Raw genomic sequence first — 57,671 nt, forward strand, 5'->3', positions numbered from 1 at the left:
GTGGGTGCCGCCGCTCGTGAGGTGCAGCAGGCGGTTCGGGGTGCCGGAGCGCACCCCCGTCGCCGCGTCCGCGACCGCGCCCCGTACCACCGCCGCCGTGATCTGCGCCGGCGACGCCTCCGGGTACGCCGCCCGCCACACCGCCGCGACCCCCGCCGCGTGCGGCGAGGCCATCGAGGTCCCGGTCATCGCCCGGGTGCGGTCCCCGGCCCCGATCCACGCCGACACCACGTTCACGCCCGGCGCCAACACGTCCACACACCGGCCGTGGTTGGAGAAGCGCGGCATCCGGTCCGAGGAGTCGACGGCCCCGACCGTCAACGCGGCCGGCACCCTCGCCGGCGAGGCCCCGCACGCGTCGCGCCCGTCGTTGCCCGCCGACACCGCGAACACCACCCCCGCCGCGATCGCCCGCGACACCGCCGCGTCCAGTGTCGGATTGCGCGGGCCGCCCATGCTCATGTTGGCGACCACCGGCCGGATCGCGGCCCGTCCGCCGGCCGGGGTCGCCGCGTCGGCGAGCATCCAGTCGATGCCCTTCAGCATCGCCGACAGCGTGCCCGAACCCTCGCAGTCGGCGACCTTCACGCCCACCAGCGAGACCCCCTTGGCCACCCCGGACACCCGCCCGCCGATGGTGCCGGCGACATGCGTGCCGTGCCCGTTGCAGTCGGCCGGGCCCTGCCCGCGCACCGCGTTGAACCCGGCCCGGGCCCGGCCGCCGAACTCGGCGTGCCCGGTGTCGATGCCCGTGTCCAGGACGTACGCGGTGACGCCGGCGCCCGAACCCGGGGCCGCGTACCGGCCGTCGAGCGGCAGCGCGCGCTGGTCGAGCCGGTCCAGGCCCCAGGGCGCACCGCTCTGCACGGTGGGCGCGAGGCGTGCGCCGGGCGCGTCGAGGGGGCCGGGTGTCACGGGCGCGCCGGGCGTGCTCGGCGCGTCGATGTGGAAGGTGGTGTCCGGGACCACCCGGGCCACCCGGGGGTCGGCGGCGAGTTCGGCGGCACGGCGGGCGGTGGTGCGGACGGCGAAACCGTTCAACGCCCGTTCGTACACCGCCCCGACCTCGTCGCCCGCGTCGGCGGCGGCCCGCGACAGGGCCCGGCCGCCGGCCCGGGTCGTGGACTCGCCCAGGACCACCACCCACCCCTCGACGGCGTCGGGCGCGGGATCGGCGGCGGCCGGCGCCTGCCCGGCGAGCGCCAGGCAGGACGCGAGGAGGAGGACGGGGGCGAGGCGGGGGGAGGGGCGGTGCGCGGGGGCCGCCCCGACAGTGCGTGGGGTCATGCCGCGATGCTCGGACCGGCCGCCGGGCCGCGCGCGGAGAGTACGCCGACCGGCCGCGTGACACGCCGTGCGGACGGGCGTGTCGGCCGCCGACGGGGCGATCCCCGGCGCGGGAGGGCCGCGCCCGAAGAAGTCGGGCCCCGCCGGCGCCGGACCTCAGGCGCCGGACCTCAGGGGGGTAGGCGCGCGGTCAGAAGGTCCAGCCGCGCATCGTGAACACGCCCTCGTCGTGCGCCCCCGAGGACTCGTACGTGGCGAGCCCGGCGTCGTTGTCCGTGTCCACCCCGACCCACATTCCGTAGCAGCCCCGGGCGCGGGCCTCCTCCGCCAGATCGCGCACGAGGGCGCGCCCGATGCCCCGCCGGCGGTGTTCCCGGGCCACCGAGAGCTCGTACAGGCACATCTCGGTGCCCTTGTCGGGATGGGTCATCTCCACCCCGGACACCATGCCGACGGGTTCGCCGTCGAGGTAGGCGATCAGCATCAGGTGGCCCGGCGCCGCCAGGAAGCGGCGGGCCGCGTCGGGTCGGGACGGGCCGTCGAACAGCCCCTCGGCTGCCCGCAGTTCCTCGACGGTGCGGGCGGGACGGATCTCCATGCCCGCCACCATAGGGCGCGCGGGCCCGTGTGACGATGGTCCGATGCGCGAGGAAGGAACCGGTCTTCTCGTCCCGGCTCCGGTGCGGGTGGTCCTGGCGGAGGCGTACGGGGCACTGCGGGCCGGTGGGCTCGCGGTCGGCGCGGCCCTCGTCGACGCGGAGGGGCGCGTGCGCACCCGCGGCCGCAACCGCGCGTACGAGACGGGCCCGGGAGACCGGACGGGAGACCGGACGGGAGACCGGACGGAGGGCTCACCCGCGCCCGGCGCGCGCACCGGCGGCCCGCTGTGGAACACGCGCCTGGCGCACGCCGAGATCAACGCCCTCGCCCTCGCCCCCGCCGACCTGCCCCTGGGGGAGCTCACGTTGTGGAGCACGCAGGAGCCCTGCGCGATGTGCACGGCGGCGGCCCGGTTCACGGGTGTGGGCGCCGTGCGGTGGCTCGCCGTGGACCCGTGGGCGGACACGGTCGGGCACCTCGGCGCGGGCGGGCCCGGGGGCGGCGAGCTCGGGGCCGGTGGGCCCGGGGCCGGTGGCCCGGACGCGCGGCTCGCCGGCCCGGACGAGGGCGCGGTCCCGTTCGCGGCGCGGCTCGCGAACGCGCTGTTCCTGTGGAGCGTCGGCCTCGCCGCCGAGGGCCCGGGGGAGCCGCCGATCCTGCTCCGGGCCCGGTCGCGCGAACCGGCGACGGCCGCCCTGTACGACGTGCTGCGCGCCACGTGGCCGCAGGGCCCGCCGCCCCGCGCGCGGTTCGCGGCGTGGGCGACGGCTCAGGCCCGGGGCACGCCGGACGTGTGGGCCGCGCCGGACGCGCCGGACGGGGTGAGCGCGAGGGCGTAGGCGGCGGCGTGGCCGGGTTCGGTCGGCAGGTCCCGCAGCAGCCATCCGGCGGGCGCGCTCGGGGCGGGCCCGGCGCCCACGTACGGCTCCTCCGTGCCCAACGCGACGCCCACCCCGACGCCCTTGAGGTATGCCTCCTTGCGGGCCCAGCAGCGGGCGACGGCCTCCGTGTGCCCGGCCGGCGTGCTCAGGACGGCCAGTTCGGCGCGCTCGCGGGGGTGGAGCTGGCCGGCCACGTCGGCGGCGGACCCCGGGCTCGGGTGCCGTTCCACGTCCACGCCGATCGGCGCCGACGCGAACCCGAACAGGGCCAGGTCGCCGCTGTGGGAGAGGGAGAAGTGCAGCGGGTGGGCGCCGGCCTTCGCGTGCGCCGCGCCGAGCACGGGACGGCCGTGCGGGAGGGCGCACGAGGGGCACGGGGCCCGGTCGAACACGACGTGGGCCGGCGGCAGGTCGAGGTAGGCGCCCAGGAGCACGCGCAGGCCCACGTGCGAGGCGCGGTAGCGGATCCGGTCGCCCTCGTGCACGAACCGCGCGGCGCGCGCGCGTTCCTCGGCGTCGAAGAGCAGCGCCGGGCCGTCGGCGGCGGGCAGGCCGCCGATCTCCTCGGCCCGGGCGGCGTCCAGGACCCAGAACTCGGGTGCCCCGTCGGCGGGCAGGGCGCGGGGCGACAGGGGCGCGGGGCCGAGGGGTTCGACTGCTGCGGGCGAGATCACGGCCCGAGCCTAATCGACCGCGCGGGGGCCCGGCAGGGCGCGTTCCGGGGCCGTTCCGGAGCTCGTTCCCGGGTCGGTTCGAGGGCGTGGCCCGGGGCGGGTTCCGGGAGGGTCGGGGCGGAGCGGGGCGCGCTCCCCCCTGGGGCAGCGGCCGGGCTCAGCGCTGGGAGACGGCGACGGCGCGCATCCCGGCGCCCGGGGACGGCTCCCCGTCGGTCCAGGCGTAGACCCGCTTGCCGCGCACGACGACGTGGTAGCGGACGGCGTCCCGGCAGTCGGTGCGGGCCTCGGCGGTGAGGTCGCCCGGCCACCACTTGGCGTCCAGGGTGGGCGGGGCGGCCGGCGGGGTCGGGCCGGGGCAGGAGGGGGTCTCCAGGGGGGTCCGGGTCAGGGTGAACCGGATCAGCCGGGCCGGGCCGCCGTCACGGGTCTTGACGCGGACGTGCTTGGCGTCGGAGGGGATCCACGACGGCAGGCCGGCGGCGGGGTCGTGCGTGCCCCGTTCGTCGGCGCGGGCACTGAGCGCGGTGGTGAAGGAACGGTCCTTCTCGTGGAACAGCCGCTCGTTGATCGTGTCGGTCAGCGCGTTCGGCGGCAGGTTGGGCAGGGCGAACCCGACCGTGGCGACGGCTCCGACGGCGGCGGCGGCGATGACGAGGGGACGCTTCATACCCCTCAGTCTGGTCGAGCGGGGCGCCCGTATCGTCCGACCACGGGACGAATCGGGGGGTCAGCCGAAAGTCTGACCCGGGTCATCCCCAGGTCCACCGAAAGGCCGGCCGCTCACTCCGAACGGCACAGCTCCCGCAGCCCCGGCAGCCGCCGCCCCGTCTCCTCCTCGTCCTCGAAGTCCCAGCCCGGCGCCAGGTCCGGGTACTCCACGGTGAACACCCCCACCGGCAGCTCGCGCCCGGTCGCCAGCCGGAACGCGTCCCAGGCCACCCCCAACATCTCCTCCCCCTCCAACTCCCCGAGGTCCGCCAGTGCCTCCCGCACCCCGGTCAACTGCGCGAGCGCGTCCGGGTGCGCCACGACCCGCTCGAACATCGCCCGCCCCTGCGCGATCAGCCACCCCCGGAAGTACTCGAACCCGTCGTCGGAACAACCCCCGTTCACGAGGTACGCGGCCCCCCACAACGGCGTCCGGTACGACCGGGCCAACAGGTCCCACAAACGTTGTTGAGCCTGTATCAGATCGCTCTCGCCGAACTCGGACAGCACGCCCCGCGCCTCGCGTGCGATGACCGCGACATCGGCGCTCACGGCCGCCGCCGGAGCACCGGCTCGCGCCCGTGCCTCCTCGATCACATCCCAGAACCGCTGCTCGTCCATTCCTCGATGCTGACACCCCCGACGGACAACGCACACCCCCACCCGGCATCCTTTGCCCGCCGCCCGCCCGGGCCCGGCGCTCCCCGGCCGGCCGACCGAGGGATCCGGCCGGCACGCCCCCTCGCACACCCCGACGGCCCCAGCCCTCCGAAGCGGACACCACCCGCATTCTTATGCGTCCACCCGGCCCGGGCGGACCGCGCGCGCGAAGCGAGAACAACAGGAAACCCGCCGCTGGTACGGCCTCTTGGAGGTCCCCCACTCCCGAAAACGCACACCCCTCCACTTTTGATGTGTACGCTATACCGCATATTCATGCAGTCCTGCGGCATCTGCTCGCGGCGGCTCGCACTCCTCTGGAAGGGACGACGGACATGAGCACGCCAGTGCCCCGGGGCTTTCGCGGTGTGACGGTGAACATGGGCCTCAAGGACGTGGGCGACGACTTCGCGGCCGTGGTCTCGGAGGTGCCGGCCCGTTCCGCGGCCGTCTTCACCAAGTCGCGCTTCGCGGGCCCCAGCGTCGTGCTCAGCCGCGCCGACGCCCCGGCCGGCCGGGCCCGGGGCATGGTCGTCCTCTCCCGGAACGCCAACGTCGCCACCGGCGCGGCCGGGGCCGCCCACGCCGAGGAGGTGCGGGCCAAGGTCGCCGAGATCGCCGGCGTGGAACCCGCGGAACTCGTGATCGGCTCCACCGGCGTCATCGGCCGTCCCTACCCGATGGAGAGCATCCGGGCCGGCCTGGACCGACTGCCCCGCCCCTTCCCCGAGGCCGACTTCCCCGCCGCCGCGGCCGCGATCATGACCACGGACACCCGCGCCAAGCACCACACCGTCACCTGCGGGAACGCCGTCCTCACCGGCATCGCCAAGGGCGTCGGCATGATCGAGCCGAACATGGCCACCCTGCTCACCTTCTTCTTCACCGACGCCGACATCCCCGCCGACCGGCTCGACGCCCTCTTCCGGCGCGTGACGGACCGGACCTTCAACGCGCTGAGCATCGACACGGACACCTCCACCAGCGACACCGCCGCGATCTTCGCCAACGGGCTCGCCGGCCCCGTCGACCTCGACGAGTTCGAGCGCGCGCTCCACGCGTGCGCCCTCCACCTCGTCCGCTCCATCGCCTCCGACGGCGAAGGCGCGTCCAAGCTGATCGAGGTCGCCGTCACCGGCGCCCGCGACGACGCCCAGGCCAAACGGGTCGGCAAGAGCGTCGTCAACTCCCCCCTGGTCAAGGCCGCCGTGCACGGCGCGGACCCGAACTGGGGCCGCGTCGCCATGGCCATCGGCAAACTCGACGAGGAAACGGACATCGAACCCCCCCGGGTGCGGATCCGCTTCGGCGACCTCCTCATGCACCCGGGAGAACCCGGCGACGAACTCCTGGCCGAGGCCGCCCGCCACCTGAACGGCGAGGAGGTCCTCATCCACTGCGACCTGGGCATCGCGAACGGCACGTTCACCGTCTACGGCTGCGACCTGACCGAGAACTACGTGAAACTCAACGCGTCCTACACCACCTGACGGCCCCACGCCCCCGGGCCCTCACACGCGGCACGGGCGCGGCGGACGGCGACCACGTCGGCGGTGTGCCGGACCCCGGGCCCTCGCACGCGGCACGGGCGCGGCAGGCCCGTGACCGGTACCGACGCGGGCCGACGCTCGGGATGCCGTTCGGTGCGTGCTCCGGGAGCGGTGGGTGGCACGCGAACGTGCACGCCCGTCACCGGCCACCTCCGCCGAGAACCTCGCGGGCCGCGTCAACGCGGGCGATGGCCGCGCCGAGCCTGTTGTCCACCACGAAGTGGGGGCCCCGGGGGCGGAATCGCGGGTCCAGGCCCTTCGCGTATTCGTCCCAGGATTCCGTCTTCCCGGTGTCCCGCGCGGCGCCCCGGAATTCGATGTGCTCGCGCATGGAATCGGGATCGCACGCGACCCAGACGAAAGCCGCGGAAACCCGTCGGGAGCGACAGTGGTCCTGAAACCGTCGCATCCAGTCCGCCCGTGCGAACTCGGCGATGAACGGCGCGTCGAGAATGGTCGACGTACCGCCGCCGAGATTGTCCCACGCCGCGTCCAGCAGACAGCGGTATTCGAGCGGGCGGACCTTTTCCCGGTACAGCTCGGAGGCCCGGTCGTGGGCCTCGCCGCCGAGGGCGACGAGGAGCCGGTCGACCAAGGGGCGGGTGAGGGAGTCCTTGTCCAGCACCGGCCACCCCGTGAGCCCCCCGAGGAACCTCGCGAACTCGGACTTCCCCGAACCGGCGTACCCACCGACCAGAAGCACGACCGGCCCCCCGTCCCCGCCGCCACGCCCCCTCCAGGCGTCGAACACCGTGTCCTGCAAGGCCCGAGGCTCGACAGCGCCGGAACCGCCCTCCACGACGGCGAGCGCACGCCGAACGACTCCGTCCGGATCCCGGGGACCCGAATCGCCGGCGACCTCTTCCCCGGGAAGGACCGCACGGAACCCCAATCGGCCTTCATCACGTCGATACAGCAGGCAGTACGCCCGCCGATGATGGGGCCCCGGTCGAAACCGCCCTTGTTCATGGCCCGATATGGTTCGGACATCCAAGTCGATGTCGAAGGAATGGCGCTCCGAGATCTCACGAAGCCTCTCCGCGACTTCTTCGACGCTCAGCCCGAACTCCTGGCGGTGCCGCCGAAGAAGTTCAGGCTTCCAATCCGGGCGACGATCTGTCATTTTCCCCTCCCGAAGAGCGTGAACACCCCTGTGAAACGTGATGGTGCGTGAACGGGCGAGCGGGTGGTGCGCTGTCGGCCCGCCGATCGAAAAGCGAAAGCGCGCACATGAATCAGGGTCGGTGTGCGGGCCGCAACTCACGCCCCCCGAACAACCGCCGCGGGCCTCCCTCCCACCCGCACCCGAACGCTGCCCGCCGCCGAGCCCCTCCAGTCGTCCCACACGGCGAAACCCAGGACGGCCGACCCAACAGATCCGCGCCGCGCGACACAAGCAACGCGGCGCGTGGCCACTGACGGCATACCGCCGGCACGGACCACACCCGACCCGACCGCCCGCGCTCCGGCACGTACGCGGCCTGACCATTCGTCGGGGGCCGGACTTCGACGGTGCTGATTGACCCGGGGCGGGCGGCCGCCCTCCCCGCACTCGACCTGACCAGTGAAAACAGCCCTTGAGGGGCCTTCTGGAACAGCGCCCCGGCAGCACTCGAACCTGAGGCCAAGCGCTTGGAGAGCGCCTTGCCCACCCCACCACCCGGCCGGGCCGCCCCTTCGCCACGTATTCACCACGATCCCGGCGAAAATCCGCGACGATGCCGGTGCGGCCCCCAGCAAAGCCGCACCCCACCCACACCAAGAAGGCGAGGGAAGCCTCGACTGCCCGTATCGCCGGAGTCGGCAATCCTTCCCAAAAACACCCCCTCGCCCCTACAAACCCGCAGGTGAACCGCTCTGCTCCCCGCACACGCGGGGATGAACCCGCTTGGTTCTGTTCCGCCAGGCCGCTGCCCCACGGCTCCCCGCGCGGGCGGGGATGGCTTTTCGGGGCTGCCGCGTCATCGGTGACGCGCCTGCTTCCCGCGCCTGCGTGTGGTTCCCGGCTCTGATCCGTCCCCGGTGGATGGCGAGGGACCCGGGGTGGCCGGTGCCTGCGCGCCCCCGGCCCGAGGAGGCTGTGGCCGTGTGGGTGGGGGATGTGGTGTTGGTCGCCGAGGGGGTCGGTGATCGGTGGTGCGGGTTCGCGTTTCATACCGTGGAACGCCGGGTCGCGAGTAACCGGACCGGCGAGGGGCGGGCGCACGGGGTTCGGCAGCTCAAGGGGTGACCCGCGTCGTGTCCGGGCCACCGGTGGTCATCGCGAGCCGGCGAGGGGCCGGGGGCGGGGACCGGCTGTTTCCCCGGAGAACGGGGCGGGGCGGGGGCTCGCCGGGGCTGTTGTCCGGTGGGCTTGGTGTGGCGCGTGGTGGGGGGTGCTGGGCGTGTACGCGTGCGTCGCCCCGGGGGGAGGGTCCGCGATGTGGGGCGCGGTGGGTTCGCCGAGTGGCTGAATGACGGCATCTTTTCGGCGCGGGTCGCCTACCGGACGGGGAGCGCCGTTGCCGTTCCGCCGGCGACGTACGTCGGGTGTGTCGAGGGGCGGCTTTCGGGCCTGGAGCGGCCGATGGGGGCTTTGGGGGGCCTGCCCGCGCTGCCGCGACGGGGCGTGGCGGGGTGGTGGAGGTCCCCGCGTGTTCACCGCGGTGGGTCGCCGGGGGCCGGTTTTTGTCGGTGCCGGGCGGGCTTCTCGGGGGTGGAGGCGGGGTGGGCGCGGGGGCTTGCTCGCTCTGCCCGTACCCCCCCTGAACAGCGGAAAAGGACCCTTGCGGGTCCTTTTCGGTGTGCGCCCCCGGCAGGACTCGAACCTGCGGCCAAGCGCTTAGAAGGCGCCTGCTCTATCCACTGAGCTACGGGGGCCGGATGGTGGCCGGGGTGCCGGCCTGGAGCCCCTCGGCGGGGTGGGGCGGTGCGGGTGGTGCGGTCCGTGCCGGGTCAAGGATAGGGCTCCGGTCGCCTTGTCCCGGTTGCTTCCCCCGCGTGCCACGATGTGGAGGTTCGGTGAAGCGGTCCCGATAATCGCAGGCAGGTGCGATTCCCGCAGCGCTTTTGCGCCGCCGTGGCCGACGTGTTGTGCACTCGTTATGCCGCCGCCGTGACCTCGCCTCATTCGTCCGGCCCATCGTGGATGTCCCATTGGCGTATTTCCGGAGTGGCGTGCGGCGCGTGCAGGGCGTATAAGCTTCAAAAAAGGTCACAAATTGGGCATTCTGCGCATGTGGTGACCTTGGATGTACGGCCTCAGCTCATCGACGCCCTTACCGCCCTGCGCGACCGGGTCGCCTCGGTGCGGCTGCCGCTGCCGCTGCCCGGGGCCCCGCGCGCCCGACAGACCCGGGCCGAACTGCTCGCCCAACTCGACGACTGGCTCGTGCCCCGGCTCAAGGCGCCCGAGGCGCCGTTGCTCGCGGTCATCGGCGGGTCGACCGGAGCGGGCAAGTCCACTCTCTTCAACTCCCTCATCGGACGCCGGGTCAGCGAGGCCGGGGTGCTCCGGCCGACCACCCGCGTGCCCGTGCTCGTGTGCCACCCCGACGACCACCACTGGTTCGCCGGGCTGCGCGTCCTGCCCGACCTGATGCGGATCCGGGACCCGGAGGAGTCCGAGGAGCTGATCCCCCTCGGCGGCCCCGGGCGGCCCGCGCCGCGCGTGGAGGAGTCCGACGCCGGGCTCGACGGCACCCCCCGGCCGGGGCCGCGCGAGTTGCGCGTGGAGACCGTCGCCGCCCTGCCGCGCGGCCTCGCCCTCCTCGACGCCCCCGACATCGACTCCCTCGTCGTCGAGAACCGCACCCTGGCCGCCGAGCTGATGTGCGCGGCCGACGTGTGGATCATGGTGACGACCGCCTCGCGGTACGCCGACGCCGTGCCCTGGCACATCCTGCGGACCGCCCGCGACTACAAGGCCACCCTCGTGACGGTCCTCGACCGGGTGCCGCACCAGGTCCTCGCCGAGGTCTCGCGGCAGTACGGCGCGCTGCTCACCCGCGCCGGCCTGGGGGAGGTGCCCCGGTTCACCGTGCCCGAGCTGCCCGAGTCGGCGGGCGGCGGCGGGTTGCTGCCGGCCTCCGCCGTCGCGCCGCTCCAGGAGTGGCTGGCCCATCACGTCACCGATCCGGCCGCCCGCCAGTACGCGGTGGCCCGGACCGCCGGCGGGGCCCTGGACTCGCTGCGCCGCCGGATGCCGGAGCTGGCCTCCGCCGTGGCGGCGCAGCACGCCGCGTCGGTGCGGCTGACGGCGGCGGTGGAGAACGCGTTCCGCACGGAGGGCAAGCGCGTGCGCACCCGCCTCGACCAGGGCGCCGTCCTCGCCGGCGACGCCCTCACCCGCTACCGCGGCTACCCCCTGGACACCACCGCCGACGAGTTGCTCGACGCCCTCGCCGAGTCGCTGACCGCGCTCGTGCAGTGCGCCGTGGCCGCCGCCGACGAGCGGATCGCCGACGCCTGGCGCCGGGAGCCGGCCGCCGCCGCCGTGCCCGCCCCGGCCCCCGACCACGAGGCCGGGGAGCGGATCGGGTTGGCGGTGCGCCGGTGGCGCCGGGTGTTGGAGGAGCTCGCGGAGGAGGAGGTCGCCGGCCTGGACCGGCAGCCCGCCCCGTGCCCGGACGCGATCGCGGCGCTGCTCGTGGCCCGGTTGCTGGGCGGACGGCGGGCCCGGCTCGCCGGGGAGAAGCTCGCCGATCGGATGGGCGCGCAGGCGGCCCTGCGCCTGCGGGACAAGGGCACGGAGCTGATGGCCGAGCACCTGGAGCGGGTGTTGCGGGCCGAACGGGACCGACGGCTGGCGCCGTTGGACGAACTCGACGTGGCGCCGGAGCCGCAGGCGGAGCTGATCGCCGCGCTGTCCCGGCTGCAACGGGAGCGGTGAGCGGCGTGGACGTGAACGTGGATGTGAACGTGGGCGCGGGTGTGGTGAGTGGTGGCGGACGTGGACAGCGGAGTGGAGAGGGGAGCCGGCGGATGGCGCGTACGGAGCACACGGAGCGGACGGGACGCGTCGAGGACGGCGCGGAGGACGGGGCCGAGGGCGGTGGGCGCGGCCGGTGGGACGACGGGTTGATCGCCCGCCGCGCCGATCCGGCCGGCCGCGAGGCGCCGCCGGCGCGGGGCCCCGTCCTGCCCGAGGCGGCCGATCCGGACGGGTGCCGGATCGGGGACGCCGACGACAGCGAGGAGGCCCTCGTGCGGGTGCTGGCCGCGCCGCCGGCCCGCGCGGGCGCACGGTCGGCCGCCGGGCGCCCGGGCGCGGGGCGTGCGGACCGGGTGCGGGTGCCGGCTCCGGCGGTGGGCCCCGAGGGGCAGCTGCTGCGGGCCCGGCTGGACGCGCTGCGCCAGCTCGTCGCGCTGTCCCGGACCCGGCTCGACGGGCGCACCCTCGCGGAGGCGGGCCGGGTCCTGGACGAGGCCGCGACCCGGGGCGGGCTGTCCCCGCACCACACGGTGGTGGCCGTCGCGGGCCCCACCGGGAGCGGCAAGTCCACCCTCTTCAACGCGCTCGCCGGGGTGCAGATCTCCGAGACCGGCCTGCGCCGGCCGACGACGGCCGCGCCGCTGGCGTGCAGCTGGTCCGACGGGGCGGCCGGGTTGCTGGACCGGCTGGAGATCCCGGGCCGGTTGCGGCGCCGGCCCCGGGAGGGGGCGGACGCGGGGGCGCTGCGCGGGCTGGTGCTCGTGGACCTGCCGGACCTGGACTCGGCGCTGGGCGTGCACCGCGAGCACGTGGACCGGGTGTTGGCGCTGGTGGACGCCGTGGTGTGGGTGGTGGACCCGGAGAAGTACGCCGACGCCGTGCTGCACGAGCGGTACCTGCGGCCGCTGGCCGGGCACGCCGAGGTGTCGTTCGTGGTCCTCAACCAGGTGGACCGGCTGCCCGGGGACGCCGCCGACCAGGTCCTCGACGACCTGCGCCGGTTGTTGGACGAGGACGGGATCGCGGTCGGCGAGCACGGCGACCCGGGGGCCACGGTGCTCGGGATCTCGGCGCTGACCGGGGACGGGGTGCCGGAGCTGCGCGAGCTGCTGGCCCAGTTCACGCAGGAACACGGGGCGGCGACCCGGCGGATCTCGGCAGATGTGGACCGGGCGGCGGTGCGGCTGCGGCCCCTGTACGTGGCGGACGGGCACCCGGTGCCGGAGATCGGGGAGGCGACCCGGGCCGAGTTCGAGGACCGGCTGGCGGAGGCGGTGGGCGCGTACGCGGCGGGCCTGGCGGCGGAGCGGGCGTGGCGGCGCAACGCGAACAAGGCGTGCGGCACCCCGTGGCTGCGGATGTGGCGCTGGTACGAGGAGCGGCGGACCCCGCAGCGGCTCAGCGGGCTGGCGGCGCTCGCGGCGATCGGCGGGCGGGGCGGGCCGGGGGCGGCGGAGCCCGCGGAGGGGGAGTCGGAGGTGACGGCGCGGCAGCGGGTGGAGCAGGCGGTGCGGTTGGTGGCGGACGAGGCGGCGAACGGGTTGCCGGACCCGTGGTCTCGGGCGGTGCGGGAGGCGGCGGCGCGGGGCGCGGAGCGGCTGCCGGAGGCCCTGGACGAGTTGACGGCGGCGGCGCAGGAGGCGGAGGAGGAGAACGAGCGCGGGCGGGGTCGCGGGCGCGGTCGGGGCCGGCGTCGGGGTCGGGGCGGTGACGCGGGTCCGGCGACGGGCACGGGCGCCGGCACGGGCACGGGTGTGGCCGGTGGGTCGGGTGGGGCGCGGGCGGCGGTGCGGGGCGGGCCGGTGCGGCCGCCCCGGCCGAAGTGGTGGCCGCTGGCGGTGCTGACGCAGGTGTCGATGACCCTGTTGCAGGTGCTCGGGGGGCTGTGGCTGGTGGCGCAGATCGCGGGTCTGACCGAACCGAAGCTGCTGCCGCCGGTGCTGGTGATGCTGGTGGGGATCGTGGGGGGTCCGCTGGTGGAGTGGGCGTGCGCGGTGGGGGCCAGGGGGCCGGCCCGTCGGTACGGGGCGGAGGCGGAACGGCGGTTGCGGGAGGCGGCGGCGGGGGCCGGGCGGGCCCGGGTCCTGGAGCCGGTGGCGGCGGAGCTGCTGCGGTACCGGGAGGTGCGGGAGCAGTTCGCGGCGGTGGCGAGGTTTTCCACAAGCAGCCGGTAATCCACAGGCTCCGACGGGTTCGCGCGCGGGGGTTCATGCTGGTCCGTGACGGGCCGGCCGAAGGGTCGACAGGCGGTCGATCGTCCGGTCCGTCACGGACCTTCGTCGTGTCCGGCGCCCGTTCGTGGGGTCGTCGGGGGCGGACGGAGGACGCACGGATGTACGGGTGCCGGGGGCCGGTGGGGCCGCTCGGGGGTCGCGCGGGCGCGGCGGCGGAGAGGAGCGCGGGATGTGGTGGGGTGCGACGTACGTGACGCTGGTGGGCTGCGCGGCCACGGCGGTCGACTTCCGGGACGCGCCGTCCGGGCCCTTGGCCCGGTTCCGGTTGGCGGTCTCGCCGCGCGTGCTGGACCGGCGGAGCGACACCTGGTCCTCGGCCCCGACCAGCTTCTACACGGTGTGGATCAGACGGGCCCTGGCACGTCACGCGGCGAGTTCCGTTTCGATCGGGGACCCGCTGGTGGTGCACGGCAGCCTGCGGGTGTGGTCGGGGCGCGGGGAGGAGCGGGGCGGGGCGGAAGCGGTGGTGGACGCGATGACGGTGGGGCACGACCTGAGCCGGGGGACCTCCGCGTTCCGCCGGGCCCCGGGGCGGAGCGCGGCGCCGGCGCCGCTGACGGAGGTTCAGAAGGGGTCGGTGGGGTGAGTGTTCGACAACGCTAGGATTCCCCGGAACTCACGGACATCAGGGCTTTTGGCCCGAAGGGGAAGACTGTGTCCATTGCCGTACCCGCACGTCCCGTACCCGCCGAACCCGATCCCCGGGAGCCCTCCCGCCCACCGCTCGGGGCGGCCTCCGAGCCCGCGGGCGCGCCCGCCGACCGCCCGGGGCGGGGTGCCGGGGCGGCTCCCCGGGTGCCCGTTCAGGCCCGGTCGGGGGAGGAGCGGCCGAGTCCGTCGGGGCGGGTGTCGGGGCGGCGTTCCCTCGCGGTGGCCCTGCTCGCGGCGGCGCTCACCGCGGCCCCCGGAGCGGCCGCGGTCGCCGACGTGCCCGACGCCGCCGGGGGCGGTGCCGGGCGCACGGAGGGGGCGGCGGCCGTCCTGGACGGTCTCAAGACCTACGGCCAGGCGGTGCTGCGCGACGAGGCCGGCGACAGCCGGCGGATCCCGGCCGGGCTCTACGAGATGCGCGTCGAGGGCGGGGGCACGCTCCAGACGTACGGGGTCGGGCTGGCCGGGTTCGCGCAGCCGCAGGAGCGGTACGTGGAGACGCCGTGGAGCGGCAGCCCGCTGGCGAAGAACGCGGAGGCCGGACGGATCCGCTGGGTGCTGGAGCACTCCTACCCGCACCTGAACGACCTGGCCGGACTCGCGAAGGCGGCGGGAGCGGGCGCGTTGACGGCGGAGAGCGCGGCGGCGGGCACCCAGGTGGCGATCTGGCGGTTGGCCGAGGGCGCGAACGTGGAGGCCGCCGACCCGGGGGCGGAGAAGCTCGCCGACTACCTCCAGCGCTCGGCCCGCCGGCTGCCGGAGCCGCCGGCCTCGCTCGACCTCGAACCGGACCGGGTGACCGGCCCGGCGGGCACCCGGCTGGGCCCGGTGGTCCTGCGGACCGGGGCGCACAACGTGACGGTCACCCCGGACGCGGCGGCCGAGGCGATGGGGGTGCGGGTGGTCGACGGGAAGGGTCGGCCGGTGACGGCGGGCTCGGACGGCACGGAGCTGTGGTTCGAGGTGCCCGCCGGCACCCCCGACGGGGTCGCATCCGTGCAGGTGCAGGGCTCCACGGAGGTGCCCGTGGGCCGGGTGTTCACGAGCGGGGCGCGCACGCAGGCGCAGATCGTGGCCGGGTCCAGCGAATCGGCCACGGCGGCCACCGCCACGGCCCAGTGGCCGCAGCCGCTCGCGGTCGCGACCGGCGAGGGGGCGGGCGTGCGGCCGCAGGGCGGCGTGCCCGGCCGGGAGACCGCGCCGAGCCCGCTGCCGAGCCCGGACCGGCGCCCGGTCGAGGACCTGCTGGCCGACAGCGGCAGCTCGGCGGCCACCCCGGTGATCGCCTCGCTGGCGGTGGGCCTGGTCGTCCTCGGCGGCATGGTCGTCCTCGCCCTGCGCAAGCGCCCCACGGAGCCCGAGCCCCCGGCCGCCCCCGACGGCTCCGCCGCCGGCCCCGGCACGCCCTGACGCCCCGGGCCCCCGGGCCCGGACGGGCTTCGGGCCGGGCCGGGACGGGGCCGGGACCGAAGTCCGGGCCCCCGTTCCCGCCCGGACCGGCCGCGGGCGGGCTGACCACGTGTGTTTCCGCCTGAGGATGGGCGTACGGCAAGATGGGGTGTATCTGCCCACTCCACGATCTGCCGGACGGTTTCTCTTGGCTGAGTACATCTACACCATGCGCAAGGCGCGCAAGGCCCACGGCGACAAGGTCATCCTCGACGACGTGAACTTGAACTTCCTGCCTGGCGCGAAGATCGGTGTGGTCGGCCCGAACGGCGCCGGTAAGTCCACCGTCCTCAAGATCATGGCGGGTCTGGAGCAGCCGTCCAACGGTGACGCCTTCCTCGCGCCCGGCTTCAGCGTCGGCATCCTCATGCAGGAGCCGAAGCTCGACGAGTCCAAGACGGTCCTGGAGAACGTCGAGGACGGCGTCGCGGAGATCAAGGGCAAGCTCGACCGGTTCAACCAGATCGCCGAGGAGATGGCGGTCAACTACACCGACGAGCTGATGGAGGAGATGGGCAAGCTCCAGGAGGACCTCGACCACGCCAACGCGTGGGACCTGGACGCCCAGCTGGAGCAGGCCATGGACGCCCTGGGCTGCCCGCCCGGCGACTGGCCCGTGATGAACCTGTCCGGTGGTGAGAAGCGCCGCGTGGCCCTGTGCCGCCTGCTGCTGGAGGCCCCCGACCTGCTGCTCCTCGACGAGCCCACCAACCACCTCGACGCCGAGTCCGTGAACTGGCTGGAGCAGCACCTGGCCCAGTACAAGGGCACCGTCGTGGCGATCACCCACGACCGGTACTTCCTCGACAACGTCGCCGAGTGGATCCTGGAGCTCGACCGCGGTCGCGCGATCCCCTACGAGGGCAACTACTCCACCTACCTCCAGAAGAAGTCCGAGCGCCTCAAGGTCGAGGGCAAGAAGGACGAGAAGCGCCAGAAGCGCCTCAAGGAGGAGCTGGAGTGGGTCCGCTCCAACGCCAAGGGCCGGCAGGCCAAGTCGAAGGCGCGTCTGGCCCGCTACGAGGAGATGGCGGCCGAGGCCGACAAGATGCGGAAGCTGGACTTCGAGGAGATCCAGATCCCGCCGGGCCCGCGCCTGGGCTCCATCGTCGTCGAGGTCGAGAACCTCTCCAAGGCATTCGGTGACAAGGTCCTCATCGACGACCTGTCCTTCACCCTGCCCCGCAACGGCATCGTCGGCGTGATCGGCCCGAACGGCGCCGGCAAGACCACGCTGTTCAAGATGATCCAGGGCCTGGAGACCCCGGACTCGGGCGAGATCAAGGTCGGCGAGACCGTCAAGATCTCGTACGTGGACCAGTCCCGCGCCAACATCGACCCGAACAAGACCCTGTGGGCCGTGGTCTCGGACGAGCTGGACTACATCAACGTGGGCCAGGTCGAGATGCCCTCCCGCGCCTACGTGTCCGCGTTCGGCTTCAAGGGCCCGGACCAGCAGAAGCCGGCCGGCATCCTCTCCGGCGGTGAGCGCAACCGCCTGAACCTGGCGCTGACCCTCAAGCAGGGCGGCAACCTGCTGCTCCTCGACGAACCGACCAACGACCTCGACGTCGAGACCCTGTCCTCCCTGGAGAACGCGCTGCTCGACTTCCCCGGCGCGGCGGTGGTCGTCTCCCACGACCGCTGGTTCCTCGACCGGGTCGCCACGCACATCCTGGCGTACGAGGGCGAGTCGAAGTGGTTCTGGTTCGAGGGCAACTTCGAGTCCTACGAGAAGAACAAGATCGAGCGGCTCGGCCCGGACGCCACCCGTCCGCACCGCGCCACCTACAAGAAGCTCACCCGAGGCTGAGGCGGCGGGCGAACCCATGGCAAGACACCTCTACCGGTGCCCCCTGCGCTGGTCGGACATGGACGCCTTCGGGCACGTCAACAACGTGGTCTTCCTCCGCTACCTGGAGGAGGCGCGCATCGACTTCATGTTCCGCCTTGCGCCGGGGGAGGGCAGTGACTCCTTCACGGGCGGTTCCGTCGTGGCCCGCCACGAGATCGACTACAAGCTGCCCCTCGTGCACCGTCACGAGCCGGTGCTCGTCGAGTCCTGGGTGACCCGGATAGGCGCCGCGTCCCTGACCATCGGCTACGAGATCAAGGACGAGGCGACGGACGACGGACAGGAGGAGCGCGTGTACGTGCGCGCCTCCACCGTCGTCGTGCCCTACAACCTCGCCGAGGGCCGGCCCCGCCGCATCACCGCGGAGGAGCGCCAGTTCCTGACGAAGTACCTCGACGAGCCCACCGGCCCGGAGGGCTCCCTCGCGGCATGAGGCCGGGGCGGGGCCCGGGATCGGCGACGACCCCGGGCCCCGCCCCCGTCCGTCCGCCCCGGCGCGCCCCGCGCCCCCGTCCCGGGCCCGCAGCCCGCACCCCGTCCGCGAGGAAGGCCCGCCCGTGACCGAAGCGCCCGCGACCGTGATCCCGCTCCGCCTCGCCGACCCCGGGGAGGCCGCCGACCTGGCCGGATTCCTCACCCGCCTGCTCCGCTACGACCGGGCCGCCGCCGTGCGCCTCCAGGCCGCCGCCGGCGGCGGGGCGCTCGCCGTGTTCGGCCGGCCCCCGTCCTTCGAGGTGCTCGCCGTGCGCGCCGTGCGCCTCGCCGAACCCGTCGGCCCGCCCCTGGACCGCACCGTCTCGGCGGGCGAACTGCTGGAGTCGGTGTCCGAGACACGGGCCGAGCTCGGCATCCCGAACGCCGTCACCGGCCCCCCGTGGACCGGGGTGCTGCCCCCGCGCGGCGACTGGGCCCCGCTGCCCGGACTGCCCGCCCCCGACGCGATGGGCCGGGCCGTGGCCGCCGCCGTCGCCGAGTTCCGGGCCCGCGACGAGGCCCTCCCCGAGGAACGCCGCACCCGCGCCGAACGCGACCGGATCGGCCGCGAGATCTGGTCCCGCACCCTGGGCGCCACCGCCCTGCCGCTGCGCGCCGTGCACGCCGCCACCTCGCTGGGCTTCCTGCGGCCCGGCGCGGACGAGGGGGCCGTGGCCCTGCTGGGCGCGGCCGGCTGGCTCCGGCTGCGCACCCCCTACGGCTCCGTCGCAACCCGGCGCACCGCCGGGGGTCTGGGCGACCTGAGCGTGCGCCCCGTCTGAGCCGGCGCGCGCGGCCCGCTCGGCCCGCTCAGCCCGCCGTGTTGATCATCGAGGCGGCGGCGTACGTCAGGTACTTCCACAGGCGCTCCTCGTGCTCCGGCGCGAGCCCCAGCTCGTCCAGGGCCACGCGCATGTGCGCCAGCCACGCGTCGTGTGCGGCGGCGTCCACCTGGAACGGGGCGTGCCGCATCCGCAGCCGCGGGTGGCCCCGGCCGTCGCTGTACGTCGTCGGGCCGCCCCAGTACTGCATGAGGAAGAGCGCGAACCGGTCCTCGGCCGGCCCGAGGTCCTCCTCCGGGTACATGGGGCGCAGCAGCGGGTCCTGCGCCACGCCCTCGTAGAAGCGGCGCACCAGCCTGCGGAAGGTCTCCTCGCCGCCGACCTGTTCGAAGAAGGTCTGTTCCGACACGGTCTGTTCCGAAGCGGTGCTTCCCGGGTTCTCAGTCACCCCACCATCGTCTCAGACCCCCCGACCGAGGACCCCGGACCTACGACCGTCCCTGACCGTCCCCGACCGTCCCCGCCGGGCGCGGGGGCCGTCGGCGGGCCACAGTGGACACATGGCGGCGGGCGAGCGGGATCCCACCGCGAGCGGCCGGGACGCGCGGGCGCTCGCGCACGCCGGGCTGGTCCGTGAACTGGTGACGGCCGGGGTGCTGCCCGATCCGGCCTGGCGGGCCGCGTTCGAGGCGGTGCCCCGGCACGCGTTCGTGCCGTGGTTCTTCGCGCCGCGCGGCGCCGGGCACGAGCGGCTGTGGTCCGAGGACCCCGACCCGGAGCGCCGGGCCCGCTGGCTGCGCGGGGTGCACGCGGACACGCCGGTCGCGATCCGGCTCCGGGACGGGATCCTGACCTCCTCCTCCAGCCAGCCCTCGCTGATGGCGCGGATGCTGCACGCGCTGGACGTGGCGGACGGGCACCGGGTGCTGGAGATCGGCACGGGCAGCGGCTGGAACGCGGGCCTGCTCGCCCACCGGCTCGGCTCGGACGCGGTGACCACCGTGGACCTCGACCCGGAGATCACCGAGTCCGCGCGCGGCCACCTCGCGGCCGTGGGGCTGGGACCGACGGTGGTCACCGGGGACGGGGCCCGGGGCTGCCCGGCGCGCGCCCCCTACGACCGGATCCTGGTGACCTGCGCGCTGCCGACCGTGCCGCCGGCCTGGCCCGCGCAGTGCCGGCCGGGCGCGCTGGTGCTGGCGCCGCTGGCCACGGGACTGCTCGCGCTGCGGGTGCGGGACGCCGGGTTCGCGGAGGGCCGGTTCCTGCGCACGCCCGTGTACTTCGTGCCGCTGCGGGGGGCGTGCGCGAGCCCGCCGGACGCGTGGCGGGAACGGGAGTCGCAGGCGTGCGGGCTGACGGAGAACGAGGCGTTCCGGTTCATGCTGCTGGTGACGGGGGCCACGCTGCACCCGCGCGAGGCGCTGGACCTGTGGCGGGGCGAGGGCCGACCGGGCCGGGAACGGTTCGGGGTGACGGTGACCCCGGAGGGCGCGTGGGCCTGGCTCGACGACCCGGACGGCCCGTACGCGTGGCCGCTGGGCGAGGAGGGGGCCGGCTCCGGAACGGGTTCCGGTTCTCGGGCCGGGGCCGGTGGCTGACGGGCGGGGCCGGTGCGGGCCGGTGCGGGCCGGTGCGCGAGGAGCCCGCCCGGGGTCCGGGCGGGCTCCTCGACGGGGGCGCGGATCGCGCGCGGGCGGGTCAGCCCACGCGGATGGTGAGGGTGGTCCAGGCGCCGACGTGGACGCGGTCGCCGTCGCGCAGCGGGATCGGCACGAACGGCTGGATCGGGTCCTCGCCGCCGTTGATCGTGGTGCCGTTCGTGGACTCCTGGTCCACCACGGCCCAGCTGCCGTCGGGCTGGCGCACCAGCACGGCGTGCTTGTGCGAGACGCCCGGGTCCTCCGGCGGCACCGACAGGTCCACGTCCGGGGACTCGCCGGTGGAGGCGCGGCGGCGGCCGATGGTGAGCTGTCCGCCGGTGAGCCGGATGTGCTGCTCGGGGGAGTAGGCGGGCAGGTTCAGGCCGGCGGCCTCCGGGCCGCTGCGCTGCATCATGGCCAGGAAGTAGTCGCGGTCCGGGCCGATGGTGACGGACCAGGAGTTCGACGCGGGCGCGGGCGGCTGCGGGGCCTGCGGCGGCTGCGGCTGCTGTTGCGGCTGCTGCTGGTAGGGGGACTGGGGTATCGGGGCGTGTCCGTACGCCTCCGCGCCCTGGCCCTGCTGCTGCCCCTGCTGCGGGTGGCCCTGCTGCTGACCGTAGCCCTGGTTCTGGCCCGGGTACGGGGGCTGCTGCGCGCCGCCGGGGGGCGGGAGCAGCCAGTCGTCGCCGTCCTGGGACGGGGCCAGCGGTTCGGCGTGCCGGTTCACGCGCGAGGGGCGCGAGCCCTGGTACTCGTACGCGTCGGGGTCGAGGTGCCCGCCGCCCGTCTGGTGCGGGGGCGCCGGGGGCGCGGCGGGGCCGCCGTAGCCGAGGGAGGCGTCCGAGCCGGTGCCGTAGGGGTCGCCCGGCTGGTGCTGCGGGGGCGTCTGCGGCGGGGGCGGCGGCTGGTACGCGCCGTGCTGCGACGGGGACTGGTGCTGCCCGTGCTGCGGCTGCGCGTGCTGACCGCCGTGCTGCGGTTGTCCGTGCTGCTGACCGCCGTGCTGGGGCTGCCCGTGTTGGGGTTGGCCGGGGTGGGGGCCGCCGTGCTGCTGCGGGGCGTGCGGGCCGGACGGCGGGGGCGGCGGGGCGCTCGGGCCGAGGCCCCGGCCCTGCTGCGGGTCCGGGGCTATCGGGGTGTACGAGGTGGCGGTGCGGGTCAGGAAGTTGAACCGGCACTCCTCGCAGAAGGGCGCCATCGCCTCGCGGGGCGTGCGGCACTGCGGACAGAGCTCGGCCTGGGCGGTGGCGTCACCGCCGGCCGGCGGGTAGCCGTACCCCTCGTGCGCGGGGGCCGCCGCAGCGGCGCCCGCGGCCCCGCCGATGCGGTGGCCGCAGAACTCGCACCAGTCGTCGGAGACGGACTGGTGGCCGTTCGGGCAGGTCGGCATCTCGACCCTTCCCCCTTCTTCTCCCCGCACATCGTCGGCGTCTCGGCCGCGACGGACGTGTCAGGTCCTCTTCACTCGGACGGTCTTGGTCGAACGCGTTTCGAGGGTCATCTCGTCGGCGTCGGCGACCTTGGCTTTCAGGCGCACAGTACCCGCCTCCACGTCGACCACGTCCACGACCTTCGACAGCAGTTTGGCGGTGTCCTCATTGCCGGAGACGTTCGCGAGCTGCACGGCTCGGCCCAATTTGGCGGTCGCGCCATCGATATCGCCCAGTTTGCGTGCTTCCAGGCCCTGCCGGATGACCCTGGCCAACTCGGCCTGCCCCGTGTAGTGCGCGACCTGCGGATTGATCGCTGTGGACATGGCCACATCCTCCGTCCACACCGCCCGTACCAAGCCTTGGGACAGCACCGTCGGAGGGGTTCCGGATCCGCTTCCGGGCAGCACCAGGGACACCCGCGCCGCGAGCATCTCCTGCCCGATCCCGGCCTCCGGAACCCGCACGCACAGGTGGTAGTCGCGCACCTCGTCGCCCCAGGATCCGGTCGGGTGGTCGCCCGCCCGGGGCCCGGCCTCGGTGCGCCGGTCCGTCAGGTCCACGACCGTCGGCGCGACCTGCTTGAGGTGCACCAGCTCGGTGTTGACCGGGGTCCACACCCGCAGGGCCACGTCCGCGACGTCCTTCTCCAACACCGCGCGCAGCATCCCCGTGAAGTCCTCCGCCAGGTGCGCCGGGTCCGCCACGATGTCGGCCGTCCCCAACAGGGCCTCCGCGATCCCGGTCACCTCCTTGACCTCCCAGTCGGTGCCCACGCCCCGCGCGTCGCACGTGAACCGGCCCGCGCACTCCTCCAGGGCCGCCCGCAGCGCCGCCGGCTCCTCGTGCTCGTTGCGCCCGTCGGTCAGCAGGACGCCGTGCCGGATCCGCGCCCCCGAGGCCGCCAGCAGCCGGTCCGCGAGCCGCAGCCAGGTCCCGATCGCGGTGCCCCCGCTCGCCGTGAGCGAGCGCAGCGCGTCCTTGGCCTCGGCCCGGGTGCGGGCGTCGGCGATCGCCGTGCGGCCCCCGCGCGGGTACACCTCGCGGGCCACGTGGGTGCCCGCGACCACCGCGAACTCGGTGCCGTCGCGCAGCGTGTCCAGGACCGCCGCCGTGGCCGCCCGGGCCCCCGCCATCTTCGTCGGCGGGTAGTCCATGGAGCCCGAGCAGTCCACCATGATCACCACCGCGGTGGCGCCCGGGTCGGCGGCCCGGGTCGCGGTGGCCCCGCCCGAGGAGGTCACGGTGAGGATCGCGTGGACCTCCCGGCCGCCCTCGGGCAGGAACTCGTTCTGGTACACCGCCAGGTCGAACCGGGGTGCCTGGGGTTTGGCGAAGTTCGCCATCGGATCGTTCCCCTCCGCGTCGATCGTCGAGCGCTCTCGCGCACACCGTCAGCCGTGCCCCGCGCCGGGCCCGTTCAGTCCGCCGGGCCCCCGGCCGGGTCCGGCGCGGCCGCCGGGGCCACCGGCACCGGCACCACGGCCACCGTCACGTTGTCGTGCCCGCCGCCCGCGAGCGCGTGCTCCACCAGGAACCGGGCGCTCTCCACCGGCCGCGACGCCGCGTCCGCCGGCAGCACCGCCGCCATGTCGTCCGCCGACTCCGCGTAGTTCCACAGCCCGTCCGTGCACACCACGACCACCCCCGGCCGGTCCGGCCGGTACGCCGCCGTGTGCGGTTCCAGCTCGTACGCGTCCGCGCCCAGCCAGCCCGTGATGGCGTGGGCCCGGGAGTCCGCGTACGCCTCCGCCTCCTCCATCAGCCCCGCCGCGACCATCTGCGCCGCCCACGAGTCGTCCTGGGTGAGGCGGGCCGGCGGGATGGACCGGTCGTCGGGCACCCAGTAGGCCCGGCTGTCGCCGACCCAGCCCACGATCAGGGTGCCCTGCGCGACCACCGCGCCGACCAGCGTGCACGCCGGGGAGTTCTGCGCGCCCGGCACCTCGGGGGCCAGCGCGTTGACGGCCTCGGCGGCGGCGAGGATCGCCTCGTGCATCGCGTCCCGGGCCCGGGCCCCGCGCGGCAGGGCGTCCGTCAGCAACTCGCCGGCGGTGCTCGCGGCGGCGGCCGACGCCTCGTCGGGACGGCTCGCGGAGGAGACCCCGTCGCACACGATCGCGATGGTGGCCGTGGTGCCGTCGGGCATCGCGGTCGCCGAGATCGCGAACGAGTCCTCGTTGCGGTGGTGGCGCAGCCCGCGGTCGCTGACGGCGGCCACCGTGCCCAGCGCCTCCTCCACGTGGTCCCGCTCGCGCGGCTGCGCGTGCCCGCAGTTCTCGCAGTAGCCGTCGGTGTCCACCCGGCCCGCGTGACAGGCCGTGCACGTCTTGCCCGGGGCCGGCGCGGGGGCCTGCGGCGCGGGCGCCGGGGCCGCGGGCGCGGCGGCCGGGGGAGCGGTCACGGGGGCGTCGTCCCGGGTCGGCCACGGCACGCTGCCGGGGCCGCCGGTGGTCGGATCGGCCGGCCGCTCGGGGCCGGAGTCGGTACCGCCGGGACGGGCCGGGGCCAGGTGGTAGCCGTCGTCGTCGGCGTCCCCCGCGCCCTCGCCTGTTCCCTCGTGCCCTCCGGTGGGGCCGGGCTCCGGCGCGGGGTGCCCGGCGGCGGGCTCCATGCCGGGGACCGGGTTCGGGCCCGTCGGGTGCGGGCCGTCGCAGCCGCGCCCGTGCCCGGCCGGTTCGCCCGCCCCCCACGCGTCGCCCCGGTAGGGGTCCAGGGGCCGGCTCACCGGACCGGTCGGCTCCCCGTACCCGGGGCCGGGGCCGTCGCCGTACGAGGTCCGGCCCCGGGGCGGCTCGCCGTAAGGCCCGCCGCCGTGCGGACCGGACCCGTACGCGTCGGGCCCGGACCCGTACGCGTCAGGGCCGTACGCGCCGGAGCCGTACGGGTCGGTGCCCGGCGTCGGGTCCACGAGGGTCGGCGCGGGCGAGGAGGTCGGCCCCCAGCCCGGGGCGGCGGCGGTCGGCACCCCGGCGGCCGGGGTCGACACGGCGGCCCGGGCGGGGGTGGGGGTCGGCGCGGCGGGGTCGGGGACGGGCAGACCGCAGTTTCCGCAGAAACGGTCCCCCTCCTCCAGCGGCTCCGCGCAGCTCGGGCAGCCGGCCGGCTGTTGCATCCGCGACATCTCTCACACCCACGTCCTGGGGCGGATGCGGTTGGCCCGCTCCACCAGTTGGATCCGTTCCTCACCCAGTCGCGCCAACCGCGCCAACACGCGGTAGGAACGCTCCAGACCGAGCCGCAGCCCCCGTTCGTCCCACGCGCTGCCGAGCAACGAGGACCGGTCGGGGGACGGGCCCCGGCGACCCGACAGTACCCAGTCCAGGGCCGCGCCCAGAACTTCGGTGGTCAATCGCTCGTGGCGTTCGGGATCCAGTCCGAATCGGTGCAACTCCGCCACCTGTTCGGCCGCCGCGCCCAGGTCCGTGCCCAGCTCCTCCGTGGGCTCCCGGTCCCGCAGCCGGGCGCGCACGGCCGCGATCCGGGCGGCGGTGAAGTGGATCGAGGAACCCGGCACCGACTCCAGCGTCCGCACCGCCCCGGTCCGGTCGGCGGCCGCCAACCGGACCCGGGCCAGTCCGAAGGCCGCGCTGACGAACCCCGGGTCGGTCAGCCACACCAGCCGGTAGTACTCGGCCGCGTTGTCCAACTGCCCCAGCACCTCCGCGCACAAGCCCAGCGCCAGCTTGGGCGCCGGCTCCCCCGGGAAGGCGTCGTAGAGCGCGTCGAAGGACAGCGCCGCCGTCTCGTCGTCCCCGCCGGCCAGGGCGGCGACCCCGCGCGCCCACACCACCCGCCAGTCCTCCGGGAAACGCTCCTCCAGTTCGGCCAGGGTGTCCCCGGCCGCCGGGTCGCCCAGCTCCAGCAGGGCCCGCAGCTCGCGCAGCCGCAGCTCCACGCTCGGCTTGACCTCGGGGTCCGCGCGCAGCGCCGCCAACGCCTCGGCGGGCGCGGAGGCCACCAGACCGGCGAGGAAACCGGCGTTGGGGTCGGTCGGATCGACGAGCGGCACGGGCAGGGCCAGGGCCGCGTCCGCCGGGTCCAGGGCCCCGCCGCCCAGCGCCCCGCCCCGCGTCCCGGGCCCCGGATCCGGTCGCGGCGTCGCGTGCGGGAGGGCCGGGGACACGGGAACCGGAACGGAGCCGGCCCCGCCGCCGGCCGGCGCCGGGCTCGGGCGCAGCACCGGCACCGAGCCCGTGGCCGACATCGGCAGGGACACCGGCGGGCCGCCCGTCACATGCGTCACGGAGGAGCCGAGCGGGGCCACCGCCCCGCCCCCGACCGGGACCAACGGGACCGCCCCGACCGCGCCGGCCGCCCCGCCCGTCCCCTCGCCAGAGGTCCGCGCGCCCGGAACCGGAACCGACGCGAGAGCCGCCGAAACGGCCGCCGGCGCCGGCGCCGGCCCGCCCGATCCGGCCGGCACCGCCGCCGGGCCCGTGCGCCCCGCCGCACCGATCGCCCCGCCGGCGGCCCGTTCGCCGCCGCGCCCGAACAGCCGGCCCAGCGTGCCCGAGGTCGAGGGCGCCGCCGGCCGAGCGCCCAGCCGCGTCACCTCCGCCGACCCCGAGTCGTCCGCGTACAACCGGGTGTCCGGAACCCTGATCTCGGCCCCGAACAGACTCGACAACTGCGGGTGCGCCCGGCCCGTCCGCAGCGCCATCACCTCCCGCAGGACCCCCGTCAACTGCTCGGCCATCTCGTGCGCCGACCCGAACCGGCGCCCCGGATCGGGGTCGGTGGCCCGCACCAGCAGCCGGTAGAAGGACTCGTACCGCTGGAAGACCTCGATGTGCTCCGGATCCGGCAGGGAATCCGCGAACACCGTCGTGTAGCCCTGGAAGTCGAAGGTCAGCACCGCCAGGGTCCGCGCCACCGTGTACAGGTCGGAGGCGACCGAGGGCCCCAGCTCCGCGACCTCCGGCGCCTGGTAGCCGACCGTGCCGTAGATCGCCGAGTCCTCGTCGTCCATCCGGCGGACCGCGCCCATGTCGATCAGCTTCAGCTGGTTCTGCTGCTGGATCGCGTTGTCGACCTTGAAGTCGCAGTACAGCAGGTTCCGGCTGTGCAGGTGCCCCAGCGCCTCCAGCGCCTCGATCCCGTACGCGCACGCCTGCTCCACCGGCAGCGGATCGCGCCGCCCGTCCTCCCGGCGCCGCTCGTTGGCGATCTCCTTCAGCGATTTCCCGCCCACGTACTCCATGACGATGTACCCGTCGAGGGAGCCCGTGCGCTGGTCCAGGTGTTCCACGAAGTTGTAGATGCGCACGATGTTCGCGTGCTCGATCTCGGCGAGGAACCTGCGCTCGGAGATCGCCGCCGCCATCGCGTCCTGGTCCCCGGTGTCGAGCAGGCCCTTGAGCACCACCCATCGCGAGGACACCGCCCGGTCCACCGCCAGGTACACCCAGCCCAGCCCGCCGTGCGCGAGACAGCCCAGCACCTCGTACTGGCCGTGCACGATCTCGCCGGTGCGCAGCTTGGGCACGAAGGAGTACGGGTGGCCGCACTTGGTGCAGAAGCCCTCCGTGCGCCCCGGCCGGTCCCCGCGCGAACGGCCCACGGGGGCCCCGCAGTCGGACCGGGAGCAGAACCGCTTGCGTTCGGGGACCTCCGGGTTCGCCAGGACGGCGCGCGCCGGGTCCGGACGCGGCACCTCGGGCACGGTGACCAGGCCCGCGCCGAGCCGGCCCCGGCTCAGGGCGCCCGAGCCGGCGGTGCCGGAGCCGCGCACGGAGACGCTGCGGGTGGAGGTGGTGCCGGAACGGGCCAGCGAGAGCCGGCCCGAGACCGAGCGCCGCGAGGAGGAGGAACGGGAGGACCGCGAGGAACGGGCCGAGGCGGAGGACGCCGAGCGCGTGCCCTGCGAGCCCTGGGAGCCCTGGGACCCGCGGGCGCGCCGCGAGCCCTGGGACCCCTGCGAGCCGGGCCCGCCCAGGGCGTGCACCTCCTCGCCCCGGACCCGGGCCGGGCTGGTCATGCCGGTGGGCGGCGAGAGCAGTTCGGCGGCGCCGGCCGCGTTCGGCGCGGGCAGCGGCGCCAGCCCGCAGGTGTCGCAGTACAGCTCCCCGCCGCCCATGTCCTCGTAGGCCCCCGGGCAACCGGGTCGACCGCACGGGGTCCCGTTCAGGCTCACGCGTCCTCCTCGCCCGACCACCGGGGCCGGTCCCGCGGGGCGGCCGGGGTGCCGGCCTCCGCCGCCGCCCGCTGGTACCGCGTGACGGCCTGCTCGGCCGCCCGCAGGTCGCACGGGGCACTCCACAACATCCGACGGGCCGTGTCGTAGCGCTCGGCGAGGATCGGGTCCTCGGCGAGCCCGATCCGGGTCACCTTCGCCTTGAACGCGTCCAGTCGGCCGCGCAGTTCGGCCCGGACCGCCAGCGGGGCGGTCACGGCCGTCAACGACTCCCGGGCCCGGGCGAGTTCCTCCTCGGCCCGTACCTCCAGGTCGTCCAGCAGCGGCTGGAGCCGGTGCCAGCGGGACTCGCGCCGGTGCTCGATCGCCGTCGACACGCGTTCGTGCAGCGCCGCGGACGGGCCGTTGACGACGGGAACCTCCGTCGCGGCGATCTTCGAGAGCACCTCGGCGCGGGCCGACCGGGCCTCGGCCAGGGTCCGGTCGGCCCGGGTCAGCAGGTCCCGCACCCGGATCAGCCGCTGTTCGGCGTCCTGCCGCACGGTGAGCACGGCGTCCACCTCCCGCCGCACCTCCTCCAGGGTCCGCGCGGCCCGGTCGTAGCGTTCGGTGTCCGGCCGGCCGCCGCCCGGCGCCGCCCCGCCGCCGGCCGGGCGCCAGAACGCCAGCGGATCGGAGATCACCTCGGCGCGCAGCGCGGCCAGGTCCTCCGTGACCCCCGCCAGCACGTCCCCGGCCGGGTGCTCGCCCGGCCGCACGCCCACCGAGTGCGCCAGCGAACGGGTCCGGTGCAGCTCGGCGGCCAACAGGTCTATCCGCGCGGGCAGCGCCGACCACACCGAGTCCGCGGCCACCACCACGTCCAGCGCGCCCGCGTACAACGCGTTCATCCGCGCCACCAGCTCCCCGAGGGTGAACCGGGTGCTCAGCTCCTCGCCCTCGCGCGCCCCGCCCGCGATCACCAGCGCCTGCCCGCGCAGCAGCTCGGTCAGGGCCACGAGGTCCTCGCGCGCCGGCCGCCGGCGCCGCTCCCGGATCGCCCGCGCCTCCTCCAGCGCCGCGCTGTACGCGTCGAAGCAGTTCCACAGGGCCGTCACGTCGGCGTCCGCGACCGTCCACCGGTCCCGGGTCACCCCCGTGAGCGCCGCCCCCTCCAACAACCTGCGACCGGCGTGGTCCTGGAGCGCGAGCAGTGAGCTCTCCACCGCCTCGAACTCCGCGGACCAACGCGTCAGCGCGCGATCGACCTCGTCCTGGTCCATCAGCGTCGGCACCGTCACCGCCCTCCCCTTCCCGTCGTCGCGTCCGGCCCGTTCAGTCCCGGTACAGGGGCTGCGGCGGCGTGGAGCCCACGTCCCCCATGGCCTTGCGCAGGTAGTTGTCATAGGCCCTGCGCCACGCGCTGTTCGCGCCGCCGGCCCGGTAGTCCTCCAGCACCTTGTTGACGCGCCGCACCAGGTCCTCGGCGCCCTTGTTCATCGCGACCCCGTAGTACTCGGTGGTGAACGGCTCGCCCACCAGCCGCATCGAGGGGTCCTGCGCGATCTGCCCGGCCGCCAACGCGTTGTCGGTGATCACCCCGTCCACCTCGCCGAGCTGGGTCCGCACCAGGCAGTCCAACTGGTTGGGCACCGGGACGGCCTTCGCCCCGAAGGACTTCGCGGTCAACGCGGCCTCCGCCGTGGACCCGGTCGCCACACAGATCCGCTTGCCGGCCAGGCTCTCGTCGTAGCCGGTGATCTTCGAGACGGCCGGGGCGAGGACCTGCTGACCGGCGGTGAAGTACGCCGTGGAGAACGCCACGTCCGCCAACCGCTTGCAGTTGATCGTCATCGTGCGCACCACCACGTCCACCCGACCCTCCTTCAGGGCCGGGATCCGCTGACTGGTCGGGATCGCCCGGTAGATCACCGCGTTCTCGTCGCCCAGGATCTCCTTCGCGATGGCCTTCACCAGGGCGATGTCGAACCCGTCCAACCCGCCCGGCGCCGAGGGGTTGGCGTATCCCCACATGTAGCTGTTCTGGTCCACGCCCGCGACGAGCTTGCCCGCGCTCTTGATCCGCTTGACCGCGTCCCCGTCCGCGGTCGACGGCTTCAGGCTCGCCGTCGCGTTCGTCTTGTCGTCGCACTCCGTCGACGGCAGCGCCGGCAGGGCCGGCGGCCCGCCCGGCCCCGTCGCCGGGGTGGCCAGCAGGGTCGCCGCCGCCGGCTCCCGGGGCACCTCGGGCCCCACGCCGCTCAACGGCAACAGGGCCACCGCCGCCGTCATCGCGCAGGCCGCGGCCATCGCCGACACCCCGCCCCACCCGCGCGGCCGACGCGGCAGGAACCCCGCCCGCCGCCCGTGCGCGGACCCCGACTCGGACCCCGGTTCGGCCCCCGGCCCGGGCCATGGCCCGGACACCCGTGCGGACATCGGCATTCGCTCCATCCGGCGTCTCACCTGTACTCCGACAGTCGCCGGCCGACGCCCACGAGCGCGGCGGCGGCGCCCAGCAGCGCCAGCACCACGGCCCCGACGGCCAGGCCGTCGAAGGCCGCGACCCCGCCGCGCGCGGCGTCGGTGAACTCCCGCTGCTCGTGCGCCAGGGCCTTCTCCAAGGACGCGTCCACGACGTCGAAGGAGGCCCCGGTGCTCGCCGAGCCCCCGACCACCGCCTCCCGCGCCTCCTTGAACCGCCCCGAGAGGTCCACCTCCCGGGCCTTCTTGTGCCGCTCACGCCACTCCGCGGCCGCGGCCGCCGCGGCCCGCACCGGCTCCCGGCCCGCCTCGTCGTCGGCGACCTCGGCGGCCCGCTCCAGGCCGGCCACCAGCGCGTTCATGTTCTTCTCGTAGTCCACGTCGTACTTGTCGGACTTCTTGTCCGCCGCGAGCACCGCGCCCCGCGACACCAGCGTCAGGTTCTCGTTCGCCCGCGCCTGGAGCGAGGCGATCCGGGCCTCGCCCAGCACCCGCAGCGACCGCTGCCCGTCCTCCCGCGCGCTCGTGAGCCCCGACCGGGCCACCGTGTGCCCCACCGCCAGCCACAGCACGACCACCGTCGCCGCCGCCGTGGCCGCCACCAACCCGTGGTTGAACACCCGGTTGGTGTGCGCCAGGTCCCGCCGCTGCGCCCACACCAGGGCGCCCAGCGCGAGCACGCCGACCCCCAGCGCCGGCCACGGCCAGGACCGGGCCGCGTCCTCGTCGGTGCCCAACCGGGCCGTCTCGGAGGTGTACAGCCGCTGCGCCGCCGGCAACAGGACGGTGCTCATCCGCTCGTTCGCGTACCGCAGGTAGGCCCCGCCGAGCGGCAGGTTCTGCCGGTTGTTGGCCCGGGCCGTCTCCACCAGCCCGGTGTAGCGCGGCAGTTCCCGGCCGAGCAGGTCGATCTCCTGCCGGGAGCTCTCGTCGGCGTCGGTGTTGGCGGCGGCCTTCAGCAGCAGCCGGGACGCGTCCTCGATGTCCTTCTCGTACCGCGCCCGCACCTCGGCGGGCTTGGTGCCCTCGGCGAGGAAACCGCTGGAGGCGGCCGTGTCGGCGTCGGCGAGGAAACGGTAGACGGACGCGGCGTCCGCGCTGAGCGGCTGGCTGCGCCGCACGACGTCGTCCCCGGCGCCCGCCCGGTCCACGACCTGCCAGGCCGCGACCGCCCCGAACGCCACCACCAGCGCGGCCAACAGGGCCCCGATGATCCGCAGTCGGCCCGGCTCCGTCACGGCGGCGGCCCGAACCCGGTCCACCCCCTCGGACCAGGCACTGCGCCGCTTCACGGACGCGACCGCGCCCTCCTCCGGCCCGGCCGGACCACCCGACCCGACCGGCGCCCGCGCGGGCGCGGCGGGCGTGCTCGTCGTGACCATGACCTCCCCCTCGGTCGCGCACTGTGTCGCAGAAGTATGGACCCACCCCCGGCCACCGACACCACCCCGTGTCGCATCCCGGGACCCGACCCCTCGCTCCCCTTCCTACCCACCCACCCCCCGACCCTCTCCAGCCGATTCCCGCCCCCACTCCCGCCGGACCGCCCGGCCCCGCCCCCTTCGAACCCCTGCACGCTCCGAACCCCCGCCCCGGTTCCGGATCCGGGCCCACGCGCCCCCGGGGGTCAGGCCGCCGGGGCGACGCCCGCCAAGAGCTCCCCGACCGTCGCGGTCAGCACCCCGAGGGCGGCCAACTCGGCCAGGGCCCCGTCGTGCTCGGCGGTCGTGCGGGCGGCCACCGCGTCCCGGACCACGGTGACCCGCAGGCCCCGGGCCGCGGCGGTCCGGGCCGTGGCGGCGATGCCGTGCGTGGTGGCGAGTCCGGCGAGCACCACGTCGGTCACGGCGAGCCGCGCCAGTTCCTCCCCGAGCCCGGTGCCCGCGAACGCGTCCAGGGCGTCCTTCGTGATCACCAGGTCCCCGGGTGCGGGCGTGACCGGCGGACACAGCAGGTTGGCGGGGGCGTCGGGCCCGCCGTCGGCGCCGTCGGCCCGCAGGTGACGCACGAGCACGAGGACCGGGTCCGGACCGAGTCGGGCCAGGCCCGCCCGGAGCGCGGCGGAGGCCGCGAGGACCGCCGCGCCGTCCCGGGGCTCCCAGGGCAGGTCGACGATCCACCGCTGGAGGTCGACGAGCACCAGGGCGGTGCGGCCCGCACCGGTGCCGGCCGCGGTGGTGTCGGTGCCGGTGGTGTCGGTCATGGCGGTCCCCCGAATGCTCCTGCGTGTGCCGGTCGGGGCCACTGTACGAGCGGTGCCGGGGGCGGGCCCGGGGCCCGCCCCCGGGTGGGGGCGGGGGGCGGGGTCAGCCGATCTGGCTGCGGAGGTGGGCCAGGGCGGTGGCCGGGGCGCCGACCGCGTCCAGGCCGAGGAGGCCGGCGCCGAGGACCGGGCGGGCCGTGACCACCGACAGGCGGGCCAGGGGGGCGCGTCGGGCCAGGCCCTCGGCGATCCGGTCGTTGAGCTGCGGGTGCCGGGCGGCGACCACGCTGCCGCCGAGGACCACCGGCGCCGGCTGCTCCAGCAGGTCCAGGCGGGCCAGGGCCACCGAGGCCATCGCGACGATCTCGTCGGCCTGCCGGTGCACCAGTCCCGTCGCCACCGCGTCCCCGTCGGCCGCGACCCGGAACAGCACGGGCACCAGCTCGTGCAGCCGGCCCTGGGGCAGTTCGCCCAGGTGCAGGGCGGCGAAGACCTCCGCCACGGAGCCGAGCCCGAAGGTCCGCGCCACCTCGCCGGCCAGCGCGGTCGGCTCGCCCCGGCCGTCCTCGGCCCGGGCCGCGAACCACAGCACCTCGCGGGCCAGTCCGCCGCCGCCGCCCCAGTCGCCCGATATCTGGCCCAGGGCCGCGAACCGGGCGGTCCGCCCGTCCGGTCGCATCCCGGCGCAGTTGACGCCGGCCCCGCACACCACGCCCACGCCGAGGGGTTCGTCGACCCCGGCGCGCAGCACGGCGAAGGTGTCGTTGAGCACCGCCGTGCGCAGGCCCCAGCCGCGCTTCTCGATCTCGCGCGCCAGTTCCTCCTCCTCCACCGGCAGGTCGGCGTTGGCGAGGCAGGCGCTGACGTGCGCGGCCAGGGGGCCGGCCGCCGGGTCCAGGCCCGCTTCGGCCGCCGCGTGCGCGACGGCCTCGGCGAGGGTGTCCACGGCCGGTTTCACGCCCACCAGCTGCGGCTGGAAGCCGCCCGAGCGGCCCCGCCCCAGCACCGTGCCGTCGGCGCCGATCAGGGCCACGTCGGTCTTGCTGTTGCCCGCGTCCACGGCGAGGACGGCGGCGGGGGGTGTCGCGGGCGGGTCGGTCAGGCCCATGCCAGGTGCTCCTTGTTGTGGGCGAGGAGACGGTCGGTCAGCCCCTCCGCGAGGTCGAACTGGCCCACCAGCGGGTGGGCGAGGAGGGCCTTGAAGACCCGGTCCCGGCCGCCGCGCAGGGCCGCGTCCAGCGCCAGGTCCTCGTAGGCGGTGACGTGCCCGATCAGGCCCGCGTACAGCGGGTCGAGGCGGGGCACGGCCAGCGGGGTCGGGCCCGAGGCGTCGATCCGGGCCTGCACCTCGATCACCGCGTCGTCGGCGAGGAAGGGCAGGGTGCCGTTGTTGCGGGTGTTGACCACCTGGATCGGGGAGCCGCCGCCGTCGCCGAGCAGGGAGGCCGCGAGGTCCACGGCGGCCTCCGAGTAGAAGGCCCCGCCGCGCTTGGCCAGCAGCTCCGGCTTCTCGTCCAGGGTCGGGTCCCCGTACATCTCCAGCAGGTTCTTCTCCATCGCCGCGACCTCGGCCGCCCGCGAGGGCTTCGTGCCCAGCTCCCGGACCACCTCGTCGTGCTGGTAGAAGTAGCGCAGGTAGTAGGAGGGGACCACGCCGAGCCGGTCCATCAGCTCGCGCGGCATGTGCAGGTCGGCGGCGACCGCGTCCCCGTGCCGGGCCAGCAGCTCGGGCAGCAGGTCGGGGCCCTCGGGCCCGCCCCGGCGCACGCCCAGCTCCCACGTGAGGTGGTTGAGGCCCACGTGGTCGAGGTGGATCTCGGAGGGGGCCAGCTCCAGGAGGGCCGCGAACTTCCGCTGGAAGCCGATGGCCACGTTGCACAGGCCCACGGCCTTGTGACCCGCGTTCAGCAGGGCGCGGGTGACGATGCCGACCGGGTTGGTGAAGTCGATGATCCAGGCGTCCGGGTTGGTGCGCCGCACCCGTTCGGCGATGTCCAGCACCACCGGCACCGTGCGCAGGGCCTTGGCCAGGCCGCCCGCGCCGGTGGTCTCCTGCCCGACGCAGCCGCACTCCAGCGGCCAGGTCTCGTCGCGTTCGCGGGCGGCCTGACCGCCCACGCGCAGCTGGAGCAGCACGGCGTCCGCGCCCGCGACCCCGGCGTCGAGGTCGGTGGTGGTGACGATCTTCCCGGGGTGTTCCTGTCGGGCGAAGATGCGCCGGGCCAGGCCGCCGACGAGTTCGAGCCGGTCGGCGGCCGGGTCGATCAGGACGAGTTCGGTGATCGGGAGGGTGTCGCGGAGCCGGGCGAAGCCGTCGATGAGTTCGGGGGTGTACGTGGAGCCGCCGCCCACCACTGCCAGTTTCATGGTCCTCGTCAGCCTTTCGGGTCGGGGTGCGCGGGCCCGGTGCTCGGGCCCGGCCGGTGTTCTGCGTCCTGCGGGAGGTGTCGTGCCGTGCTGTGCTGTGTCGTGGTGTGGGGGTCAGTGGCGGGAGGTGTCGAAGAGGTCCTCGCGGGTGGCGGCCAGAGCCGTCTCCAGCGCGCCGCCCAGGACCGGTCGGTGGGTGATCTCGCCCGGCACGATGCGGGGCCGGGTGGGGGAGAGCTCGCCGAGTTCGGCCTCCAGCCGCTCCCGCAGCGGTTCCCCGCCGGCCGCGAGGACGGCCCCCGAGAGCACCACGAGTTCGGGGTCCAGGACGGCGACCACCGAGGCCAGACCGGTGGCCAGGGTGGTGGCGTACGCGTCCAGCAGCCGGCCCCCGGTGCCCCCGGGGTCTGCCGCCGCGTCGGAGAGCAGGGCCACGGCCGCGGCCACCTGACGGCCCTCGGTGGTCGGCGCGTCCACCTCGGGCACCGCGATGCCGAGTTCGGCCGCGAGCAGCGGCAGCACCTGCGAGCCCGCCGACTCCTGGTAGCCGCCGGTGTTGCGACGGGCCACCTGCCGCTCCAGCGGGTGTCCGGGCACGGGCAGGAAGCCGACCTCGCCCGCGCCGCCGGTCCAGCCCCGGTGCAGCCGGTCGCCCAGCACCAGGGCCGCGCCGAGACCGGCCTCGTTCCACAGCAGCACGAAGTCCGGGTGCTCCCGGGCCGCGCCGCGCCGCCGTTCGGCCAGGGCCGCGAGGTTCACGTCGTTCTCGTAGGAGACCGGCATCGGCAGGGCCGCGGCGACCTCCTCCAGCAGGGTGGGGGAGTGCCAGCCCGGCAGGTGGTCGGCGTAGCGCAGGGTGCCGGTGCGGGGGTCGAAGGCGCCGGGGGTCGCGATCACCAGGTGGTGCGGGGCGTCGGCGTCCAGTCCGGCGTCGGCGAGGGCCGCCGCCAGGGCCGCGGTCACGTGGGAGACGATCGGCCCGTCCGCCGGCGGCAGTTCGGCCTCGCCGACGACCCGCCCGGTCAGGTCGGCGACGGCGGCCAGGGTCCGCTCGGGCGACACGTCCAGCGCCGCCGCGTGCCCCGCCGCCCCGTTGAGCGCCCACAGTTGGGCCTGCGGCCCGGGGCCGCCCTCGCTGGTGCCGTCCGCGACGACCAGTCCGGCCGCCTCCAGGCGGGCCAGGAGCTGGGAGGCGGTGGGTTTGGACAGGCCGGTCAGCTGCCCGATCCGGGCCCGCGTGAGGGGACCGTGGGCGAGAAGGAGCTCCAGGGCCGTGCGATCGTTCATGGCACGCAGCACACTGGGGGTGCCGGGAGTGGCTCCGGGGGGTACTCCGCGGGACATGGGCAGGCTCGCTCTCGCTCGGTCCGTTCGGGCCCCTTGGGGCGAGACCCGAAGACTGTAAGGAAAGTTTCCTGTCAATCGTCACGCTCTGTCAATACCGAGATGCGGAACGGCCCCCGCCGGAAGTCCCGCGGGGGCCGTCGCGCCCGGTGTTCGTCACCGTGCGTACGTGATCGCACCGGGGCGCGTGAGGGCGCGCCCGGGTGGGGCTACTTCGCCAGCCGGGGCCCGCCCGAACCGCCCGCGCCGCCCCCGGCGCCGCCCGCCCCGCCCGAGGGCGGGATCGGGGCCGTCGCCAGCGACTGCGGCGAGGTCGGGTTCGACAGCGCGGACGGCGCGGCCACCCCGGCGCTCGGATCGGCCGGCGCCTCCTCCTCGACCGCCTCCGGCAGCCCGCCGATGATCCCGATGCCGGCCGCGTCGAACGCCTCCTTCACCCGCCAGCGCAGCTCCCGCTCCACCGCGAACTGCTGCCCCGGCATCGTCTTCGCCGAGATCTTCACCGTCATCGACGCCAGCAGCACCTCGTCCAGGCCCAGCACCTCCACCGGACCCCACAGTCGCTCGTCCCACGGCGAGTCCTTCGCCATCGCGGTCGCGACCTCCTCGACCACCTCGCGGATCCGGTGCAGGCTCTCGCTCGGCCGGACCTGCACCTCCACGCCCGCCGTCGCCCAGCCCTGGCTCAGGTTGCCGATCCGCTTGATCTCGCCGTTGCGCACGTACCAGATCTCACCGTTGTCCCCGCGCAGCTTCGTCACGCGCAGCCCGACCTCGATGACCTCGCCCGAGGCCACCCCGGCGTCGACCTTGTCGCCCACGCCGTACTGGTCCTCGATGATCATGAACACGCCGGACAGGAAGTCCGTCACCAGGTTCCGCGCGCCGAAACCGATCGCCACACCCGCCACACCGGCACTCGCCAGCAACGGCGCCAGGTTGATCTTCAACGCGCCCAGCACCATCAGCCCGGCCGTCCCCAGGATCAGGAACGAGGCCACCGACCGCAGCACCGACCCGATCGCCTCCGACCGCTGCCGCCGCCGCTCGGCGTTGACCAGCAGCCCCCCGAACGCGGTGCCCTCCACGGCCTCCGCGCCCCGGTTCATCCTGGCTATCGTCTTGGTCAGCGTCTTGCGCACCAGCGACCGCAGCGCCATCGCCAACACGATGATCAGCAGGATCTGGAGCCCGACCTCCAGCCACTTGCCCCAGTTCTCCTCGATGAACGAGGCGGCGTTGGTCACCGTCTCGTGCGCCTCGTCGGCACTGGTGGGCAGCACGGGCACGTCGGCGGCCGGCATGGACAGGATGGCGGGCCAGGGCACGGCGGGAACCTCCAGGGAATCGCTTCCTGCCCGGTATCGGCACACGCCGGGCAGACCAACCACACTAACGGGGCGCCCGCGACGGCCCCCGAACCCCGCCCCGAACGAGACCCGGCTCACCCCCGCCCCCGGCCCCGTGTGGTCGAGAACACCCCCGACCGCGGCACGGCCGGTGGTGGCGCATCGACCTGCCCGAAGGGGAGACTGGGGACAGATCGTCCCGGCGCGGGCCACGCGCCGCCGGCGTACAAGGAGGCAGTCCGTGCCGCACGTCCTGGTCCTCAACGCGTCGTACGAGCCCCTGGGCGTCGTACCGCTCCGCCGCGCGCTCGTCCTCGTCCTGGAGAACAAAGCGGTTCCCCTGGAGGAGTCCGGCGCCTATCTGCACAGCGCGACCCGGGTGGTCCCCGCGCCCAGCGTGGTCCGCCTCAAGCGCTTCGTCCGGGTCCCCTATCGGGGGCCCGTTCCGTTGACCCGCCGCGCGCTCTTCGCCCGCGACGGGGGCCGCTGCGTCTACTGCGGGGCCGTCGCCACCAGCGTCGACCACGTCGTCCCCCGCAGCCGCGGCGGACGGCACGCGTGGGACAACGTGGTCGCGGCCTGCCGCCGCTGCAACCACGTCAAGGCCGACCGGCACCTGCTCGAACTCGGCTGGCGGCTGCGCCACGACCCCGCCCCGCCCTCCGGACCCGCCTGGCGGATCATCGGCACCGGCCACCGCGACCCGCGCTGGCTGCCCTACCTCCGCCCGTACGGCGGGGACGAGGCCCTGGCCCGGATCGCCTCCCTGGTCGCCGGACCGATCGGCGCGAGCCCCCTGCCCGGGGTCGCCGACCACGCCGTCCCCGTCCCGCACGGCCGCCCCGGCGGGGGAGCCGGCGCGGGGGCGGTGCTGCCCGGCGCCGTCGCGACCGCCCCGCCGCCCGCCACGCCCTGACGAGACCCCGCGCGCCCGGCCGGCCCGCCCACCCCGGGGCGGGCCGGCCGGCGCCCGGGCTCGCGCCCCGGCCCCCGGGCCTCGCTCGACGTTCCCTCGACGCTCCCTCGAAACGCGCCCGCGCACGCCCCCGCCCACCCCGGCCCCACCCTGACGCCCCCACCGCTCCGTTTGGCACAAACCTGCCTCTGACCTGCGAAGACGTGGCACGGACCGGCCGGCTCGATAGGCCGTCGGAGTGACCCGTTACGACACCTCACGGGCGCTTGGCCCGTTATGCGGGGGGAGTGCTCACGGCCGACTTGGGTAAGGCTGCTTGTGTTCACGCCGGCCCCGCCGGCACCTGCCCGAAGGGACCCCTCATGTCCGTGTGCCTGCGCTCCAAACGCATATCCCCGTACGCCACCGTGCTCACGGCCGAGCGGCCTCGGCCCTGGGCCTCGACCCTCGCGGGCGAGCCCCCGCTCACCAGCGAGCCCTCCTTGGCCGACACCGCCCACGCGCCGCTCACCAGCGAGCCTCCCCTGACCGACGAGGCCCCGCTGACCTGTGAACCGACGACCCCGGCCATCGCCGCGGGAGTCTGACGGCCCGACCACCTGACAGGGGAATCGGATGGACCTGGACCTCGACCCGGACAACAGCCCGCAGCCCCGCCCGCCGGCGGCGGACGCGGCCCCGGCCCCCGACCCGGACCCCCACCCGGACCCCGCGCCGCCCCCGGCAGCCCCGGAACTCGTGGACCCGGACTCCGACCTCGCCCGGCTCGCCGCCCGACACGGGGTCTCCTGCTCCCACCGCCCCACCCCCGACACCGTGGTCCACGCGCCGCGCCGCACGATCGTCGCCGTGCTCGCCGCCCTGGGGGTGCCCGCCGGCGGGCCGGGGGAGATCAAGGAGTCCCTGGCCGCCAAGGAACGCGCCGACCTCGCCCGCCCCGTGCCCCCGACCGTGGTGCACTGGGCGGGCGAGCCGCTGCCCGCCGCCCTCGCCGCCCTCCCCGCCGGCAGCACCGTCACCCTGCGCCCCGAGGACGGCGGGCCCGCCCACGAGGTGCCGATCCCCCCGGCCGGCGTCCCCACCGCCCCGCCCGCCCCCTTCGCCCCGCCGCCCGGCGTGCACGCCCTGCGCGTGACCACCCCCGACGGCCGCGCCGCCGACGCCACCCTGATCGCCGCCCCCGACCGGGCCCCCGCCGCCCCCGACCGTGCCCACGGCCTCCTCGTGCAGCTGTACTCGCTGCTCTCCGAACGCTCCTGGGGCATGGGCGACCTCGGCGACCTCGCCGACCTCGCCGACTGGGCCGGCCGCTCCCACGGGGTCGGCTTCATCCAGATCAACCCCCTGCACGCCGCCGTGCCCGGCCGCCCCACCGACCCCTCCCCCTACCGCCCCTCCTCGCGCCGCTTCCCCGACCCCGTGCACCTGCGGGTCGAGGACCTGCCCGAATGGGCCGCGCACCCCGATCCCGAGGCCCTGGCCGAGCTCGCCGCGCGCGGCACCGAACTGGGCCGCGCCGTCCTGCACGCCGACACCCTCATCGACCGCGACGCCGTCTGGGCCGTCAAACGCGCCGCGCTGGAACTCCTGCACGCCGTGCCCCGCACCCCCGAGCGCGAGGCCGCCTACCGGGCCTGGCGCGCCGAACAGGGCCGCCCGCTCGCCGACCACGCCCGCTGGTGCGCGCACGCCGCCGGCGACCCGGTGGAGCGCGCCGAGTTCCACGCCTGGCTGGCCTGGCTCACCGACACGCAGCTCGGCGCGGCCCAAGAGGCCGCCCGCGCCGCCGGCATGAGCGTCGGCATCGTCCACGACCTCGCCGTCGGCGTGCACCCCGACGGCTCCGACGCGCACGCCGACGCCGCCGCCCACGCCCACGGCATCACCGTCGGCGCGCCCCCGGACGCCTTCAACGCCCGGGGCCAGGACTGGGGCCTGCCGCCCTGGCGCCCCGACGCCCTGGCCGAGTCCGGCTACGCCCCCTTCCGCACCCTGCTGCGCGGCCTGTTCCGGCACGCGGGCGCGCTGCGCGTGGACCACGTGATGGGCCTGTTCCGGTTGTGGTGGATCCCGGTCGGCGCGCCCCCCGCCGAGGGCTGTTACGTCACGGCCGACGGGGAGGCCATGCTGGCCGCGCTGGTCACCGAGGCGCACCGGGCCGGGGTCCTCGTCATCGGCGAGGACCTGGGCACGGTCGAACCCCGGGTGCGCCGGGCCCTGTCCCGGCGCGGGGTGCTGGGCACCTCGGTGCTGTGGTTCGAACGGGACTGGGAGGGCGACCGGGCCCCCCTCGCCCCCGCCCGCTGGCGCGCCGACTGCCTGGCCACGGCCACCACCCACGACCTGCCCCCGTCCGCCGCGAAACTGAGCGGCGGTCACATCGAGCTGCGCGACCGGCTGGGCCTGCTGACCCGCCCGGTGGCCGCCGAACGGGCCGAGGACGGGGCCGACACCGCCGAATGGCTGGCCGAACTGCGCCGGCTGGGCCTGTACGAGGGGCCCGACCCGGTGGCCGACGCCCATCCGGAGGGGGCCCGTCCGGCGGACGGCGCGGCGGCCCGCCTCGCGGAGGTGGAGGCGGCGGCGGTGCGCGCCCTGTACGCGTTCCTGTCCGCCACCCCGGCCCGCCTGGTGGGGGTGTGGCTGCCCGACGCGGTCGGCGACGCCCGCCCGCAGAACCTGCCGGGCACCTGGGACCAGTACCCCAATTGGCGGTTGCCGATCGCCGACGCCACCGGCCGTCCGGTGTCCCTGGCCGAACTCGCCGCCTCCCCCCGGGCCAACGCCCTGCTGGCGGCGGTCCGCACGGCGGGGGGCGGCCGTGGCTGACCCGTACGGACACCCCGCGCGCGCGACCGGTTCCGGCGTTCGCTACTTTGGCACCGTGGACAAGAAGAACGCCCTGCGCGCCGGCGCCGTGACGGCCGGATCGACGCTGATGATGCTGCTGATGACGTCTCCCGCCCTCGCGGTCACCCGCGACGACGGCGACGACCCGGGCTCCAAGCTGAGCGTGGCCGAGACCCTCGGCCTGTTCGTGGCGACCCCGATCGTGCTGTTCCTGATCATCGCGGGCCTGGTCATGGTCGGCGACAAGTCCCGCAAGCAGCAGAACCAGGGCTGAGGCCCCGGCTCACGGACTTCGGGGCGCAGGCCCCGGCTCACGGACACCGGCCCGCGCGGCCGGTGTCCGCGTCCCCCGTGCGGGTGAACCCGCCGGGGGCGCCCGCCGGTCGGGCCCCGTGACCCCGGCCGCGCGCCCCGAGGGGCGCCGCCGTCCGACCCCGCACAGCGCCGGGGGCGCCCACGCGCCCGCCGGCGCTTCGCCGTACCCGGGCCCGCGGGCCGCGCCCCGGCCGGCGCGGGCTCAGGGCGTGCCGTGCAGGACCTTCCGCAGCAGGCCGTTGAGCTGTTCCAGCTCCGGCCCCGAGAACCCCTCCAGCGCCCGCGTCTGCGCGGCGACCCCCGCGCCCACGGCCTCGTCGATCAGGGCGAGGCCGGTGTCGGTGATGGTGACCTGGATGCCGCGCCGGTCGTGCGGGTCCGGGCTGCGGGTGAGCAGTCCGGCCTTCTCCAGCTTGTCGAGCCGGCCCGTCATGCCGCCGGTGGTCAGCATCAGCGTGGCCGAGAGCTGTCGGGGCGAGAGGGTGTAGGGCGCGCCCGCGCGGCGGAGGGTGGCGACCACGTCGAACTCGCCGCGTCCGATCCCGAAGCGCCCGTACACGCGGTCCATCTCGTCGCCCATGGCCTTGGAGATCCGGTAGATCCGGCCGAAGACGGCCATCGGGCCGGTGTCGAGGTCGGGGCGGACGGCGGCCCACTGGTCGACGATCGCGTCCACCGGGTCCCGGGGGACGGGGGGCGCGGCGGGGGGTGCGGTGCGGGCGGCGTCACTCATGGCGGCAGTATCCGGCCTTCCCTGGAAACCGAGCAAGAAAGAAGCTTGCGAGAAAGTAGCTTAGCGCTAAGCTACTTGCCAGCGACCTACTTTCTCTTCCTGCCCGAGGAGTCCGTCCCGTGAACCGTCTCGCCGTCGTCGGCCTGACCGCCCTCGCCCCGATCTCGTGGGGATCCACCTACGCCGTCACCACCGAACTGCTGCCCCCCGACCGGCCCCTGTTCACGGCCGTCATGCGCGCCCTGCCCGCCGGACTGCTGCTGATCGCCGCCTCCCGCGCCCTGCCCAAGGGGGCCTGGTGGTGGAAGTCGGCGGTGCTCGGCGCCCTCAACATCGGCGCCTTCTTCCCCCTGCTCTTCCTCGCCGCCTACCGCCTGCCCGGCGGGGTCGCGGCCGTCCTCGGCTCGCTCGGGCCGCTCGTGGTCATCGGGCTCGCCGCCCTCCTGCTCGGCGAGAAGGCCAACACCCGGGCCCTGCTCGCGGCGATCGTCGCCGCGTTCGGCGTCAGCATGGTCGTGCTCAAGGCCGGCGCCGCCCTCGACCTCGTCGGCGTCCTCGCCGGCGCGGCCTCCTCCGTCTCCATGGCCGCCGGCACCGTCATGACCAAGCGCTGGGGCCGCCCCGAGAACGCCGGCCCGCTCGCCGTCACCGGCTGGCAGCTCACCGCCGGCGGCCTGCTCATCCTGCCCGTCGCCGCCCTCCTCGAAGGCGCCCCGCCCGCCCTCGACGGCGAGGCCCTGCTCGGCTACGGCTACCTCGCGCTGATCAACACCGGCATCGCCTACTGGCTGTGGTTCCAGGGCATCGGCAGGCTCAGCGCCACCTCCGTCACCCTCCTCGGCCCCCTCTCCCCGCTCACCGCCACCGTGATCGGCTGGGCCGCGCTCGGCCAGGCCCTCTCCCCGGTGCAGGTCCTCGGCATGGTCGTGGCCTTCGGCGCCACCGTGGCCGGTCAGCTCGCCGCGCGACCCGCCAGGACGGCCCCGGAGACCACCGTCATCGCATCGTTCGATTCCCCTGAAAAGAACCGTCGAAATGTTTCGATGGACCTGACAGGTCCCTCGGTGCGACGGTAGGACGGCACCACCACCTGCCGTTCACCACACCCGAGGGGGAGATCCCACGTGTCCGTCACGGACCGCGCCCAGACCCAGACGCCCGTCACCACCGCGCAGCCGCGCGCCCCGCGCCCGTCGGCCCCGGCCGCCGGCCCCGCGCCGGCCCCCGTGACCGACCCCGCCCCCACGCCGACCCCCGACGAGACGATCCCCGACGCCCCGACCACCGACGAGACGGCCGGTGCCAAGGCCGGCAAGGCCGCCAAGGGCGGGCTCGGGGTGGGCCTGCTGCTCGCCCTCCTCGCCACCGTCGTCTGGTCCGGCAGCTTCGTCGCCACCCGGGGCATGGCCGAGACCGTCCCGCCCGTGCAGGCCGTGTTCTGGCGCTGGATCATCGCCCTGCTCGCCGTGGCCCCGCTCGCCGTCCGCGCCGCCTGGCGCCAACGCGCCCTGCTCCGCCGCCACCTCGGCTACCTCACGCTCGCCTCGTTCTTCGGCATCACCCTCTACAACACCCTCGTCCACCAGGCCGGCCTGACCACCTCCGCCGCCAACATGGGCATGATCATGGCCGCCTCGCCCGTGCTGATGGCGGTCTACGCCCGCCTCGGCGGCGAACGCCTCGGCCTGCGCCGCGTCGCCGGCATGCTGATCGCCGCCTGCGGGGTGCTGCTCCTGGTCGGCAAGGGCTCCCTCACCCTCGACTTCGGCGCCGGCGACCTGTGGATGTTCGCCGCCGCCCTCGCCTTCGCCTCCTACAGCGCCCTCCTCAAGCGCAAGCCTGCCGAGATCGAGGGCCTGGTCTTCCTCTTCACCACCTTCGTCCTCGGCGCCCTCATGCTGGCCCCCGCCTACGCCGTCTCCGTCGCCGTGCAGGGCCCCTTCGAGGTCACCGCGGGCGCCGTCGGGATGCTGCTCTACGTCGGCGTGTTCTCCTCCGCCGTCGCCTTCTTCTCCTGGAACAAGGCGATCTCCCTGATCGGCGCCGCCCGCGCCGGGGTCGTCTACTACCTCCAGCCCGTCTGCGTCACCCTCCTCGGGTTCCTGCTCCTGGGCGAGACCACCGGCCCGGCCCAGCTCCTGTGCCTGCCGCTGATCCTGGGCGGGGTCGTGCTCAGCAGCCGCCGATGACCCCCGCGGCGGCGACCGTGGCGACCGCCGCGCCCGGCCCGATCCGGCCCCGCCCCGCGCACCGCGGGCCCGGGGTCGGTAGGTTCGGGCCCGTGACCGAGTGGGACATCAAGAAACTGCGGATCCTGCGGACCCTCGCCGACCGGGGCACCGTGACCGCCGCCGCCGAGGCCCTGTCGATGACGCCCTCCGCCGTCTCCCAGCAACTCACCAACCTCGCCAAACAGGTCGGCGTCCCGCTCCTGGAGGCCCACGGCCGCCGGGTCCGCCTCACCGACGCCGCCCACCTCCTGCTCCGGCACGCCGAACTCGTCTTCGCCCAGCTCGAACGGGCCGACGCCGAACTCGCCGCCCACCTCGCCGGCGAGGCCGGGGAGGTCCGGGTCGGGGCCTTCTCCACCGCCGTCCCCGCCCTCGTGGTGCCCGCCGTCGCCGCCCTGCGCCGCAGCCGCCCCGACATCAGCCTGCGGGTCCGCGAGACCGAGGCCGCCGAGTCCTACGACCTCCTCGCCGCCGGCGACGTGGACCTCGCCCTCTCGCTGGCCGCCCACGCCCCCACCGCCCGCGACCCCCGCTTCACCCGGGTCCCGCTCCTCGTCGACCCTCTCGACGTGGCCCTGCCCGCCGAACACCCGCTCGCCGACCGGCCCCGGCTGCGGCTGGCCGATCTGGCCCGCGAACCCTGGATCTACGGGGTCGGCGGCCCCTGGTCCGAGATCACCCGCAGCGCCTGCGAGGTCGCCGGCTTCGTCCCCGAACAGGCCCACGCCGCCGCCGGCTGGACCGCCATCCTCGCCATGGTCGAGGCCGGCATGGGCATCGCCCTCATCCCGCGCATGGTCGGCGCCCACCGGACCGGGCACGGGGTCACCGTCCGGGTCCTGGCCCACGACCGGCCCAGCCGGCACGTCATCGCCGCCACCCGACGCGGCTCCGAGGCCGCCCCCGCCCTCTCCCGGGTCCTCGCCGCCCTCCGCGAGGCCGCCCGCGCCGCCGGCGCCCGCGGGGACGCCGTCACCTGACGCCGGCCCGCACCTGTTTCACGTGAAACAGGCCGGTGCCCCGGCCGCGCGAGGCGACCGGGGCACCGGGAGGTCCGGGACGGGACGGGGGATCAGGCGCGGGCCGCGCCCGCCGCGATGTCCGCCGCCTGCGCCTTCAGCGCCCGTTCCACACCGGACCGGGACTCCGACACCAGCCGGCGCAGCGCCGCGCTCGGCTCGGCCGACGCCAGCCACGCGTCCGTCGCGTCCAGGGTGCCCTGGGACACGTCCAGCGCCGGGTACAGGCCCACCGCGATCTGCTGCGCGATCTCGTGGCTGCGCGACTCCCACACGCCCTTGACCGCCGCGAAGTACTTCGCCGCGTACGGGGCCAGCAGCTCACGCTGGTCGGGCTGCACGAAGCCCGCGATCACGGCCTCCTGCACCGCGTTCGGCAGGGTGTCGCCCTCGACCACCGAGGCCCACGCCTCGGCCTTCGCCTCCGCCGTCGGACGCGAGGCCCGCGCGGTCGCCGCGTGCCGTTCGCCGGCCGCCGTGCGGTCCCGCTCCAGCTCCGCCTCGATCACGCCGGTGTCGATCCGACCCGTGGCCGCCAGCCGCTCCACGAAGGTCCAGCGCAGCTCGGTGTCCACGACCAGGCCCTCGATCTCGGCCGTGCCCTGGAGCAGCGCCGTCAGGAAGTCCAGCTGGCCCTCCGTGCGCGCCGTGGCCGCGAACGCCCGCGCCCACGCCAACTGGTGGTCGCCGCCCGCCGGGGCCGTCCGCAGGTGCGCCAGCGTCGCCTCGGTCCAGCGCGCCAGACCCTCCTCGCGCCACGCCGGGTCCGCGTACACCTCGACGGCCGTCTTGGCCTGCCGCTGAAGGGACTGCACCACGCCGATGTCCGACTCCTTGCCGATGCCCGACAGCACCAGCTCCAGGTAGTCGCGGGCCGGCAGCTCCGCGTCGCGGGTCATGTCCCAGGCCGCGGCCCAGCACAGCGCGCGCGGCAGCGACTCGGTGAAGTCGCCCAGGTGCGCCACGACGTTCGCCAGCGACTCCTCGTCGAGGCGGACCTTCGCGTAGCTCAGGTCGTCGTCGTTGAGCAGGGCCACCGCCGGCCGGCGCAGGCCCACCAGCTCGGGCACCTCCGTCAGCTCCGCCGCCGCCACGTCCAGCTCCAGCCGGTGCACGCGGGTCAGCTTGGCGTCGCCCTCGGCCTCGCCGGCCGCCAGCTCGTAGAAGCCCACCGCGATCCGGTGCGGCCGCAGCACGGCCTCGCCCTTCGCGCCCGTCGGCAGCGCCGGGGCCTCCTGACGGATCCGGAACGCCGTGATCACGCCGTCCGCGTCCGTCTCGATCTCCGGCCGCAGCACGTTGATGCCCGCCGTCTCCAGCCACGCCTTCGACCAGACCTTCAGGTCACGGCCGCTGGTCTCCTCCAGCGCCGACAGCAGGTCCGACAAGCGGGTGTTGCCGAACGCGTGCCGCTTGAAGTACGCCTGCACGCCCGCGAAGAACTCGTCCATCCCGACGTACGCCACGAGCTGCTTGAGCACCGAGGCGCCCTTGCCGTACGTGATGCCGTCGAAGTTGACCAGCACGTCGTCCAGGTCGTTGATCTCGGCCATGATCGGGTGCGTGGACGGGAGCTGGTCCTGCCGGTACGCCCACGTCTTGATGTCGTTGGCGAACGTGGTCCACGCGTGCGGCCACCGCGAACCCGGCGCGTGCGCCTGGCACGCCACCGAGGTGTACGTGGCGAACGACTCGTTCAGCCACAGGTCGTTCCACCACTCCATCGTCACCAGGTCGCCGAACCACATGTGGGCCAGCTCGTGGAGGATGGTCTCGGCGCGCCGCTCGTACGCCGCGTCCGTCACCTTCGACCGGAACACGTACTGGTCGCGGAAGGTCACCGCGCCCGCGTTCTCCATCGCGCCCGCGTTGAACTCCGGCACGAACAGCTGGTCGTACTTGGCGAAGGGGTACGCGTAGTCGAACTTCTCCTGGAACCAGTCGAAGCCCTGGCGGGTCACCTCGAAGATGTGCTCCGCGTCCAGGAACTCCGCCAGCGAGGGCCGGCAGTAGATGCCCATCGGCACGACCTGCCCGTTCGGACCCTCGTACACCGAGTGCACCGAGGTGTACGGACCGGCGATCAGCGCCGTGATGTACGTGGACATGCGCGGGGTCGGCGCGAACCGCCACACGTTGTCCTTGACCTGGTCGGCCTCGGGCGTCGGCGAATTGGAGATGACCGTCCAACCCTCCGGCGCCTTCACGGTGAACCGGAACGTCGCCTTCAGGTCGGGCTGCTCGAACGCCGCGAACACCCGCCGCGCGTCCGGCACCTCGAACTGCGTGTACAGGTAAGCCTGGTCGTCGACCGGGTCCACGAACCGGTGCAGACCCTCGCCGGTGTTCGTGTACGCGCAGTCCGCGACGACCTTCAACTCGTTGCGACCGGCCACTAGGTGCGGCAGCGCGATCCGGGAATCGCGGAAGACCGCCGCGACGTCCAACGAGTTCCCGTTCAGGACCACCTCGTGGACGGCGGGCGCGACGAGGTCGATGAAGCTCGTGGCGTTCGCCTCGGCGCTGTCGAAGAGCACGGTGGTGACGGACGGGAAGGTGCCGCCGGCCTGCGCCCCGCTCAGGTCGATCTCGATGTCGTACGAGTCGACGGTGAGCAGCTTCGCGCGCTGCTGGGCCTCTTCACGGGTGAGATTCGTGCCGGGCACGCGTTCATCTCCTTCGATGTGGGCAATCGGCCTCATCCTTCCACGGCCGCCCCGTCACGCGCTCGCGCGTATCCGCCACCGCGACAGGCTCCGGACGTGCAGGATCGCCGGCCCCGGCACCGTGAACCGGCCGCCGCCCACGTTCAGGCACACGTCCGGCAGCATCGTCGCCTCGTCCACCGTCCACACCTGGATCGCCGCCTCCGGGTCCACGCACTCCACCCGCACCTCCGTCGGCCCCGGCCCCGGCACCCGCACCAGACCGTGCCCCTCGTGCGGCTCGATCTTCTCCAACGGCCAGATCATCCGCCCGTCCAGGGCCTGGAGCACCCACGCGCCGGGCGAGGCCACGAGCACCAGCGTCGGCCCCTCGGCCGGCACCGCGGGCAGCGGCCCGAACGCCGTGCCCCGGTGGTCGATCGCGGCGGACCCGGCCGGCCACCGGTTCGGGGGCAGCGCGTGACAGGCGGCGGCCTCCGAGTTCAGCACCAGCACCCCCGGGTCCCCGTCGTGCCGCAACACCTCGTACCCCTCGCCCACCAGCGGCTCCGCCCCCGGCTCCAGCACGCGCGCCGCGTCCGGCGACAGCACCCGCAGCCGCCACCGCGCGCAGTCGACCACACCGATCCGCTGCTCGACCTGCCCCTCCGCGAACAGCAGGGTGCGGCCCTGGGGCACGGCCAGGCCGCGCACGGTCGCCCACGGCGACTCCACGGGCACCCCCTCGCCGTCGGCGACGAACAGGCTCGCCGTCGCGTACTCGTCGATGGGCGTGAGGTCGAACTCCAGCAGCACCGGCCGGCCGGGGGTCGGGTTCGTCAGCGGGATGCCGTCGTCCGGCATGTCCGTGCCCTCGAACTCGGCGAACACGTGCGACGGGAGCACGTCGCCCATCCGCGACAGCGGGCTCGGCTCCGCCTCCGGCTCGGGCCGGGACCCGAAGTCGTACACCGGCTCCGGCACCTCGACCGGCGCGCGCTCCTCGGCCGGCCGGACCGTCAGCGTCCACTCGCCGTGCCCCTCCAGCTGGAGGAACCCGGGACCGGGCACGAAGGCCGTGCCCACGCGGTTCTCGCCCGAGTCCTCGTGCAGGTCGAGCTCGTCCTCCCACGCGTCGGGGTCGGGGGTGTCGGGGCGGAACCGGACCTCGAAGTGGTGCTCGCCGCGCACCACGTACGACAGGGTCACGGGCCCGCCGTCGTGCCGCAACAGCTCCGAGCCCCGCCCGGTGAGGCCGTCGCCGAGCACGCGGGCGGCGCCGAGCGGCCGGAAGGTGAGGGACCAGGGCTCGTAGAGGTCGCTCAGCACGCGCAACGGGGACGCATGCTCGGGGAGTTCCACCCGGAACCGGTTGGGCACCCCCATGTGCAGGGCCCCGGAGCACAGCTCGCGGATGCCGGCCGGGCCGCCGTCCCACTTGAGGGCGCAGTAGCCCCAGGTGTTGGTGTGGTCGCCGTCGGGGTCGGGGTGCGGGGTGAACTCGGCGAGCACCGGGCCCGCCGGGAGGCCCGCGAACCAGAACCCCTCCTGGTCGCCCTCGCGCCGGACCCCACCGGACACGGCCGCGAACTCGGGCCCGTGCGCGCCCGGCCGATGCGCGGGCGTCGGCGCGGGCGTGGGCGCGGGCGTCGGTGCGGGCTCGGGCCGGGCCGTCGGGGCCGGGGCCGGCGCGGGGCTCGGGGCCTGTTCGCCGGTCGGGGCCGGGGCCGGGGCCGCGCTGTCGGGGGCGAGGCTCACGCCGTACGAGCCCACCAGCACGGCCACGCCGGCCGGCGCCGGCAGCGCCAGCGGACGGAAGGCCCAGCCGCCCGGCCCGCGCACCAGCTCGCCCAGCACGGCCGTGTTCGACGCGTCGAGCAGGGCCGGCGCGTGCCGCACCAGCGGCCGGCCGTCCGGGGTCAGCACGCCGAGCTCCAGCCCCGTCACCTCGCGCAGCCCGCCGGGGGCGTCGGTGGACGCGATGAACAGGGCGCGCGCGACCGTGGGGGACAGGGACCCGAGGTCCGCCTCGAACCAGTCGGCCCGCGGGCCCTGCGCGGCGGGGGAACCACCGAGGGCGTTGACGGTGCCCTCGGGGTGATGGGGCTGGTTGTGGAACACGAGGTCGAGATCGCCCCGCACCAGGCCGTGCGGCCCCAACAACAGGATCGCGCCGTCCACCTCGGGCCCGCCGGGGGCCTGCTGCCAGCCGAAGGCGAAGCGGTGGGGGACGGGGGGAAGCGGGGTCAGGTCGCCGGGTGCTGTCGCGGTCATGCCTCGAACCTTTCAGACGGAAGGGCCCTGGGGAAGTGACGTTCGGACCCTTCCGCCCCGACTCCCGGAAGGCACCGCGCCCCCACCCCCACCCGATGTGGCACGCCTCACGCCGGGCACGCCGCGAGGGCGGGCACCGGGTGGGGTGCCCGCCCTCGCGGGTGTGGTGGCCGTTGTCCCGCGGCGGCCGGGTCAGGCGCGGGCGGCGGTCAGCTCCTCGGCGACCAGCTCCGCGATCTGCACGGCGTTCAGGGCGGCGCCCTTGCGCAGGTTGTCGTTGGAGAGGAAGAGGGCGAGGCCGTTGTCCACGGTCTCGTCCACGCGGATGCGGCCCACGAACGAGGCGTCCTTGCCGGCCGCCTGGAGCGGGGTCGGGATCTCGGACAGCTCGACGCCGGGCGCGTCCTTCAGCAGCTCGTAGGCGCGCTCGACGCTCAGGGGGCGGGCGAAGCGGAGGTTGACCTGGAGGGAGTGGCCGGAGAAGACGGGCACGCGCACGCAGGTGCCGGACACCTTCAGCTCGGGGATCTCCAGGATCTTGCGGGACTCGTTGCGGAGCTTCTGCTCCTCGTCGGTCTCGAAGGAGCCGTCGTCCACGATGGAGCCGGCGAGCGGCAGCACGTTGAACGCGATGTTCCGCTTGTACACGCCCGGCTCGGGGAACGCGACGGCCTCGCCGTCGTGCACGAGCTTGGTGGCGTCGGCGGCCACGGCCTTGACCTGCCCGTCCAGCTCGGCGACACCGGCCAGACCGGAACCGGACACGGCCTGGTAGGTGGTGGCGATCAGCGCGGTCAGCTCGGCCTCGTCGTGCAGCGGGCGCAGCACGGGCATGGCGGCCATGGTGGTGCAGTTCGGGTTCGCGATGATGCCCTTGGGGCGGTTCGCGATGGCGTGCGCGTTGACCTCGGAGACCACGAGGGGGACCTCGGGGTCACGGCGCCAGGCGGAGGAGTTGTCGATCACGACGGCGCCCTGGGAGGCGACCTTCTCGGCGAGGGCCTTGGAGGTGGCGCCACCGGCGGAGAACAGGACGATGTCGAGGCCGGTGTAGTCGGCGGTCGCCGCGTCCTCGACCGTGATCTCACGGCCGTCGTAGTCCAGGGTCGAACCGGCGGACCGGGCGGACGCGAAGAGCCGCAGCTCGTCCAGCGGGAACTTCCGCTCGGCCAGGATGGTGCGCATGACCTTGCCGACCTGACCGGTGGCTCCGACGATTCCGACCCTCACGGTGACTCCCTGGTGCTGGTGCGCCGCCCCCTGCGCGGGCGCGCGTGTTGCGCCCATGATGAGGGCGCCCCCGGGCGGCTTGTCCAATCCATTGTCCGAGACGCGGACACCGGGACGGAGGGCTCCGCTCCGGCGTGGAGTCGAGCGTACCGAGGGGGTTCACGCTCCGCGTCCCGGTCGGTACGCTCCGTGCGTCGTGCTGGGGCCGAGTGGGGCCCGGATTCGAGGGGGACGCATGGGGATCAAGCAGGCGTACGTGCAGGCCGACGACAAGCCGTCGCCGGCGCTCAAGGACGTCCGGGACCGGATCGCGACGGCCGTGGCCGCCACCACGGGCGCCACCGGGCTCAAGCGGCTCGCGTACTGGCTCCAGGTGCCGGAGACCTCCGAGTTCAAGAAGATGCTGGACTCCAACTGCCACGGGCGCGCCGAGGCGATCGGTGGCGTGCTGAGCTCCGGGGAGGCCGGTGGGCTCCTCACGCCGGCCGACCTCGGGTCGGTGAGCAGCCCCGCGGTCACGTGGGCCGCCATCGACACGGGCCTCAAGGCCGGGCGCGCCGTGTACGTCAAGGGTCCGGCCGGTCACGTGGGCGGGGGCGTGAGCAGGTTCGCCATCGGCTTCCACGTGATCGTCTTCCTGGCCGTCGGGAAGGAGTCCGACGGGACCGTGTACTACCTGGGCCTCGACCCGGACGTCAGCGCCACGACCGAGTCCCGGGACGCGTGGAAGGCGCTGGTCAAGGCGCCGGTCGAGGGAGGGGCCGAGGTCAAGCCGGCGGAGTTCACGGTGGAGGCCGGCCTCGCCGCCGTCAAGACGCTGATCCTCGGCGACGGGGACAGCGGCTTCGGTCCGCTGGTCCGCAAGTACTACGTCGACACCACCGCGAAGTTCCCCAGGACCCAGCGCATCCCCGACTGAACCCGGCCGGCGCCCTCGAAGGCGCCGTGATCCCGCGTGCGACACCTCCGGCGCGCCCCGTATCGGGGCGCGCCGGAGGTGGTTCGGGGTGGGGTTCGCGTGCGCACGGTCAGGCGTCGCGCTCTTCGCGGAGCCTGCGCAGGAGTTCGCGCTTCTGCGCCGCCGGGTCTACGGGCGGGGTGGAGCCGGCGGCGCGGCCGGCGCGCAGGGCGCGGCGGGAGAGGTGGGAGCGGGCGCCGCCGACACCCATGAGGTTTCCGTGGCCACGGGGCATGAGGGTGGTCCTTACTCGTGTGGGAAGTTCGCGAGACGGTGCGTCTCGTTGACTCTTCGAGAATGAACGAGACGGTTCGTCTTGTCAATGGGTTTCGCGCGCCCCGCCGCCCCGCCGCACGCCCGCCGCGCCCGCGTTCCGCTCGTGGGCGGACTGTGTCGAGTGTGTGGCGGGATTGTTGCGGGGGGTCCGAACGGGCGTTTTCGCACGTCGGGGGCGCTTACGGTCGTTCCGAACGCGTGACCGATATGCGGACGCGCGCCACCGACCACCGAACCGAGCCACTCACCGATCCGGGGGGATCCTCGCGTGACCACGTACACCCGGCCCAACCGACTCCGACGCCGGGCCGCCGTCGCCCTGCTCGCCTCCGCCGTCGCCGCGCCCGTGCTGCTCACGGCCGGCCCGGCCGTCGCCCACGACCGCGGTCACGGTCGCGACGACCGCTCCAAGCTCGCCCGTGAACTCGTCGACGAGGCGTCGGGCCGTTCCGCCTACAAGCACCTCAAGGCATTCCAGCGGATCGCCGACGCCAACGGCGGCACCCGCGCCGCCGGCACCCCCGGCCACGTCGCGACCACCACCTACGTCCACGACCTGCTCAAGAAGGCCGGCTACCAGGTCTCCTACCAGGACTTCGACATCTGGGAGGCGGTCACCGAGACCGAGCGGACCACCGTCCTGCCCGGCGCCGACGGCACCGGCAGCCGTGAGCTCGCCACCGCCGCGTTCACGCTGACGCCGTCCACCCCGGCCGGCGGCCTGACCGCGCCGCTCGTCCCGATCCGGGTGGACGAGACCCCCGGCTGCGGCGCCGACGACTACGCCGGCGTGGACGTGAAGGGCCGGATCGCCCTGGTCAAGCGCGGTACCTGCACCTTCGTGGAGAAGCAGAAGGCCGCCGCCGCGGCCGGCGCCGCCGGCGTGCTCGTCTACAACCACAGCGGCACCACCCCGGTGCGCGGCTCCTTCTCCAGCCCCACCGAGGCTACGATCCCGTCCGCCGGGCTGACCCTCGCCGACGGCGAGGCCCTGGTGGCCGCCGCCGCCAAGGGCGAGGTGAAGGTCAAGCTCGACGTGGTGCAGAAGCACGTCAAGAAGACCACCCGCAACGTGATCGCCGAGACCCCCTGGGGCCGGCCCGACAAGGTGGTCTCGCTCGGCGCGCACTCGGACTCCGTGCCCGAGGGCCCCGGCATCAACGACAACGGCTCCGGCTCGGCCGGTCTGCTGGAGGTCGCGCTGAAGCTGGCCGACGAGACCAAGGGCAAGAAGAACAAGCCCGTCAACAAGGTGCGCTTCGGCTGGTGGTCGGCCGAGGAGCTGGGCCTGCTCGGCAGCGAGCACTACGTGAACTCGCTGACGGAGAAGCAGCGGAAGGACATCGCCCTCTACCTCAACTTCGACATGATCGCCTCGCCGAACCCGGTGCAGTTCGTCTACGACGGCGACGACTCCGACAAGGTCGGCGCGGGCGCCGGTCCGGCCGGGTCCGCGCAGATCGAGAAGCTGATCAACACCTTCCTCGACCGCAAGGGCAAGCCGCACGAGGGCACCGACTTCGACGGCCGCTCCGACTACGGCCCGTTCATCGAGAACGGCATCCCGGCCGGCGGCACCTTCACCGGCGCCGAGGGCATCAAGACGCCCGCGCAGGCGGCCCGTTACGGCGGCAAGGCCGGCGTGGCCTACGACCCGAACTACCACGGCAAGGGCGACGACCTGAAGAACCTCGACCTGAGGGCCTTCGACACGAACGTGGACGTCATCGCCCACGCCGTGGGCACCTACGCCCAGGACCTCTCCTCGCTGGGTCGCTGACCCGACCCGGAGCCACGACGAGGAGCGGGGACGCGCGGGGGGCGCGTCCGTGAGGGGGGGAAGGGAACGGGGCGGCGCGTCCGGCAGGGAGGCCGCCCCGTTTCCCGTGCCCGCGTGCGCCGTGCGGCCGGTCAGCCTTCGGCGCGGGTGCGGGCCCAGTGGCGAGATGCCTTGGCGCGGTTGCCGCAGACGGCCATCGAGCACCAGCGGCGGGTGCCGTTGCGCGAGGTGTCCAGGAAGTGCAGGACGCAGCTCTCCGAGGCGCAGCCGCGGATCCGGTCGGGGGCGGTCGACATCAGCCGCAGCCAGTCGTGCGCGGCGAGCCAGGCCGGGCCCCAGGTGGGGTCCTCGAAGTCGGTGCGTTCGCCCGGGCCCTCGGGGCCGATGGTGGGGCGGAGCCGGCCGTGTTCGAGGACGGCGTCCACGAGGGCGAGGGCCTCGGCGTCGGCCGGGTCGGCGACCGCGCGGGCCAGTGCCTCGCGCGCGGTCAGCAGGTGGATCAGGGTGGGCGCGTCGGCGCGGAAGCGGGCGTCGAGACCGTGGGCGGCGAGCCAGACCCGCAGGCCGTCCAGGCGGGTCAGGCCGGCCGCGCCGGCGAAGAGGTCGTGCGGGGCGCGGTCCCAGACCCAGCGGGTGTTCAGCAGGTCCAGGGAGACGGGCTCGCCGACCAGGGGGCGCGGGTCGGCGGGAACGGGGGCCGCGGGCGGGGCGCCGAGGGCGGGCCGGGGCGCGGACCCCGTCGTGGTCTGCGTCATGTCTGGGCTCGATTCCGTCCGGCACGAGAGGGGTGGACTAACCCCTCAATCGTACGTGGCCGGTGTGGATCGTGGGTGGGGTTCATCGGGGCAGGACCACCACGTGGCCGGCGGGCTCGCGGTCGCCGGCCGCCGCGAGGGCCGTGCGCAGGACGGTGGCCTGCTGTTCGGCGTGCTCGCGCAGCTTGCGCGGGGTGACGTGCACGACGGTGATGCCGAGGCGCTCCAGCACCTCGCGCTTGCGGGCCGCCTCCATCCACTCCTCGTCGGGCTGCTGCCGGGGGGCGCGGGTGTCGAGTTCGAGGGCCACGGCCTCGTCCGGCCAGTAGGCGTCGACGCCGCCGAGGTGCGGGCCGCCCGCGACGCGCAGGTCGACGTTCCACACCGGGTCCGGCAGGCCGAACTCGCGCACCAGGTCGTAGAGCCGGTCCTCGGCGGTGGCGCGGCCCTCGGTGAGGAGGGATTCGACGGCGTCCACGACGTGCGGCCGGTTGAGGAGGCGGGCCACGGTCAGCTCGCGGACCAGGGCGGCCGGCTCGCAGTGCCCGCCGCGCACGGCCTCGCCGAGCAGCCGGCGGACGGTGGCCGCGTCGCCGAGGCGGGCCACGGCGTCGGCGACGGCGCGGGCCGGGGGCGCCACGGGCAGGCCGGTGACCTGGCGGGGCAGCGGCGGGGTGTGGCTGCGCACGACGCGGGCGCAGCCGGTGGAGCGCAGCCGGCGGGTGTGCGGGACGAGCACGTCGATCTGGGGGAGGGCGAGCAGGGCGGGGGCGGAGGCGAAGCGGTACAGGGCGAGGGCGGCGAGGCCGGTGATCATGGCCTCGTCGTCGCGGCGCCGGCGGGCGTAGAGGAGGACGGCGTGCAGGCGGTCCTCGCTCGTGGCGGTGCCGGAGTGGAGCAGGTGCACCCCCGGCAGCAGCTCCTGCCAGCCGCGCTCGGCCGCCTCGACGGTGCTCACGCCGTGCTCGCGGAGCTGGGGGGTGGTGAGGAGGCGGGGGCGGGCGTCGCTCAGGTGACGAAGGGGGAGCGGGGTGCCGAAGGTGGGGGAGTTGTTCATGCAGCGGGGATTCCCGCCGTCGGACCCATCCCTAACCGCTGTTACACGTTCGTCGGCAAATCCAGACACGACAGCGCTAAAGCGGGGGTGTTCGAGTGCCGATAAGCGCTTTTCGGTCACGGGGTGCGTTCGGGCTATCGCGTGCTGTGACGTCAACTTCCCTTGTGGGCACGGGAGTTCGGTATCCGATAAAGCGATTGTATGACGATTGAATTCCATGTGGGAAGCGGTGCGGGTGGTGCGGAAAAAAGGCGGCGGGTCCGCCCCGGAATTCCCGGAACGGACCCGCCGCCCTCACGCGCTCACTCGTTCACGCGCTCACGCCGATCCGCGCGTCACGTCGCGTCGCATTCCTGCGCGCGCAGGGCGCGGGCCAGGTCGTCGCGGGCCTCCAGCACCAGCCGGCGCAGCGCCGGCGGCGCCTCCTCGTGCGCGTCGAGCCACGCGTCGGTCTTGGCCACCGTCTCCGCCGAGTCCTGGAGCGCCGGGTACAGGCCGCGCACCACGTCCATGCCGATCTGGATGGACCGCTCGGCCCACAGGCCCTCGATCACCGCGAAGTAGCGGTCGGTGTACGGGGCCAGCAGCTCCCGCTGCGAGGACTGCTGCATCCCCGCGATCGTCGCCTCCACCAGCGCGTTGGACAGCCCGTCGGACTCCACGACCGCCGCCCACGCCTGGTCCTTGACCGCCGCCGAGGGGCGCGCGGCCAGGCAGCGCACCTGGTGCCGCTTGCCCGAGGCCGTGTCGTCGCGGGCCAGCTCCGCCGCGAGCACCCCCTCGTCCACCGCGCCGTGCGCCGCCGCCGAGGCCAGGAACTCCCAGCGCAGCTCCTGGTCCACCTCCAGCCCGTCGATCCGCGCCGACCCGCCCAGCAGCCCCAGCAGCAGCTGGAAGTCGCCCTCGGTGGTGGCGCAGGCCGCGAAGAACCGCGCCCACAGCAGCTGGTGCTCCGAGCCGGGCTCGGCCACCCGCAG

Annotated in this window: 45 protein-coding genes, 1 tRNA gene and 1 pseudogene (2 of these 47 only partly in view); 19 read left to right on the forward strand and 28 right to left on the reverse strand. The window is 75.0% G+C overall.

Annotated elements, in window-relative coordinates; all coding sequences use genetic code 11:
- A protein-coding gene (locus ACN20G_RS17450; RefSeq protein WP_424213716.1) for a S8 family serine peptidase crosses the window boundary here: on the reverse strand, positions 1-1,287 show its 5' portion. 762 nt of this gene lie to the left of the window's left edge; 1,287 of the gene's 2,049 nt are visible here — the first part of the coding sequence; the start codon lies at positions 1,285-1,287; its stop codon lies beyond the left edge, outside the window.
- Between the two features lie 190 nt (positions 1,288-1,477).
- Positions 1,478-1,885 (reverse strand): GNAT family N-acetyltransferase, encoded by a 408-nt coding sequence (locus ACN20G_RS17455; RefSeq protein WP_424213717.1) that lies wholly within the window; start codon positions 1,883-1,885, stop codon positions 1,478-1,480.
- 43 nt (positions 1,886-1,928) lie between these two features.
- Here ACN20G_RS17455 and ACN20G_RS17460 point away from each other — a divergent pair, with 43 nt between their 5' ends.
- Positions 1,929-2,726, forward strand: coding sequence for a nucleoside deaminase (locus ACN20G_RS17460; RefSeq protein WP_424213718.1), 798 nt, complete (start codon positions 1,929-1,931; stop codon positions 2,724-2,726).
- Here ACN20G_RS17460 and ACN20G_RS17465 read toward each other — a convergent pair.
- The 3 genes from ACN20G_RS17465 to ACN20G_RS17475 form a co-directional block, all read right to left on the reverse strand.
- Positions 2,657-3,442, reverse strand: coding sequence for a 4'-phosphopantetheinyl transferase family protein (locus tag ACN20G_RS17465; RefSeq protein WP_424213719.1), 786 nt, complete (start codon positions 3,440-3,442; stop codon positions 2,657-2,659). The two genes, ACN20G_RS17460 and ACN20G_RS17465, sit on opposite strands and share 70 nt — an antisense overlap.
- 157 nt (positions 3,443-3,599) lie before the next feature.
- Positions 3,600-4,112 (reverse strand): hypothetical protein, encoded by a 513-nt coding sequence (locus ACN20G_RS17470; protein ID WP_424213720.1) that lies wholly within the window; start codon positions 4,110-4,112, stop codon positions 3,600-3,602.
- A gap of 113 nt (positions 4,113-4,225) precedes the next feature.
- A complete protein-coding gene (locus ACN20G_RS17475; RefSeq protein WP_424213721.1) occupies positions 4,226-4,774 on the reverse strand; it encodes a DUF4240 domain-containing protein in 549 nt (182 codons plus the stop codon).
- 374 nt (positions 4,775-5,148) lie between these two features.
- Between ACN20G_RS17475 and argJ the strand changes: the two genes are divergently transcribed.
- On the forward strand, positions 5,149-6,303 hold the full coding sequence (argJ, locus tag ACN20G_RS17480) for a bifunctional glutamate N-acetyltransferase/amino-acid acetyltransferase ArgJ (RefSeq protein ID WP_424213722.1): 1,155 nt from the start codon (positions 5,149-5,151) through the stop codon (positions 6,301-6,303).
- A 199-nt stretch (positions 6,304-6,502) separates the two neighbouring features.
- Here argJ and ACN20G_RS17485 read toward each other — a convergent pair whose 3' ends face one another.
- Together ACN20G_RS17485 and ACN20G_RS17490 are read right to left on the reverse strand one after the other, a co-directional pair.
- Positions 6,503-7,486: an AAA family ATPase gene (locus ACN20G_RS17485; RefSeq protein WP_424213723.1), complete on the reverse strand. Its 984-nt coding sequence runs from the start codon at positions 7,484-7,486 to the stop codon at positions 6,503-6,505.
- Between the two features lie 1,663 nt (positions 7,487-9,149).
- A tRNA-Arg gene (locus ACN20G_RS17490) sits at positions 9,150-9,222 on the reverse strand.
- Positions 9,223-9,589: 367 nt separating this feature from the next.
- On the opposite strand from ACN20G_RS17490, the gene ACN20G_RS17495 reads away from it, so the two are divergent.
- From ACN20G_RS17495 to ACN20G_RS17525, 7 genes are all read left to right on the forward strand, one after another.
- Positions 9,590-11,233, forward strand: coding sequence for a dynamin family protein (locus ACN20G_RS17495; RefSeq protein WP_424213724.1), 1,644 nt, complete (start codon positions 9,590-9,592; stop codon positions 11,231-11,233).
- A gap of 92 nt (positions 11,234-11,325) precedes the next feature.
- The gene (locus tag ACN20G_RS17500; RefSeq protein ID WP_424213725.1) at positions 11,326-13,449 is read left to right on the forward strand and encodes a GTPase; all 2,124 of its coding nucleotides are present in this window, start codon (positions 11,326-11,328) and stop codon (positions 13,447-13,449) included.
- A 229-nt stretch (positions 13,450-13,678) separates the two neighbouring features.
- A complete protein-coding gene (locus tag ACN20G_RS17505; RefSeq protein WP_424213726.1) occupies positions 13,679-14,095 on the forward strand; it encodes a single-stranded DNA-binding protein in 417 nt (138 codons plus the stop codon).
- A 209-nt stretch (positions 14,096-14,304) separates the two neighbouring features.
- Entirely contained in the window at positions 14,305-15,570 is a 1,266-nt protein-coding gene (locus ACN20G_RS17510; protein ID WP_424213727.1) for a TQXA domain-containing protein, read from the forward strand.
- Between the two features lie 187 nt (positions 15,571-15,757).
- Entirely contained in the window at positions 15,758-17,422 is a 1,665-nt protein-coding gene (ettA, locus tag ACN20G_RS17515; protein ID WP_424213728.1) for an energy-dependent translational throttle protein EttA, read from the forward strand.
- A 16-nt stretch (positions 17,423-17,438) separates the two neighbouring features.
- Positions 17,439-17,897, forward strand: coding sequence for an acyl-CoA thioesterase (locus ACN20G_RS17520; RefSeq protein WP_424213729.1), 459 nt, complete (start codon positions 17,439-17,441; stop codon positions 17,895-17,897).
- A gap of 145 nt (positions 17,898-18,042) precedes the next feature.
- Entirely contained in the window at positions 18,043-18,720 is a 678-nt protein-coding gene (locus ACN20G_RS17525; RefSeq protein WP_424215555.1) for a hypothetical protein, read from the forward strand.
- Between the two features lie 28 nt (positions 18,721-18,748).
- On the opposite strand, the gene ACN20G_RS17530 is transcribed toward ACN20G_RS17525, so the two are convergent.
- Positions 18,749-19,168: a globin gene (locus tag ACN20G_RS17530; protein WP_424213730.1), complete on the reverse strand. Its 420-nt coding sequence runs from the start codon at positions 19,166-19,168 to the stop codon at positions 18,749-18,751.
- Between the two features lie 112 nt (positions 19,169-19,280).
- On the opposite strand from ACN20G_RS17530, the gene ACN20G_RS17535 reads away from it, so the two are divergent.
- The gene (locus tag ACN20G_RS17535; RefSeq protein ID WP_424213731.1) at positions 19,281-20,321 is read left to right on the forward strand and encodes a methyltransferase domain-containing protein; all 1,041 of its coding nucleotides are present in this window, start codon (positions 19,281-19,283) and stop codon (positions 20,319-20,321) included.
- A gap of 100 nt (positions 20,322-20,421) precedes the next feature.
- Here ACN20G_RS17535 and ACN20G_RS17540 read toward each other — a convergent pair whose 3' ends face one another.
- The 12 genes from ACN20G_RS17540 to ACN20G_RS17595 form a co-directional block, all read right to left on the reverse strand.
- The gene (locus ACN20G_RS17540; RefSeq protein WP_424213732.1) at positions 20,422-21,753 is read right to left on the reverse strand and encodes an FHA domain-containing protein; all 1,332 of its coding nucleotides are present in this window, start codon (positions 21,751-21,753) and stop codon (positions 20,422-20,424) included.
- Positions 21,754-21,813: 60 nt separating this feature from the next.
- Positions 21,814-23,139 (reverse strand): vWA domain-containing protein, encoded by a 1,326-nt coding sequence (locus tag ACN20G_RS17545; RefSeq protein WP_424213733.1) that lies wholly within the window; start codon positions 23,137-23,139, stop codon positions 21,814-21,816.
- A 74-nt stretch (positions 23,140-23,213) separates the two neighbouring features.
- Positions 23,214-24,908, reverse strand: coding sequence for a protein phosphatase 2C domain-containing protein (locus ACN20G_RS17550; protein WP_424213734.1), 1,695 nt, complete (start codon positions 24,906-24,908; stop codon positions 23,214-23,216).
- 12 nt (positions 24,909-24,920) lie between these two features.
- Positions 24,921-27,872: a tetratricopeptide repeat protein gene (locus ACN20G_RS17555; RefSeq protein ID WP_424215556.1), complete on the reverse strand. Its 2,952-nt coding sequence runs from the start codon at positions 27,870-27,872 to the stop codon at positions 24,921-24,923.
- A gap of 53 nt (positions 27,873-27,925) precedes the next feature.
- The gene (locus ACN20G_RS17560; protein WP_424215557.1) at positions 27,926-29,191 is read right to left on the reverse strand and encodes a hypothetical protein; all 1,266 of its coding nucleotides are present in this window, start codon (positions 29,189-29,191) and stop codon (positions 27,926-27,928) included.
- A 52-nt stretch (positions 29,192-29,243) separates the two neighbouring features.
- Positions 29,244-30,218 (reverse strand): glutamate ABC transporter substrate-binding protein, encoded by a 975-nt coding sequence (locus ACN20G_RS17565; protein ID WP_424213735.1) that lies wholly within the window; start codon positions 30,216-30,218, stop codon positions 29,244-29,246.
- Between the two features lie 152 nt (positions 30,219-30,370).
- On the reverse strand, positions 30,371-31,774 hold the full coding sequence (locus ACN20G_RS17570) for a hypothetical protein (RefSeq protein WP_424213736.1): 1,404 nt from the start codon (positions 31,772-31,774) through the stop codon (positions 30,371-30,373).
- 245 nt (positions 31,775-32,019) lie between these two features.
- The gene (locus ACN20G_RS17575; RefSeq protein WP_424213737.1) at positions 32,020-32,595 is read right to left on the reverse strand and encodes a cysteine hydrolase family protein; all 576 of its coding nucleotides are present in this window, start codon (positions 32,593-32,595) and stop codon (positions 32,020-32,022) included.
- A gap of 103 nt (positions 32,596-32,698) precedes the next feature.
- Complete coding sequence (locus ACN20G_RS17580; protein ID WP_424213738.1) at positions 32,699-33,703, reverse strand: N-acetylglucosamine kinase; 1,005 nt, start codon at positions 33,701-33,703, stop codon at positions 32,699-32,701.
- On the reverse strand, positions 33,694-34,962 hold the full coding sequence (locus tag ACN20G_RS17585) for a 6-phospho-beta-glucosidase (protein WP_424213739.1): 1,269 nt from the start codon (positions 34,960-34,962) through the stop codon (positions 33,694-33,696). The genes ACN20G_RS17580 and ACN20G_RS17585 overlap by 10 nt, the downstream gene beginning before the upstream one ends.
- Before the next feature lie 114 nt (positions 34,963-35,076).
- A complete protein-coding gene (locus ACN20G_RS17590) occupies positions 35,077-36,306 on the reverse strand; it encodes an ROK family transcriptional regulator (RefSeq protein ID WP_424213740.1) in 1,230 nt (409 codons plus the stop codon).
- Positions 36,307-36,515: 209 nt separating this feature from the next.
- Positions 36,516-37,610 carry a mechanosensitive ion channel family protein gene (locus ACN20G_RS17595; RefSeq protein WP_424215558.1) on the reverse strand — a complete coding sequence of 365 codons (1,095 nt, stop codon included), beginning with the start codon at positions 37,608-37,610 and terminating at the stop codon, positions 36,516-36,518.
- 286 nt (positions 37,611-37,896) lie between these two features.
- Between ACN20G_RS17595 and ACN20G_RS17600 the strand changes: the two are divergent.
- From ACN20G_RS17600 to ACN20G_RS17615, 4 genes and pseudogenes are all read left to right on the forward strand, one after another.
- Positions 37,897-38,430 (forward strand): annotated as a pseudogene (locus ACN20G_RS17600) (HNH endonuclease); the annotation flags it as partial.
- A gap of 503 nt (positions 38,431-38,933) precedes the next feature.
- Positions 38,934-39,158: a hypothetical protein gene (locus ACN20G_RS17605; protein WP_424213741.1), complete on the forward strand. Its 225-nt coding sequence runs from the start codon at positions 38,934-38,936 to the stop codon at positions 39,156-39,158.
- A gap of 28 nt (positions 39,159-39,186) precedes the next feature.
- Positions 39,187-41,400: a 4-alpha-glucanotransferase gene (locus ACN20G_RS17610; RefSeq protein ID WP_424213742.1), complete on the forward strand. Its 2,214-nt coding sequence runs from the start codon at positions 39,187-39,189 to the stop codon at positions 41,398-41,400.
- A 55-nt stretch (positions 41,401-41,455) separates the two neighbouring features.
- Positions 41,456-41,695, forward strand: a complete 240-nt coding sequence (locus ACN20G_RS17615) for a hypothetical protein (RefSeq protein WP_424213743.1) — start codon at positions 41,456-41,458, stop codon at positions 41,693-41,695.
- A 243-nt stretch (positions 41,696-41,938) separates the two neighbouring features.
- On the opposite strand, the gene ACN20G_RS17620 is transcribed toward ACN20G_RS17615, so the two are convergent.
- Entirely contained in the window at positions 41,939-42,469 is a 531-nt protein-coding gene (locus ACN20G_RS17620; RefSeq protein ID WP_424213744.1) for a MarR family winged helix-turn-helix transcriptional regulator, read from the reverse strand.
- Between the two features lie 119 nt (positions 42,470-42,588).
- Here ACN20G_RS17620 and ACN20G_RS17625 point away from each other — a divergent pair, with 119 nt between their 5' ends.
- From ACN20G_RS17625 to ACN20G_RS17635, 3 genes are all read left to right on the forward strand, one after another.
- On the forward strand, positions 42,589-43,545 hold the full coding sequence (locus ACN20G_RS17625; protein ID WP_424213745.1) for an EamA family transporter: 957 nt from the start codon (positions 42,589-42,591) through the stop codon (positions 43,543-43,545).
- A 189-nt stretch (positions 43,546-43,734) separates the two neighbouring features.
- On the forward strand, positions 43,735-44,658 hold the full coding sequence (locus ACN20G_RS17630) for a DMT family transporter (protein ID WP_424215559.1): 924 nt from the start codon (positions 43,735-43,737) through the stop codon (positions 44,656-44,658).
- Positions 44,659-44,750: 92 nt separating this feature from the next.
- Positions 44,751-45,680, forward strand: coding sequence for a LysR family transcriptional regulator (locus tag ACN20G_RS17635; RefSeq protein ID WP_424213746.1), 930 nt, complete (start codon positions 44,751-44,753; stop codon positions 45,678-45,680).
- Between the two features lie 92 nt (positions 45,681-45,772).
- Here the strand turns inward: ACN20G_RS17635 and pepN (ACN20G_RS17640) are convergent, their stop codons facing one another.
- From pepN (ACN20G_RS17640) to ACN20G_RS17650, 3 genes are all read right to left on the reverse strand, one after another.
- Positions 45,773-48,385 carry an aminopeptidase N gene (gene pepN, locus ACN20G_RS17640; protein WP_424213747.1) on the reverse strand — a complete coding sequence of 871 codons (2,613 nt, stop codon included), beginning with the start codon at positions 48,383-48,385 and terminating at the stop codon, positions 45,773-45,775.
- Between the two features lie 54 nt (positions 48,386-48,439).
- Positions 48,440-50,638, reverse strand: a complete 2,199-nt coding sequence (locus ACN20G_RS17645) for a TerD family protein (protein ID WP_424213748.1) — start codon at positions 50,636-50,638, stop codon at positions 48,440-48,442.
- 192 nt (positions 50,639-50,830) lie between these two features.
- Positions 50,831-51,868, reverse strand: coding sequence for an aspartate-semialdehyde dehydrogenase (locus ACN20G_RS17650; RefSeq protein WP_424213749.1), 1,038 nt, complete (start codon positions 51,866-51,868; stop codon positions 50,831-50,833).
- A 235-nt stretch (positions 51,869-52,103) separates the two neighbouring features.
- Between ACN20G_RS17650 and ACN20G_RS17655 the strand changes: the two genes are divergently transcribed.
- Positions 52,104-52,787: a hypothetical protein gene (locus ACN20G_RS17655; RefSeq protein ID WP_424213750.1), complete on the forward strand. Its 684-nt coding sequence runs from the start codon at positions 52,104-52,106 to the stop codon at positions 52,785-52,787.
- A gap of 109 nt (positions 52,788-52,896) precedes the next feature.
- Here the strand turns inward: ACN20G_RS17655 and ACN20G_RS17660 are convergent, their stop codons facing one another.
- Entirely contained in the window at positions 52,897-53,061 is a 165-nt protein-coding gene (locus ACN20G_RS17660; protein ID WP_424213751.1) for a DUF6243 family protein, read from the reverse strand.
- Positions 53,062-53,370: 309 nt separating this feature from the next.
- Here ACN20G_RS17660 and ACN20G_RS17665 point away from each other — a divergent pair, with 309 nt between their 5' ends.
- On the forward strand, positions 53,371-54,882 hold the full coding sequence (locus ACN20G_RS17665; protein ID WP_424213752.1) for a M28 family metallopeptidase: 1,512 nt from the start codon (positions 53,371-53,373) through the stop codon (positions 54,880-54,882).
- A 131-nt stretch (positions 54,883-55,013) separates the two neighbouring features.
- On the opposite strand, the gene ACN20G_RS17670 is transcribed toward ACN20G_RS17665, so the two are convergent.
- The 3 genes from ACN20G_RS17670 to pepN (ACN20G_RS17680) form a co-directional block, all read right to left on the reverse strand.
- Entirely contained in the window at positions 55,014-55,637 is a 624-nt protein-coding gene (locus ACN20G_RS17670; RefSeq protein WP_424213753.1) for a CGNR zinc finger domain-containing protein, read from the reverse strand.
- A gap of 82 nt (positions 55,638-55,719) precedes the next feature.
- Positions 55,720-56,694, reverse strand: a complete 975-nt coding sequence (locus ACN20G_RS17675; protein WP_424213754.1) for a hypothetical protein — start codon at positions 56,692-56,694, stop codon at positions 55,720-55,722.
- A 335-nt stretch (positions 56,695-57,029) separates the two neighbouring features.
- Positions 57,030-57,671, reverse strand: the end of a protein-coding gene (gene pepN, locus ACN20G_RS17680) for an aminopeptidase N (protein ID WP_424213755.1). The gene runs 1,917 nt beyond the window's last position; the window shows 642 of its 2,559 coding nt (coding positions 1,918-2,559); its start codon lies off the right edge, out of view; the stop codon is at positions 57,030-57,032.

Origin of the sequence: Streptomyces dryopteridis, from assembly GCF_049606955.1 — a bacterium.
GTDB lineage: Bacteria > Actinomycetota > Actinomycetes > Streptomycetales > Streptomycetaceae > Streptomyces.

What these genes read in the sequence shown, in the direction of transcription:
- ACN20G_RS17535 (WP_424213731.1), top strand. Translation starts at nt 19,281, where the DNA reads ATGGCGGCGGGCGAGCGGGATCCCACCGCGAGCGGCCGGGACGCGCGG.
- ACN20G_RS17455 (WP_424213717.1), bottom strand. Translation starts at nt 1,885, where the DNA reads ATGGAGATCCGTCCCGCCCGCACCGTCGAGGAACTGCGGGCAGCCGAG.
- ACN20G_RS17475 (WP_424213721.1), bottom strand. Translation starts at nt 4,774, where the DNA reads ATGGACGAGCAGCGGTTCTGGGATGTGATCGAGGAGGCACGGGCGCGA.
- ACN20G_RS17610 (WP_424213742.1), top strand. Translation starts at nt 39,187, where the DNA reads ATGGACCTGGACCTCGACCCGGACAACAGCCCGCAGCCCCGCCCGCCG.
- ACN20G_RS17460 (WP_424213718.1), top strand. Translation starts at nt 1,929, where the DNA reads ATGCGCGAGGAAGGAACCGGTCTTCTCGTCCCGGCTCCGGTGCGGGTG.
- ACN20G_RS17565 (WP_424213735.1), bottom strand. Translation starts at nt 30,218, where the DNA reads ATGGCCGCGGCCTGCGCGATGACGGCGGCGGTGGCCCTGTTGCCGTTG.
- ACN20G_RS17470 (WP_424213720.1), bottom strand. Translation starts at nt 4,112, where the DNA reads ATGAAGCGTCCCCTCGTCATCGCCGCCGCCGCCGTCGGAGCCGTCGCC.
- ACN20G_RS17580 (WP_424213738.1), bottom strand. Translation starts at nt 33,703, where the DNA reads ATGGGCCTGACCGACCCGCCCGCGACACCCCCCGCCGCCGTCCTCGCC.
- ACN20G_RS17500 (WP_424213725.1), top strand. Translation starts at nt 11,326, where the DNA reads ATGGCGCGTACGGAGCACACGGAGCGGACGGGACGCGTCGAGGACGGC.
- ACN20G_RS17520 (WP_424213729.1), top strand. Translation starts at nt 17,439, where the DNA reads ATGGCAAGACACCTCTACCGGTGCCCCCTGCGCTGGTCGGACATGGAC.
- ACN20G_RS17675 (WP_424213754.1), bottom strand. Translation starts at nt 56,694, where the DNA reads ATGAACAACTCCCCCACCTTCGGCACCCCGCTCCCCCTTCGTCACCTG.
- ACN20G_RS17570 (WP_424213736.1), bottom strand. Translation starts at nt 31,774, where the DNA reads ATGGTCACGACGAGCACGCCCGCCGCGCCCGCGCGGGCGCCGGTCGGG.
- ACN20G_RS17485 (WP_424213723.1), bottom strand. Translation starts at nt 7,486, where the DNA reads ATGACAGATCGTCGCCCGGATTGGAAGCCTGAACTTCTTCGGCGGCAC.
- ACN20G_RS17590 (WP_424213740.1), bottom strand. Translation starts at nt 36,306, where the DNA reads ATGTCCCGCGGAGTACCCCCCGGAGCCACTCCCGGCACCCCCAGTGTG.
- ACN20G_RS17655 (WP_424213750.1), top strand. Translation starts at nt 52,104, where the DNA reads ATGGGGATCAAGCAGGCGTACGTGCAGGCCGACGACAAGCCGTCGCCG.
- ACN20G_RS17645 (WP_424213748.1), bottom strand. Translation starts at nt 50,638, where the DNA reads ATGACCGCGACAGCACCCGGCGACCTGACCCCGCTTCCCCCCGTCCCC.
- ACN20G_RS17660 (WP_424213751.1), bottom strand. Translation starts at nt 53,061, where the DNA reads ATGCCCCGTGGCCACGGAAACCTCATGGGTGTCGGCGGCGCCCGCTCC.
- ACN20G_RS17545 (WP_424213733.1), bottom strand. Translation starts at nt 23,139, where the DNA reads ATGGCGAACTTCGCCAAACCCCAGGCACCCCGGTTCGACCTGGCGGTG.
- ACN20G_RS17550 (WP_424213734.1), bottom strand. Translation starts at nt 24,908, where the DNA reads ATGCAACAGCCGGCCGGCTGCCCGAGCTGCGCGGAGCCGCTGGAGGAG.
- ACN20G_RS17575 (WP_424213737.1), bottom strand. Translation starts at nt 32,595, where the DNA reads ATGACCGACACCACCGGCACCGACACCACCGCGGCCGGCACCGGTGCG.
- ACN20G_RS17620 (WP_424213744.1), bottom strand. Translation starts at nt 42,469, where the DNA reads ATGAGTGACGCCGCCCGCACCGCACCCCCCGCCGCGCCCCCCGTCCCC.
- ACN20G_RS17540 (WP_424213732.1), bottom strand. Translation starts at nt 21,753, where the DNA reads ATGCCGACCTGCCCGAACGGCCACCAGTCCGTCTCCGACGACTGGTGC.
- argJ (WP_424213722.1), top strand. Translation starts at nt 5,149, where the DNA reads ATGAGCACGCCAGTGCCCCGGGGCTTTCGCGGTGTGACGGTGAACATG.
- ACN20G_RS17505 (WP_424213726.1), top strand. Translation starts at nt 13,679, where the DNA reads ATGTGGTGGGGTGCGACGTACGTGACGCTGGTGGGCTGCGCGGCCACG.
- ACN20G_RS17555 (WP_424215556.1), bottom strand. Translation starts at nt 27,872, where the DNA reads ATGGGCGGCGGGGAGCTGTACTGCGACACCTGCGGGCTGGCGCCGCTG.
- ACN20G_RS17605 (WP_424213741.1), top strand. Translation starts at nt 38,934, where the DNA reads ATGTCCGTGTGCCTGCGCTCCAAACGCATATCCCCGTACGCCACCGTG.
- ACN20G_RS17560 (WP_424215557.1), bottom strand. Translation starts at nt 29,191, where the DNA reads ATGGACCAGGACGAGGTCGATCGCGCGCTGACGCGTTGGTCCGCGGAG.
- ACN20G_RS17595 (WP_424215558.1), bottom strand. Translation starts at nt 37,610, where the DNA reads ATGCCGGCCGCCGACGTGCCCGTGCTGCCCACCAGTGCCGACGAGGCG.
- ACN20G_RS17585 (WP_424213739.1), bottom strand. Translation starts at nt 34,962, where the DNA reads ATGAAACTGGCAGTGGTGGGCGGCGGCTCCACGTACACCCCCGAACTC.
- ACN20G_RS17670 (WP_424213753.1), bottom strand. Translation starts at nt 55,637, where the DNA reads ATGACGCAGACCACGACGGGGTCCGCGCCCCGGCCCGCCCTCGGCGCC.